Origin of the sequence: Cellulomonas sp. PhB150 (assembly GCF_003755175.1) — a bacterium.
In the GTDB taxonomy this organism is placed as follows: Bacteria; Actinomycetota; Actinomycetes; order Actinomycetales; family Cellulomonadaceae; genus Cellulomonas.
In genome coordinates this window covers 56,801-113,171 of sequence record NZ_RKHX01000003.1, presented here as the reverse complement: position 1 = coordinate 113,171, position 56,371 = coordinate 56,801, and the positions used below count along the sequence as shown (strand labels likewise).

Sequence of the window (56,371 nt, the reverse complement as noted above, 5' to 3'; positions counted from 1 at the left end):
CTGATCCTGGTCTCCTACGCCGTCGCGTGCAGCACCTACGCCGACGACGCCAAGGCGAACCTGGTCAAGGGCCTGCTCGGCTACATCGTCAGCGCCGAGGGCCAGTCTGCCGCGCAGTCGGCCGCCGGCTCTGCTCCGCTGCCGGAGAAGCTCGCCGCTGACGCGAAGACCGCGGTCGACGCCATCGCAGGCGCCTGACCGCTTCATCAGCCGGTGGTCGGCCCGTCCCGGGGGGGACCCGGGCCGACCACCGGCGGCCGTCCCCCCCACCCCCTGATTCACGCAGGAGCATCGTGTCCACCACCAAGAGCCCGCCGGCTCGGAGCTCGACCGCTGACAGCGGTCCGGAGCCCACCAGCGCGCGCCGCCTCAAGAGCCGCCGCCGTGCCACCGACCGCGGTGCGAGCCGCGTGTTCCGCTGGTTCACCACGGGTGCCGGCGCCCTCATCCTCGTCCTGCTCGCGGCCGTCGCGCTCTTCCTCGTCGTCAAGGCGTGGCCCGCGCTGACGACGCCGTACGACGAGCTGGCCGAGCAGGTCGGCCTGCTGCGCAACTCGAGCTCGCTGCTCGACTACGTCGGGCCCCTGATCTTCGGCACGGTCCTCGCTGCGGCACTCGCACTGGCGATCGCCGTGCCGGTCGCCATCGGCATCGCGCTCTTCATCTCGCACTACGCACCCCGCCGGCTCGCGAACGGCCTCGGCTACGTGATCGACCTCCTGGCCGCCGTGCCGTCGGTCGTCTACGGCCTGTGGGGCGCCCTGGTCCTCTCGCCCCTCGTCCAGCCCGTGTGGGCCTGGCTCAACGAGAACCTCGGCTGGTTCCCGCTGTTCTCCGGCACCGTCTCGCCGACGGCGCGCGTGCTGCTCACCGTCGCCATCGTCCTGGCCGTCATGATCCTGCCGATCATCACCGCGGTCAGCCGCGAGGTGTTCCTCCAGACGCCCCGCCTGCACGAGGAGGCCGCCCTGGCCCTCGGCGCGACGCGCTGGGAGATGATCCGCACCGCGGTCCTCCCGTTCGGCCGCTCCGGTGTCATCTCGGCCGCGATGCTCGGCCTGGGCCGCGCGCTCGGCGAGACGATGGCCGTGCTGATGATCCTGTCGCCCGGCTTCCTCTACTCGTTCCGCATCCTCGAGGCCGGCCAGCAGCAGTCGATCGCCGCGAACATCGCCGCGCAGTTCCCCGAGGCCAACCCGATGGGCGTCTCGACGCTCATCGCGACCGGCCTGGCGCTGTTCGTCATCACCCTGCTGGTCAACATGGCCGCCCGCGCGATCGTCGCGCGCCGCAAGGACTTCTCGGGAGCCAACTGATGACCACCGTCGCCCCCGAGGCCCTGGCCGGGAACGCCGAGCTGCGCACCCTGCTCCAGCAGGTCGACAAGCGCCGCCACCGCAAGGACCGCCTCATGCGCGGCCTGATCATCGGCGCGTTCGTCCTCGCTGTCATCCCGCTCGTGTCCGTCGCCTGGACCGTGGTCAAGCACGGCATCGAGCGCTTCAACGTCTACTTCCTCACGCACTCGATGCGCGGCGTGTTCGGCGGGATGGACGCCGGCGGCGTCTACCACGCGATCGTCGGCACGGTGGAGATCACGCTGTTCGCAGCCCTGATCTCGGTGCCGATCGGCCTGCTGACCGCCATCTACCTGGTCGAGTACGGCCGCGGCCACCTGGCCCGTGCGGTCACGTTCTTCGTCGACGTCATGACGGGCATCCCGTCCATCGTCGCCGGCCTGTTCGCCTACGCGCTGTTCGCCGTGTTCTTCGGGCCCGGCGTCCGGATGGGCGTGGTCGGCTCGGTGGCGCTCTCGGTGCTGATGATCCCGGTCGTCGTGCGGTCCTCGGAGGAGATGCTGCGGCTCGTGCCGAACGAGCTGCGCGAGGCAGCGCTCGCCCTGGGCGTCCCGCGCTGGCTCGTGGTCATCAAGGTCGTGCTCCGCACCGCCGTGGCCGGCATCGTGACCGGCGTGATGATCGCCGTCTCCCGCGTGATCGGCGAGACCGCCCCGCTGCTCATCACGGTCGGCGTCATCGACTCGATCAACTTCAACCTCTTCGACGGTCGCATGATGACACTGCCGGTGTACGTCTACCGGCAGTTCCAGCAGGGCCTCGTGCCGTGCACGCCCGACCAGGCGGACTGCATCGCGACCATCGCCTACGACCGGGCCTGGGCCGGAGCCCTGACGCTGATCCTCATCGTCATGCTGCTCAACCTCATCGCCCGCCTCGTCACCCGCTTCTTCGCTCCCAAGAACCTCGGCTAAGGACCCCCCCATGGCTCAGCGCATCGACGTCAAGGACCTGAACATCTTCTACCGCGACTTCAAGGCGGTCGCGGACATCGAGATGGCCGTCGAGCCTCGCTCGGTGACGGCCTTCATCGGCCCCTCCGGCTGCGGCAAGTCGACCTTCCTGCGCACGCTCAACCGCATGCACGAGGTGATCCCGGGCGCGCACGTCCAGGGCAGCGTGACGATGGACGGCGTGGACCTGTACGGCAACGACATCGACCCGGTCGCCGTGCGCCGCCAGGTCGGCATGGTCTTCCAGCGCCCCAACCCGTTCCCGACGATGTCCATCGCCGAGAACGTGCTCGCGGGTGTCCGCCTCAACAACAAGCGGATCTCCAAGGGCGACGCGCAGGACATGGTCGAGCAGTCGCTGCAGGGCGCCAACCTCTGGAACGAGGTCAAGGACCGCCTCGACCGTCCCGGCTCCGGCCTCTCGGGCGGTCAGCAGCAGCGGCTGTGCATCGCCCGCGCCATCGCGGTCAAGCCGCAGGTGCTGCTGATGGACGAGCCCTGCTCCGCGCTCGACCCCATCTCGACGCTCGCGATCGAGGACCTCATCGCCGAGCTCAAGTCGCAGTACACGATCGTCATCGTGACCCACAACATGCAGCAGGCCGCCCGCGTCTCGGACCGCACGGCCTTCTTCAACCTGGCGGGCACCGGCCAGCCGGGCCGCCTCATCGAGATCGACGACACCGCGACGATCTTCTCCTCGCCGCGCGAGCAGGCCACGGAGGACTACATCTCCGGCCGCTTCGGGTGAGCTGAGGGTGCTCTGAGCGCTGAACGACGAGAGGCCCCGGACCAGCACGGTCCGGGGCCTCTCGTGCACCTGCGTCAGGAGGCGGGCGGCGTGGGGACCAGCGTCGCGTAGTCCGGCTGCGAGCCGTCCAGGACGGGGATCGACACGTCCTGGCTGCCCGCGACGTCCGTGGCGACCGTCGTCGGCAGCACGGCGCCCGGGGGGACCGAGACGGACGTGACGCGCACGTCGGCGTGGCCGTCCGCCGTCGTGCCGTCCAGCAGCACGGTGGCCTTGCCGTCGACCTGCACGGTGGCCTGCTGGTCGCCGAACGTCAGGGTCACGGTGCGCGGGTCGACGCCGTCGTTCGTCAGGCCGCCGATGAGCAGGCCCTCTGACCCCTTCGCGCTCGAGAGCACGATGAGGTTCGAGGCGCGCACGTCGCCGACCGTGGCGCGCACGCCGTCGGACGCGCTGTACTCGTGCTCGGTGGTGATGGGGTTGGTCGCGGAGCAACCAGCCAGCACGACGCCGGCGACGCACAGGCCCGCGGCGATCAGGAGCCGGCGGGAGCGGGGGCGGGGCGAGGTCACGATGACTCCTCGGGGGCGACGGGACGGCTGGTGCGTCCGGACGTCGGCCCGGGGCCGGCGCGGTCGCACCGCAAGACTAGCCGGAGCCGCCCCGTGCGCGCGCCGCTGTGCCCGTCCTCGGGACGACCGGACGGGGGCGGTCTGACCAGCGCTGACGGCGCCGGTGCACCGGATTCGGGTGAAATGCGGCGTGATAAGATACGCCTCTGCGAAAGGGGACACCTGCAGATGACTTTCACTGTTGGGGAGACCGTTGTCTACCCGCACCACGGTGCAGCCTTGATCGAAGAGATCAAGACCAGAACCATCCGCGGAGAGGCCAAGCTCTACCTGAAGCTCAAGGTAGCTCAGGGTGATCTGACCATCGAAGTTCCCGCTGAGAACGTCGACCTCGTGGGCGTCCGCGACGTCGTCGGCCAGGAAGGCCTGGACCGCGTGTTCGAGGTCCTGCGGGCGCCGTACACCGAAGAGCCGACCAACTGGTCGCGTCGTTACAAGGCCAACCTCGAGAAGCTCGCCTCCGGCGACGTCATCAAGGTGGCCGAGGTCGTCCGTGACCTCTCGCGTCGTGACGCCGACCGCGGCCTGTCCGCGGGCGAGAAGCGCATGCTCGCCAAGGCCCGCCAGATCCTCGTCTCGGAGCTCGCACTCGCCGAGCACACCGAGGAGGAGAAGGCGGAAGCCATCCTCGACGAGGTCCTCGCGTCCTGACGCGAGCGCACGCCAGCCACACACACGTGCTCGACCGCACCCCGGTACCCACCGCGGTGCGGTCGATCCGTCTGTGGGGTCGGTCATGACGACCGCGGCGATCCTCACGGCCGCGGGCAGCGGCACCCGTCTCGGTCATGCCCTGCCCAAGGCGCTCGTGCCGGTGCTGGGCGAGCCCGTCGTCGTGCACGCCGCGCGCCGGCTGCTGGCGGCGCGGCCCGGCGGTGCGCCGCTGGCGGCCCTGGTCGTCTCCGCGCCGCCCGGCCACCTCGAGCAGTTCCGCACCCTGCTGGGCCCGGACGTCGTCGTGGTCCCCGGCGGGCCCACGCGGCAGGCGTCCGTGGCCGCTGCGCTCGCGGCGCTGCCCGACGAGGGCATCGACGTGGTGCTCGTGCACGACGCCGCCCGCCCCTTCGCCCCCGCCGACCTGGTCGAGCGCGTGGTGGCGGCGGTGACGGCCGGGCACGACGCGGTGGTCCCCGGCCTGGCCGTGACGGACACCATCAAGCGGGTCGGCCCCGGCACCGGCGGGTGGCCCGTCGAGGCCACCGTCGACCGGGCCGAGCTGCGCGCGGTCCAGACCCCGCAGGGCTTCGCGCGGGCGACCCTCGAGCGCGCGCACGCCGCGGCCGCCCAGGACGCCGCCGACGAGTCCGTGGCCGCCTCCGACGACGCCGGGCTGGTCGAGCGGCTCGGGCTGCCGGTCTGGGTGGTCCCGGGCGACGAGCGGGCCGCGAAGATCACCACGGCACGGGACCTCGCGGTCGCCGAGCTGCTCGCGAGCGACACGAAGGGCACCTGACATGGCCATCCCGCGCACCGGCATCGGCGTCGACGTGCACGCCTACGACGAGCACCCCGCCCCGGACGCAGTCCTGCACCTGGCCGGCCTGGCCTGGCCGGGGGAGCGGCCGCTGGCGGGCCACTCCGACGCCGACGTCGCGGCGCACGCGGCGGCCGACGCGCTCCTGTCCGCGGCGGGCCTCGGTGACCTCGGCTCGAACTTCGGGACCTCCGAGCCGCAGTGGGCCGGTGCCGCCGGAGCGACGCTCCTCGCCGAGGCGGCCCGGCGGGTGCGCGACGCGGGCTTCGAGATCGGCAACGTCGCGGTCCAGGTGATCGGGAACCGGCCCAAGGTCGGTCAGCGCCGCGCGGAGGCCGAGGCGGCCCTCTCGTCGGCCGCAGGGGCGCCCGTGTCGGTCTCCGCGACCACGACCGACGGGCTCGGGCTCACCGGGCGCGGCGAGGGCGTCGCGGCGATCGCGTCGGCGATCGTCGTCGCGCGCGGCTGACGCCGCAGGCTCCCCAGCAGCACGCCGGCGACCACCAAGGCCCCCCAGGCCAGCTCGGCGGGCGACGTCCGCTCGCGCAGCAGCAGCCAGGACGACGCGATCCCGACCACCGGCACGAGCATCGAGAACGGCGCGACGACACTCGACGCGTTCCGGCTCATCAGCGCGGTCCACAGCCCGGAGCCCAGCAGCGTGGCGACCACGACGGTGAACGCGAGCCCGGCCAGGGCGAGCAGCCCGGTGCGGCTTCCCAGCCCGGTGAAGGACCGGGCGATCCGGTCCGGTCCCTCGACCGCCAGGGACAGCGCCAGCATGGGCAGCGGCGGCACGACCGACATCCACAGCAGGAGGCGGAACGACTCGCCGGGCGCCTCCCGCACCGCGAGGCGGCTGCCGAGGTTGCCGAACGCCCAACCCAGCCCGCCGCACAGCGTGAGCAGCACGGGCACCAGGGTCGCGCCGCCGTCGACGCCCGCCCGGTGCAGCGCGATGCCCGCGAGCCCGGTGACCGCGACGAGCACGCCCAGCCCCTGGCGGCCCGTGAGCCGCTCACGCAGCAGGACGGCCGCCAGGACCACGGTGAACGGCGCCGAGGACTGCAGGACGAGCGAGGCGAGCCCCGTGGGCATGCCCACGGTCATCGCCCAGTAGAGGAAGACGAACTGCACGACGCCAAACCCGAACCCGTAGGCGAGCAGCCACCGCCAGGGCACCGCAGGGCGGCGGACCAGGACGAGGGTCGGCAGCGCGATCAGGGCGAAACGCAGGGCGACGAGGAAGAACGGCGGGAACTGCTCGAGCGAGAGGTGGATCGCCGGGAAGTTCAGCCCCCAGCACACGGCGACGAGGGCGGCGAGCAGGCGGTCGTGGCGGTTCACGTGACCGAGCATCGCCCGCCGGAAGATCCAGCACCATCGAAATGTCCTGCACGGACGATGTAGCGTCGCTGCATGGATCCCCGCGCGCTCGAGACGTTGCGGGCCGTCCGCACCCAGGGCGGCGTGACGGCCGCGGCCGACGTGCTCCACCTGACGCCGTCGGCGGTCTCCCAGCAGGTGGCCGTCCTGCAGCGGGAGGTCGGCGTCGCACTGACCGAGCGCGTCGGGCGCGGGCTGCGGCTCACGCCCGCCGGGGAGGCGCTCGCGGACGCGGCGCTCGACGTGGCGGTCGCGCTCGAGCGCGCGCAGGCGGCCTGCGACGGGTTCCTCGCCGCGCCGCGGGGGACCGTGCGCGTCAGTGCGTTCGCGAGCGCGGCGCAGGTGCTGCTGCCAGGGCTGCTCGGCCGGGCACCGGACGGGATCGACATCGAGTGCGCCGACGAGGACGTCGCGCAGGCGGACTTCGTCGGGCTGACCGACCGGATCGACATCGTCGTCGCGCACCGCCCGGACGGCGCCGGCTCCTGGGGCGACCGGGTCCGCGTCGTCCCGCTGCTGCGCGAGCCGCTCGACGTGGCCGTGCCGGCGGGGCACCGGCTGGCCGGGCAGACGAGCGTGCACCCGGCGGACCTCGCGGGGGAGGCGTGGATCTCGGTGCGCGAGGGGTTCCCCGTCTCGACGGTGCTGGCGGCGGTCGCGGCCGCGTCGGGGAGCGAGCCGCGGATCGTGCACCGGATCAACGACTTCCACGTCGCCGCCTCGCTCGTCGCGGCCGGGCACGGGGTCTCGCTGCTGCCCCGGCACTCCCACGGGAGCGGCGACGACGTGCGTCTCCTGCCGCTCACCGGCGTGCGTGCGGGGCGGCGCATCGACGCGCTGCTGCGGCCCGACCGGGCCGAGCGGCTCGTGGTGCGCAGCGTGCTGGGGGAGCTGCGCGCGCTGGCGGCCGAGATCGACCGTCAGGGCAGCAGGACGAGCTTCCCGCCCGGGTGACCGCCGCGACCCTCGCGGTGGGCGTCGGCGACCTGGTCGAGCGGGTACGTCCGGGCGACACGCACGTCGAGGACGCCGTCCGCCGCGAGGTCGACGAGCTGCGCACGAGCGGCCTCGCGCACGGCCGTGCCCGGGTCCGCGCCCGGGCCGCCGCCGAGCAGCTGGATGCCGAGCGAGGGGCCGCGCCCGAACCCGGCGATCGAGACGATGCGGGACCGATCGGCGACGAGCTCCACGGACGTGTCGAGCGCCTCGTCGGTGCCGACCGTGTCGATCGCGACGGTCACGGGCGACGGGGCGGCCGCGCGCACGCGCTCGACGAGCCCGGGCCCGTACTCCACGGGGATCGCACCGAGGGCGCGCAGGTCGTCGTGCGCGTGCGGCGAGGCGGTCGCGACCACGGCAGCGCCGCGCAGCTCGGCGAGCTGGACGATCATCCGGCCCACGCCGCCGGACCCGCCGTGCACGAGCACGACGTCGCCGGTGCGCACGTTGGACGCGGTCAGGGTGTGCACCGCCGTCGCGCCGGTCAGCATCAGGCCCGACGCAGCCGCCCACCCGAGCTCCGCGGGGCGACGGACCGTGACCAGCTCCGAGACCTCCAGGCGGTCGGCGTACCCGCCGTGCACGCGCCAGGCGATGACCTCGTCGCCCTCGGCGAGCCAGCGCACGGACGGCCCGACCGCGCTCACCACGCCGGCCACCTCGAACCCGAGGCGCAGCGGGAGGCGCGAGCGGTCGGTGCCCGGCCCCTCGGCGTACGTCTTCCAGTCGATCGGGTTGATGCCTGCGGCTCTGACGTCGACGACGACGTTGCCCGGGCCCGGCTCGACGGCCGGGACGTCGATGAGCTGAAGGACCTCGGGGCCACCGAATGCGGTGGCCACCACGACGCGGTTGCTCGCTGTCACCCGCACAGAGTGCACCGGGCATCTGTGAGAAGCCAGGGCGCGCTCGCCAATCACCCGTGCGAGTGACGGTCCCCGAAGACGTGGTCGGTGTACGGGTTGCCGAACACGCCGTCCGGGTCGGCCTGCGCGCGGACCCGCTGCGCGTCGGCGAACCGCGGGTAGAGCTGGCCGAAGCGCTCGGCGTCGAGCCAGTGCATCTTGCCCCAGTGCGGGCGCCCGTCGACCTGGCCCATGATCTGCTCGACCGCGTCGAAGTAGCGCTTGAACGGCATCTTCACGTACTGGTGCGCGGCGACGTAGGCCGTCTCGCGGCCGTGGGCGGTGGACAGCCACAGGTCGTCGGCCGCGGCGAAGCGCACCTCGAGCGGGAAGGGCACGTGCTCGCCCGACGAACGCAGCCACGACTCGATCTCCGCGAGCACACCCGGCAGCTCCGCGCGGGGGACCGCGTACTCCATCTCGCGGAACACGATCCGGCGCGGGGAGATGAACACCTCGGCGGACGGGGCGATGAACCGGCGGGCGCTCAGCGCGCGGGCCGCGATCGCGTTGATCCGTGGTGTGATCGGCGGCACGAGGGTGGCGATGTTGTTCGTCAGCCCGAACAGCGCGTTGGACAGCAGCTCGTCGTCCACCCACGCACGCACGCGGTTGAGCTCGGCGACCTCGCCGTCGGCCACGCGGTTGTTGCGCTTGGTCAGCGCCCGGCGCGTGTGCGGGAACCAGTAGAACTCGAAGTGGTCGTTGCCGTCGACGAGCCCGTCGAGCCCGTCGAGCACGTCGTCGAGGGCCCACGGCTCCTCGACCGCCTCGAGTCGGAACGCGGGGACGACCTCGATCGTCACGGCGGCGAGCACGCCCACGGAGCCGAGGCCGAGGCGCGCGAGCTCGAACAGCTCGGGACGCTCGTCACGCGACACGTCGACGACCTCACCCGTCGCCGTGACCAGGCGGACGGCGACGACCTGGGTCGCGAGGCCGCCCAGACGGGCACCCGTGCCGTGCGTCCCGGTGGAGATCGCGCCGGCCACCGTCTGCTTGTCGATGTCGCCGAGGTTGCGCATCGCGAGGCCGTGGGCGGCCAGCAGGGAGTTGAGCGCGTACAGGTGCGTCCCGGCGCCGACCGTCACGTGGGCCGTGCCGTCAGCGAAGCGCTCGATGCTCTCGAGGCCGGTCAGGTGGTCCAGGTGCAGGTGGATGCCCTCGGTGACCGCCGCGGGGGTGAACGAGTGGCCACCGCCGACGGCGCGGACCCGGCGGCCGTCGGCCGCGGCGCGCTGGACCGTCGCCGACAATTCCTGCAGGTCACGAGGCGTGTCGCTACGGTAAGGGGAGGCAGCAGCAGTGCGTGCCCAGTTGCGCCAGGTTGCGCGCTGCATGTGTGCCATGAGAACAGACATTGACTTGGGCGGTTGTCCAAGTCAAGTCGAGCACGTGCTTCACTTGGGCGTGATCGCAGGGGCGCGTGCCCGGTCATCGGGGTCGGTGCACGTGAGGGAGGGGACCCGCATGAATCGCATGCCCGTTGCCGAACGTCGCGAACAGCTCGTCGAGGCCGCTCTGGCCGTCGCGAGCCGCGACGGGATCGAGGCCGCCACCGTGCGCGCCGTGGCGGCCGAAGCCGGCGTCTCGCTCGGCGTCGTCCACTACTGCTTCCAGGACAAGGACGAGCTCCTGCGTGCCATGGCGCACGCCATCACGGAGCGCAACGCGGTGCAGGGCCTCGACCAGATCCCCTCCGGTCTCCCGGTGGCGACCGTGCTCGAGGCGGCGATCGGTGCGCTGTGGGCGTCGATCTCCGGGACCCGCGGCTCGCAGCTGCTCAGCTACGAGCTCACCACGTCGTCGCTGCGCCATCCGGAGCTCAACCAGGTCGCGGCCGAGCAGTACCGCGGCCAGTGGTCCACGGCCCAGCAGGTCCTCGAGGTCGTCGGGCGCGCCGGGAACGTGCGGTGGGTCGTGCCGATCGAGGACCTCGCCCGGGTCGTCGTCGCGGTCGTCGACGGCTACTCGCTCGCGTGGCTCGTCGACGGGAACGCCGACGCCGCGCTCACGGGGCTGCAGGGGTTCGGCACCTACCTCGCCACGCTCACCACCCCCAACGACGGCTCGGCGGACGACGCCGTGCTCCCCGCCCCGGTCGGCGCGTGAGCGCCGACGCCCGCGCGCGGGTCGCGACCAGCGGCGCCTTCGCCGCGCAGGGCTTCGCCCTGATGCTGCTGCTGACCAACCTCGGCAGCGTGCAGGACCGGTACGGGGTCGACGACGACACCATCAGCTACGCCATCCTCGGCGTGCTCCTCGCCGCGGCACTCGGCACCTGGATCGCCGACCGCGTCGCGCGCTCGCGCGGCGGCAGCCGGGCCGCGCTCGCCGCCGGGCTCGCACTCATCGCGCTCTTCGTCCCGCTGATCGCGCTCGCGCCGACGTTCGCGCTCGGGGTGGCGTCCTTCGCCCTCTACGGCGTCGCGCTCGGCATGGTCGACGCGGCGTCCAACATGCAGGCCGTCGCGGTGCAGCGCGCCTACGGCCGGCCGTTGCTGTCCAGCTTCTACGCCGCCTGGTCCGCCGGTGGCATCGCGGCGGCGCTGCTGTCGGCCGTCGACGGCAACCGGCTCGCGATCGAGCCGGTCACGCTCATCTTCCTGGCGGCCACGCCGGTGGCGCTCGTCGCCGCAGCGCTCGTCTCGCGCGACGGTCGGCGCTCGCACGACGCCGCGCCCGTCGCGGTCGACGACACCCCCGGGTCGCACGTGCCGTGGCGCTCCGTGGGCGTGCTCGCCATCGCCGTGATCGCCTACTTCGCGATCGACAACGGCACGCAGTCCTGGAGCACCACGTACCTGGAGAAGACCCTCGACTCCGCGTCGTGGATGGCGCCGCTGGGTGCCGCGGCCTACCTCGGTACGACGCTGGCGTCGCGGCTCGTCGGCGACGCGAGCGTGCGCCGCTGGGGCAGGGTCCGCGTGGTCCGCGCGGCCGCGCTGGTGGGCGCCGGCGGCTTCCTGGTCGTCGTCGCGGCTCCCGTCGCGTTCGTCGCGGTCATCGGGTTCGCGATCGCGGGCGCGGGGCTCGGCCTCGTCGCGCCCCTGTGCTTCGCGACCGCCGGCGTGCTCGCACCGGACCACGCCGACGCCGTCGTGGCTCGGCTCAACGTCTTCAACTACGTCGGCACGCTGCTCGGCGCCGTGCTGCTGCCCCTGATCGGCACGGCGACCAGCTATCGCGTTGCCTTCACGCTGCCGCTCGTCCTGGCGCTCGTGATCGCCGCGGTCGCCGGCGGCTTCGCCGGCCGCAGGACCACGTCCACGGACGCGTCCGACCCCGCGTCCGACCCTGCACCCGACCCTGCACCGCGCAAGGAGATCCCGGCATGACCCTCGGAGCCCGTCTCGACGCCGCCACCGGCCACCTCCCGGCCCCGCTCGCGGTCGTCGACCTCGACGCGCTCGAAGCCAACGCGGACGACCTCGTGCGCCGCGCCGGCGGCATGCCCATCCGGGTCGCGAGCAAGTCGGTGCGCGTGCGCGAGGTGCTCACGCGCGTGCTCGCCCGGCCGGGCTTCGCGGGCGTCATGGGCTACTCGCTGCGCGAGGCGCTCTGGCTCGTCTCGCAGGGCGTCGACGACGTCCTGCTCGGCTACCCGACGGTCGACACCGCCGCGCTCGACGACCTCGCGCGCGACCCCCGCGCCGCGGCGGCCGTCACGCTCATGGTCGACGACCTCGCGCAGGTCGACCTCGCCGCGAAGGCTGCCGCCGCGCACGGCGCGACGCTGCGCGTCTGCCTCGACATCGACGCCTCGCTGCAGATCGGGCGCGGCAGGTTCCGCACCCACCTGGGCGTGCGCCGCTCGCCGATCCACACCGCCGAGCAGGCCGGCGAGCTCGCCGCGGCGATCGTCCGACGCGACGGCATCGACGTCCGCGGCGTCATGTTCTACGAGGCGCAGGTCGCCGGGCTGCCCGACTCGTCGCCCGCCGTCCGCCTGGTCAAGCGGCTCTCCATCGCCGACCTGGCCACCCGCCGGACCGCGGTCGTCGACGCGGTGGCCGCAGCCGTGGGCCACCCGCTCGAGCTCGTGAACTCCGGCGGCTCGGGGTCGATCCAGAGCAGCGCGCAGGCGGCCTCCGTCACGGAGGTGACCGCCGGCTCGGGCCTGTTCGTGCCCACGCTGTTCGACTCCTACCGCTCGTTCGAGCCGCGTCCGGCCGCGTTCTTCGGCCTCGACGTGGTGCGGATCCCGGCGCCCGGGTACGCCACGGCGTTCGGCGGCGGCTACATCGCGTCGGGTCCCGCCACCAAGTCCCGCCAGCCGCGACCCGTGTGGCCGGCCGGGCTGACGCTCACGGACCGGGAGGGCGCCGGCGAGGTGCAGACCCCGCTGCTGGTGCCCCGCGGCGGCGACGTGCGTGTCGGGGACAGGGTCTGGTTCCGGCACGCCAAGTCGGGCGAGGTCATGGAGCGCTTCTCGACCGTGCACCTGGTGCGCGGCGAGGCCGTCGAGGCGAGCGTGCCGACGTACCGGGGCGAGGGCGGCACGTTCGGCTGATCCGGCCGCGGGTCGCGTGCGCGAGTGCGCGGGCGCTGACCAGCGCGGCCGGTAACCTTGCCCGGTGACCCTGCGCCTGTTCGACTCCGCCACCCGCCAGGTGACCGACTTCGTCCCGCTCGTCGCGGGCGAGGTCGGCATCTACCTGTGCGGTGCCACGGTCCAGGCGCCCCCGCACATCGGGCACATGCGCTCGAGCGTCGCGTTCGACGTGCTGGTGCGCTGGCTGCGCCGCACGGGCCACCGCGTGACCCTGGTCCGCAACGTCACCGACATCGACGACAAGATCCTGGCCAAGGCCGCCGACGCCGGCGAGCAGTGGTGGGCGTGGGCCGCGATCAACGAGCGCGCGTTCACCGCCGCGTACGACGCGCTCGGCGTCCTGCCGCCGTCGTACGAGCCGCGCGCCACCGGGCACATCCCCGGGATGGTCGAGCTCATGGAGCGCCTCGTCGAGCGCGGGCACGCCTACGCGCTCGACTCGGGGGACGTGTACTTCGACGTCGCCTCGTTCGCCGAGTACGGCGCCCTGACCAACCAGCGGGTCGAGGACATGGTCCCCGCGCCGGACAGCGCTCCGGCCGGCGACGACAAGCGCGACGATCGCGACTTCGCGCTGTGGAAGGCGCCGAAGCCGGGCGAGCCCGAGACCGCGTCCTGGGACACCCCGTTCGGTCGCGGCCGGCCCGGCTGGCACCTCGAGTGCTCCGCGATGGCGCTGCGGTACCTCGGCGAGTCGTTCGACATCCACGGCGGCGGCCTGGACCTGCGCTTCCCGCACCACGAGAACGAGCAGGCGCAGTCCCGGGCGGCCGGCTACGGCTTCGCCGGTCACTGGCTGCACAACGGCTGGGTCACGCAGGGCGGCGCCAAGATGAGCAAGTCGCTCGGCAACGGGCTGCTCGTCTCCACCGTCCTGGCCAACGTCCGCCCCGCCGTGCTCCGCTACGCGATGACCGCCGTGCAGTACCGCTCGATGCTCGAGTGGACCGACGCGACGCTCGCCGAGGCGGAGACGACGTGGGACCGCCTCGCAGGGTTCGTCGAGCGAGCCGTGGAGAAGGTCGGCGCCGCGGACGACGACGAGGTCGCGAAGGTCGAGCTGCCTGCGGAGTTCGTCGCCGCGATGGACGACGACCTCAACGTGCCGGCCGCCCTCGCGGTGGTCTTCGAGCACCTGCGGGCCGGGAACTCCGCGCTCGCGGCGCGTGATCTGGACGGCGCGCGTTCGGCGATGGTCGTCCTGCGTGCCATGCTCGACGTGCTCGGTCTCGACCCGGGCAGCGTCCAGTGGCGTTCCAAGGGCGCCGACGAGCGGTACGCCACGGCCCTCGAGGCCGTCGTGGCCGCCGAGCTCGAGGCACGGGCCGCGGCCCGCGCCGCACGCGACTTCGCCACCTCGGACGCGATCCGGGACCGCCTCGCGGCGGCCGGCATCGTGGTCGAGGACTCGCCGACCGGCGCACGCTGGTCGCTCGCCGCACCCTGATCTCTGGCCCCCACGCGGGGCGTCGCACCACCTCATACGTAGAAACGAAGGAAGTCATCTCATGGCCGGCAACTCCCAGCGCCGAGGCGCCACCCGCAAGGCGGGCACCAAGAAGGGCGCCAAGGTCGGCACGGGCGGTCACGGCCGCAAGTCGCTCGAGGGCAAGGGCCCGACGCCCAAGGCCGAGGAGCGCACGTACCACAAGGCGTACAAGAAGCCGGTCTCGGCCGAGAAGAGCGCCACCTCCGGCCGTCCCTCGTCGGGATCGTCGCGCAGCGCCTCGGGCAGCCGCGGCGGGCGCGGGTCGTCGACCCACGAGATCGTCTCCGGGCGCAACTCCGTGGTCGAGGCGCTGCGCGCGGGCATCCCCGTCTCGACGGTGTACCTGGCCTCCAAGCTCGAGGCCGACGACCGCACGCGCGAGATCATCTCCGCCGCGGGCAACGAGGGCTACCCCCTGCTCGAGGTGAGCCGCGCCGAGCTCGACCGCCTCACCGACGGCTCCGTCCACCAGGGCGTGGCCATCCAGGTGCCGCCGTACGCCTACGCGGACGACGAGGACCTCCTCGACATCGCCGAGAGCCTCGGCCAGGCGCCGCTCATCGTCGCGCTCGACGGCGTGACCGACCCCCGCAACCTCGGCGCCGTGCTGCGCTCCGCGGGCGCGTTCGGTGCCCACGGCGTGCTCGTCCCCGAGCGCCGGGCCGCGGGCGTCACCGCCTCCGCGTGGAAGGTCTCGGCCGGTGCCGCGGCGCGGGTGCCGGTGGCGCGCGTGACCAACCTGACCCGCACGCTGCAGGCCTACAAGCAGGCCGGCGCGTTCGTGGTCGGGCTCGACGGCGGCGGCGACGTCGCGATCGCCGACCTGCCGTACGCGACCGACCCGCTCGTGCTGGTCGTCGGCTCCGAGGGCAAGGGGCTGTCGCGCCTGGTCCGCGAGCAGTGCGACGCGATCGCCTCGATCCCGATCGCCTCGGCGGTCGAGTCGCTCAACGCCGGCGTGGCCGCGGGCATCGCGCTGTACGAGGTCAGCCGGCAGCGCGCCTGACGGTGAGCACGCGGGACTCGCTCACGGCTCGGCAGGCGGCTGCGGCGCTTGCCGTCGGCCTGCTCGTGTGCGCTGGAGCGTGGGCCGTCGGCGGGGCCGATCGACCGTGGTGGTTGTCGGTTCCGCTGTCCGTCATGGGCTGGCTCGGAGCGATGTCGCTGCTGGGCGGGCTCGTGGGACTGATCGCGATCGCCTGGGCGCGGCTTCGTTGGTGGACGCCGCGGCCCGAGGTGTTCTACCGCGTCGAGGCCAGCCGACTCCGGCACGTCCGCGCCCATCGGCGGGAGTACGTGCTGGGCGAGCTCGGCCTCACGGGCGACGCGGCGCGCAGTGCGATCGACGAGCACCTGGACGACTACCGGAGCAAGCCGATCGCCCGGCACGATGCCCAGATCATCGCCTGGATCGTGCGGCGGTGCGGTGGGCAGGCGCGAGCCGTGCCGGACGTCGAGCGCACGGACGAGCTCGCCATCGGCTGACCGGCATCAGCCGATGATCTCGTCCTCGTCGACGGGCGGCTGCTGAGAGCCCTCGCGCAGGTCGCCGGCCTGGACACCCAGGATCGACTGCTCGTCGGGCCGGTTGGGCAGGATGTTCTTCACGTAGCTCTTCGCGGCCTCCTTCATCGGGACGTCGCGGTTCTGCTGCTCCGAGAGGTACCAGCGGTGGTCGAGCAGCTCGTGGAAGATCTGCGCGGGCTCGAGCTTGCCGCGCAGCTCGCGCGGGACGCGGCGGACGGCGGGCTCGAAGACGCCGGTGAGCCAGTCGTGCGCGACGAAGGACTCGTCCTCGGCCTGCCGGTCGGTCGCGGCCCGGTACTCGTCGAGGTCGTTGAGCAGGCGGCGGGCCTGGTTCTCGCCCACGTCGAGGCCGGTCAGACGCATGAGCCGGCGCGAGTGGTGCCCGGCGTCGACGACCTTGGGCTGGATGCGCACCGTGGTGCCGTCGACGTCCGTGGTGATGTCGAGCTCACCCACGTCGAAGCCGAGGTCGTTGAGGCGGTCGATGCGGGCCTGCACCCGCCAGCGGTCGCCGTACCCGAACGACTCGACCTCGGTGAGGGCGCGCCACAGGTCGGTGTACCGCTCGGCGAGCGCGTTGCCGATCGCGACGGCGTCGACGTCGGCCTCGAGGAACTCGCCGGCCTGCAGGTCCATGAGCTCGCCGATGATGTTCACGCGCGCGACCTCGAGGTCGTACGCGCGCTGGCCCTCGGACAGCTCGTCGTGCAGGTCACCCGTCTCGGCGTCCACGAGGTAGGCCTCGAACGTCTCGGCGTCACGGCGGAACAACGTGTTCGACAGCGACACGTCGCCCCAGTAGAAGCCCGCCAGGTGCAGGCGCACGAGAAGCACGGCGAGTGCGTCGATGAGGCGCGTGGCGGTGTCCGGGCGCAGCGACTGGCTGAACAGCGCGCGGTACGGCAGCGAGAACTGCAGGTGCTTGGTGATGAGCACAGCCTCGAGCGGCTCGCCCTCGGGGCTGCGTCGGCCGGTGATGACCCCGACGGGCTCGACGGACGGCACGTCGATGCGTTCGAGCTGGCGCAGCAGCTCGTACTCGCGGTGCGCGACGGTCTCGCCGATCTCCTTGATCGCGACGACCCGTCCCGACAGGCGCGCGAACCGCACGATGTGCCGGCTGATGCCGCGGGGGAGGGCGGCGAGCGTCTCGGCCGGCCAGTCCTCGAGCGGGATGTGCCAGGGCAGGTCCAGCAGTGCAGGATCCGGCCGCGCTGCCGTGATCTGCAATCGCTGGGGTGTGGGGCTCATGGGGTCATCCTCGCAGGCCCGTCTGACGCGGGCACGGCATCGCTGGGGACAGCACGACGGCGGGCCCGGAAACCCGAGCCCGCCGTCGTGTGCGTGGTGCGGTGGATCAGAAGCGCTCGCCCGAGCCGGCGTGGAACAGGTGCTGCTCGCCGTTGCGGATCCGGATGCCGATGGTCTCGCCCTTGGCGGGGACCTGACGGGGGTCGACGCGCACGATGACCTGCGCGTCGCCAGCGCCCGAGTGGACGGACGACGCAGCGCCGAACTCGTTGGTCAGCGAGCCGTAGACGAAGGCGTCGGAGCCGAGCTCCTCGACGAGGTTCACGATCACGGGGATCGCGTGCGGGTCGGTGGCGGGGATGACGTCCACGGCCTCCGGGCGGAAGCCCATCGTCACGTGGTTGCGGTCCTCCTCGGTGAACTGGTCGATGACCGAGCGCTCGACCGGGAGGCGCGTGCGACCGAGGGCCGCGTGACCGTCGAGGACCGGGAAGGTCGCGATGTTCATGGCCGGCGAGCCGATGAAGCCGGCGACGAACACGTTCTGCGGGGTGTCGTACATCTCGCGCGGCGTGCCGACCTGCTGCAGGATGCCGTCCTTGAGGACAGCGATGCGGTCGCCCATCGTCAGGGCCTCGGTCTGGTCGTGCGTGACGTAGACCGTGGTGACGCCGAGCCGGCGCTGCAGCGACGCGATCTGCGTACGCGTCTGGACGCGGAGCTTGGCGTCGAGGTTCGACAGCGGCTCGTCCATGAGGAACACCTGGGGCTCACGCACGATGGCGCGGCCCATCGCGACGCGCTGGCGCTGGCCACCCGAGAGGGCCTTCGGCTTGCGGTCGAGGTACTGGGTGAGGTCGAGGATCTTGGCGGCCTCCTCGACACGCTGGCGGATGTCCGCCTTCGGCGTGCCGGCGATCTTCAGCGCGAAGCCCATGTTGTCGGCGACCGACATGTGCGGGTACAGCGCGTAGTTCTGGAAGACCATCGCGATGTCGCGGTCCTTCGGCTGGACGTCCGTGACGTCGCGGTCGCCGATGAGGATGCGGCCGGCGTTGACGTCCTCGAGGCCCGCGAGCATGCGCAGGGAGGTCGACTTGCCGCAGCCGGAGGGGCCGACGAGGACGAGGAACTCGCCGTCCTCGACGTGCAGGTTGAGCGCGTCCACGGCGGGGCGCTCCGTGCCGGGGTAGACCCGGGTGGCGTTGTCGAACGTGACTGTGGCCATGGTGGAACCAGTCCCTTCACCGGCAGGTACGTGCCGGACGATCCGTTGTGAAAGGTGTCGAGTGTCTTCACTGACACAGATCGAGGCGGGCCACGAAGGCCCCCCTCGGTCTGGTGCCATGATGCCACACCCCGCACGCGGTCGTGGTCACGGTGGGGTATCGATGCTGGTCAGGCCGCTTCGATTCAACCGATGACGGCGGCGCTCCGGTCGTCGTCGGTCCCCGAGTACACCGAGAGCATCCCGAGACCGGTGCTGATCGACGCGTCCTGGGTCAGACCGGTCAGGTCGCGGTCGGGGAGGGTGGTGCCGTCGTCGAGGGCGAAAGCGCGCAGGCTGGTGGTGGCGTCGACGTAGACCGCGCGCCCGTCGGTCATGGGCCAGCCGCCGACGTTCGTCGGCCGGGCCCAGCGGATCTCGCCGGTGCGCGCGTCGAGCGCGACGACCGAGGTGGTGGACGCGGGCGTGACGCCGAAGCCGTCCGAGGCGGTGAGGTACACGACGCCGTCGAGGACCAGGTCGCCACCCAGCGGCGTGCCGGGCTGCGACCACAGGGGCCGGCCCGACGAGGCGTCGCGCGCGACGAGCGAGCCGGGGCGCTCCATCGTGAGGACGACGTCGTCCGCCGAGCCGTCGTCGACCATCGCGTAGACCGGCCCACCCTCGACGGCGCGGGTCGTCCCGTCGGCGAAGAACAGCGTCGTGTCGGCGGTGTCGGGGCCCAGGTTCCAGGGGGTGCTGCGGATCAGGCCGCGCGGCCCGAGCTCGATCGACGTCTCGGACGGGATCTCGAGCTCGTCGATGACGGCGCCGTCGCGCAGGCGCCAGACCGCACCCTGGTCGGTGAACGCGGTGTAGCCGTCGACCGCCTGGACGCCGATGTCGTAGCCCGGGGCGTCGTCGGTTCCGGGTGGCGCCGCGACGCTGCCCAGCTCCTGCCGGGCCCTGCGCTGACCCGCGGTGTCGAACGTCGTCAGCGTCCAGGTGACGACGTCGCCCGCGGTGCGCGACGACGCGGTCTGGACCTCCCCGTCGCCGGCCGTCCACGTGCGCAGCGGCGTCACCCAGGTCGCGACCAGCTCGCCCGTGCCGGCGTCGACCACGACGAGCTGGGTGCTCATGTTCTCGGCCGGGATCCAGTTCGGTCCGATGGGGCCGACGGCGCACACCGCCAGGTCGTCCGCTCCCGCGGGGACGCAGAAGGACTGCGTGCCCCCGTCGGTGCGCGCGTCGTCGTCCACCGGAACGGCCGTCGTCCACACGGCCGCCCCCGACGCCCGGTCGATCTCCCGGACCGTGAAGACCTCGTCGGACGTCGTCACGGCCACCAGGTGCCGGCCGACCTGCGTCGCACCGTCCAGCTCGGTCCCGTCGGCCTTCGTGGTCCACAGCGCCGAGGGGCGCTGAGGCAGGGGGAGCAGCACGCCCGGGACGTCGTCGAACCGGGTCTCGTGCCGGACGTGCCGGGCGTCGAGCGCGACCTGGCCCCCGACCAGAAGACCGACGACGGCCACGAGACCGCCCGTCGCCCATGCCCAGCGCCGGCGCGAGGGGCGTGGCCCGGCGGGCGCGACGTCGAGCGGCCCGTCCTCGACCAGCTCGACCTGCTGCAGCCCCGCCATGGCGCCCGACCCTAGCCTCAGCCCAGGATCGGAGCGGGGTCGCCGACGTACACGCTGAGCACGCCGTAGGACGCGCTGGGCGAGTCGCCGCCGTACTCGTCGGGCAGGACCCGGTCCGGGAGGCGGTGCCCGTCGGACACCGCGTACGCGCGCAGCCGCCCGGGCACCGGGACGTAGACGTTGGCCCCGTCGGTGCTGAGCGCGACGGCCGGGTCCATGACCGAGCGGGTGCGCCACACGACGTGGCCGTCGCCCGCGTCGACGGCGACGAGGTCGTCGCCGCTGCGCACGACGACCCGCCCGGCCAGCACGAGCGCCTGTGCGCCGGCCTGCGGCACCTCCCACCGGACCACGCCGGTGCGCGGGTCCCGGGCCTGGAGCGTCGGGCCCTTCCAGGCGCGGACGAGCACGAGGTTCGAGGCGGTGCCGTCGTCGACGGGGAGGTCGACCTGCTGGGCGGCCACGTCGACGATGCTGCCGTCGGTGAGGACGAGCTGCGAGGCGGTCGCCGACGTCGCCTCGCCGAGCGCGAGCTGCGCCACGCCGGACCGGTCGAGCGTCGCGGTCCAGCTGGCCTTCACGCGGACGGTCGTCGTCAGCGCCCCCTCGTCGACCACCCAGACGTGACCCTGGTCCATCAGGACGACCCGGCCGAGCGTCCCTTCGAGCGACGAGAAGAAGAACCCGCCGGTGAGGAACCCGTTCGCGTCGGTGTCCGGGGGCTCGACCGGCACCGTGGGCAGCACGAGCGACCACGTCGGTGCGCCGCTCGTGGCGTCGATCGTCCGCAGCGACCACGTGACGTCGTCGCCGTCCCGCTCGGAGGTGGCCGTGACGATCTTGTCGCCCGCGACGGCCCACGCGGCCAGGGTGGTGTCGGTGGTCGAGACGACCTCACCCGTCGCCGCGACGAGCACGACGATCCGCACGTCCGTGGACTCGGTCGGGAGCAGGCCGGTGGCTTGTTCCGCGCCGATCGCGCACGCAGCGAACGTCGGAGGGCCACCGGTGACGGAGACGCCGCGGCACTCGACGCCGGTGGTGGAGCCCGCGGGCCTCGTCCCGGTCACGCTCCACCCGGGTTCGCCCGTGTGCCGGTCGACCTCGTGGATCTCGTAGGTCGAGCCGTCGTCGGCCGTGCTGCCCGCGAGCAGGTGCGGGCCGACGGCGGAGCCGCCGACGTAGGCGTTCGCCCGGGTCGGCGCCGTCCAGAGGACGTGGAGCTGCTCGGGCACGGGCAGGAGCACGTCGGACGCCTGCGCCACGCGGTCCTGCGCGGACTGCTCGCGATGGTTCACCACGAGCTGCCACGTCACGAGCACGGCGGCGACGGCGACCACGGCGCCGGCGACCCACGGCCACCGCCGCCGGTGGCGCCGGGGCGGGTCGGCCCCCGGCGTGCCGTCGTCCAGCTCGACCGTCCGCATGTCCCCCATGCGCGGGATCGTAGACCTGCCGCTCAGCCGACGACCTGGACCGTGCGGTCGTCGGAGGCAGCGAGCATGCCGAGGCGTGCGTCCAGCGGCGAGTAGCCGCCGTCCTCGTGCGGGACCAGGTCGGTGACGTCGCGTGCCGGCAGGGCGCTGCCGTCGTCGAGCGCGAAGCCCTGCAACGACGTCTCGCCGCTCGCCCAGACCCCACGGCCATCGGTCACGAGCGACGGAGCAGAGGAGGACGGCTCGCGCCAGAGGACGTCGCCCGTGCGGAGGTCGAACGCACCGAGCATCGTGTCCATCCCCAGGTAGGCCCGGCCTCCCAGGACCACCGCCGACGACCCGTTCGTCAGCGTCGACCACAGCACCGCGCCCGTCGTGGCGTCGCGCGCCGAGACCCGTCCGAGCTCCTGGACGAGCAGGACGTCCGAGTCGCTCCCGTCGTCGACCGGCAGGTAGAGGGTCGTACCGGGGATGGAGACCGCACGGCCCGTGCCGGTCACGAGGGTGGAGGTGGAGAGGTCCTCGTAGTCGTGGAGCACCACCGCGCCACGCTCCAGTCGTGGCCAGAGCCCCCGACCGACGTCGAGGGAGGCCGTCACGACTGCGTCGTCGAGCACGAACAGGTGGCCCTGGTCCGCGAGCACCGTCCGCGAGCCCGCGGCCTCCATGTCGGTCGAGAAGTACTGCGACTGCGCGATGACGCCGTCGTCGTCGGCCTCGGGCTCGGGCTGGACGTCCACCGGGGGGAGCGTGCGCGCCCAGGTCTCGTGCCCACGCGGGTCGGTCGCTCGGAGCGTCCACGTCACCGTGGTGCCCGTGGTCACCGGCCGGGCGGTGACGAGGCGGCCGCCGGCGGCGTCCCACTGGGCCCACCGGCCGACGACGGACCCGCGGTTCGACCCGTCCGCGGCGTCCAGCGTGACGATCTGCCCCTGCTCCGCGTCGATGCCCTCCACGCCGCCGCTGTCCTGGCCCAGCGCGCAGGCGACGAGCGACGAGTGGCCCTCGTCGAGCGGTCGGCACACGGCGTAGGCCTCGGTGCCCAGGTCGACCGATGGGTCGACCGTGCCTCGTGCGCTCCAGACCGTCGCCCCGGTCGCCCGGTCGATCTGCCGGATCCGGTACTCCCTGGTCGCCGCGGAGACCGTGCCCGCGACGAGGCGGGAACCGACCTCGGTCGCACCGTCCATCTCCGAGCCGTAGGGCTGGTAGGTCCAGAGCTTGGCCGGGTGCTCGGGGATGGGCGGCACCACGCCGGCGACGTCGTCGAACCGCGCGAGGTGCGCGGCGTGCCGCGCATCGGCCCACGCCTGCCCGCCGACGAGCAGCCCCGCCACGGCGACCGCCGCAGCGACCAGCCACCACCAGCGCCGTCGCCGCACCGGCGGCGTCCCCTCGCCGGCGACGTCCTCCTCGACCAGCTCCACGTCCCGCAGTGCCCCCATGCCGCCGAAGCGTAGGGGACTCAGCCCACCGCGGTGACGGAACCGTCCAGCCCCCACGCGACGACGTGCCGCGTGCCGGGCGCGAAGCCGACCGACGCGAGCCCGCTGAGCTCGTCGGCCAGGTCCGAGCTCCACGCCGGGTGGCCGTCGTGCCGGGAGTAGGCGACGACGGTCGTCGGGGGCGCGACGACCACGAGGTCGTCGCCGTCGGTGCTCATCTGGTCCACGGCGTGGCCGACGTCTCGCCGCCAGCGCACGTCACCGCTCGCGGGGTCGAGCGCGATGATGCTGTCGGACGTGCCGATGTAGAGCGTGCCCTCGACGAGCAGCGACGTGAGCGCGTTCTCGCGGAGCGTCCACCGCTGCGTGCCGGTAGCCGCCGAGCGGCCGACGAGCCACGTGCCGTCGGCGCGGGTGTCGAGCGTGAACAGGGCGTCGGGTGCGGTGCCGTCGTCGGGGAAGACGTAGACCGGCTGCTCGCTGATCGGGACGGTCGCGTGGTCGGGCAGGAGGGCGACCCCGTCGGCCCCACCGCTGGAGAACGAGCGGCCCAGCGACGTCCCGGCCCGGAGCGTGACCCACCAGGTGCCGTCCGTCGTCGTGCGGTCGACCAGCGCCCTGCCCGTGCTGTCGAGCAGCCAGAGGTGGCCGCCGAGCGAGACGAGCACGTTGCCCGTGCCCTCGTCGAGCAGCTGCGGCTGGGAGAAGTCGGCGTGGGTGCGGGGGATGGGCGGCGTGAAGGTCCAGCGCGGCTCGCCCGACGACGGGTCGAGCGACTGGACCCGCCACACGCCCGTGTCCGGGCTCTCGGCGACGACGAGCTGGTCGGCGGTGACCAGCACCGTCGAGTCGCCGCGCACGCGGCGGCTCGTGAGGATCTCGCCCGTGCGCGGCTCGACGGTCCAGACCGTCCGCGACGACAGCGCGATCGAGGCCGCCGGCGCGTCCGGCCCTGCTGTGCACACGGCCAGGTCGCGGCCGCCGTCGTCCCGCACCGGGTTGCACCAGGACCACAGGGTCTCGTCGACAGGCACGTCCACCGGCGTGCGCCACAGCACCTCGCCGCTCACCGCGTCGACGCCGTGCAGGTCGAAGCCGTCGCCCGACGACGTCCCGCCGAGCAGGACGCCGTCCGCGGCACCGCCGTAGGTCACGGCGGCCTCGGTCTGCTCGAGCCGCCACAGCGCGCGCAGGGAGCCGTCGGCGGGGGCGAGGACGCCGGGCACCAGCTCGAGCTTCGCGGCGCGCTCGTCGGCTGCGGCGTCGCTGCGGTGCTGGACGGCCACGGCTCCGCCCACGACGAGCGCCGCGGCGACCCCCACCGCCCACCACGTCCGTGCGCGGCGCGGTCGCGACGGGCCGGCGTCCTCGTCGGGTGGCACGTCTCCCTCGAGCAGCTCCACGTCGTGCATCGCGGACCGGCTCATCGCAGGGCCACCACCGCTCCGTCGGGCAGGGAGGCCAGCAGGAACCGCGTCGCGCCGAAGAAGCCCACGGATCCGAGCGTCTCGGTGTGCAGCACGTCGCGCAGGTCCACGGACCAGGCGCGCGTGCCGTCGTGCATCGCGTACGCGTCCACCTCGGAGGACCCGTCGGTCGCGGCGAGGTAGCGCCCGTCGGTCGAGAGCTGGGCGACGGGGTGGTCGACGGAGCGGCGCCACCGCTGGTCGCCGCTGCCCGCGTCGAGGGCGACGAGCGCGTCGGCCGTCCCGGCGTACAGGGTGCCGGCGACCAGCACGGCGGAGGTCGGCGCGACTCGCGAGCGCCACACGACCGAGCCGTCGACCGCGGATCTGGCGACCAGGCTCCCGCCGTCCGCGCGGTCGGTCGTGAAGAACAGGTCCGGGTCCGAGCCGTCGTCGGGGAACACGGCGAGCTCGCCCTCGGTGCTCGCGAACCGGGTGCCGTCGGCGAGCACCACGGTGCTGCGGTAGCCCTCGTCGCCCTGCTCGGTGAACCCCATCGCGGCGCCCGCACGCAGGCCCGTCCACCACGCCTCGTCCCCGTCCGCGACCGAGGCGACCAGCTGTCCGTCCCCGTCGATCGACCACATGTGGCCCGGCACGACGAGCAGGACGCCGTCCTGCACGGGGGTCAGCTGGGGCGAGTCCAGGACGTGCGCGCCGCCCGGGACCCGCTCCGACGTGTACGTCCAGGCCGGTTCGCCCGACACGGGGTCGACGGCCTGGACCTGCCAGTGGTCGTCGTCGGCCGGCTCGGCGACGAGCAGGTGGCCGTCGAGCGCAGCGATCTGGGCGGTCATCGGCAGCGTTCGCTGGGTCAGCACGCCACCGGTGCGCGGCTGGACGACCCACAGCACGCGGTCCGGCGCGGTGACCTCCCAGAGGCCCGAGTTGTTGCCGGCCGTGCACACCGCGACGGCGCTCGCTCCCGTGCCGACGGGCAGGCACCACGCCCACGCGTTCGGGCCGGGGTCGGGGGTGACCGGGGTGGTCCAGACCTGGCCGCCGGTCGTCACGTCGGTGCCGCGCAGGACGAACCCGCCCTGCTGGGACGCCCCCGAGACGAGCACGCCGTCGGCCGGGCCGCTCCAGATCGCGCTCGAGTGCGCGAAGTCGAGCTGCCAGGCGACCTCGAGGGTCCCGTCGAGCGGAGCCAGGACGCCCGGGACGGTCGCGAGGGCTGCCACCCGGGCCCGGTCGTGCGCGGCCGACGACGTCTGGACGGTGACGACGACGGCGACGACGACGGCCGCGGCCGCCGCCCCCCAGCCGGCGTGCCGGCGGAGCCAGGACGGGCGGGGCGCAGGCTCGTCGACGAGCGGCGCGTCCGCCTCGACGAGCTCCACCGACCGCATCGTCGACATGCTCCGACGGTAGTCCCGGGAACGCGCGAGCGCCGGGTGCCCAGGGGGCTACCCGGCGCTCGCAGGGGGTGATTCTGGGGCGGTCAGGCCCGACGGCGGCGAGCCACGACGAGCAGCCCAGCGCCGACCAGCAGCAGGAGCGCACCGAGACCGAGCATCGGCGCCACGTTCGAGCCGGTCACCGCGAGCGCGTCGCCCGGGTCCGCCGCGACGACGACCGTCAGGGCGACCTTCTGCACGTGGACGTCGCCGAGCGCGTCCGTCGCCGTGACGACGAGCATGTGCGAGCCGGCGGTGGCGTCCTTCGGGATCGTCACCGCGGCGACCGCGATGCCGTCCTCGTCGGCCGTGGCCGAGCCGAGGTCGGTGGGCGTCGAGTGCAGCTCGAAGCCCACCTTCGTCCCCGGGAGCAGGCCCGCTGCGGCGGCGTGGAGCGTGTCGCCCGGGTGGATCGTGGTGACGGGATTGCCCGCGTCGTCGAGCAGCGCGGCGTCGAAGGTGCTCGGCGCGACGGTGAAGTGGCGGACCTTCGAGGCGCTGTAGAACGTCGGCTCGGTCGCCTCGATGATCGCCTGGACCGTGTGGTCGCCGGGCGTCGTCGGTGCGGCGAACGTCAGCACGGCCGTCTCGTCGTCGGCCGCGTCGGCGTCGATGTCCCGCGGGTCGACGACGTCGCCGTCGACGCGCAGCGTGAGCTGGCCCTGGTCGAGCATGTCGACGATGTCGTCCACGCTCGCGGCCACGAGGTCCTCGTCGAACCAGGTGATCGTGACCTTGACCGCGTTGTCGACGCCGTCGCCCGCGCGGTAGGGGCCGGGGTCGACCTGCAGGTCGATGGGCATCTTGACGCCCGGGACGGTCACGGTCTTCGACGTGCTGGCCAGGTCGCCGGACGAGCCGAACGGGGACTCGGCGACGAGCCGGACCTCGACGGCGTGGTCGGCCGCGATGTCCTCGTCGACGAGCGCGAAGAGCAGGGGCGTGACGAGGGCGATCTCGACGGTGCCGTCGGCTCCGACCTCACCCTCCTCGTCGAACCCGACGACCCACTCGCCGTCGACCTTGACCTCGGCGTGCACCGTCGCGCCCGGCAGCTGGCCGGTCGCGCGGGCGAACACCTCGGGCGAGGCGAGCGGCGAGGTGGCCGGACGGCCCTTCGCGTCGACGATCGTCCACGGCAGGGTCGCGGGCAGCACGGTGAAGGCGGCCGTGCCCGCGGTCGAGGCGAGGTCCGCGTCGTCCGCGCCGAAGGACGCGGAGACCTGGTGCACGCCGACGCTCGTGGCCGGGACCGTGAGGGTCGCCGTGGCCGTGGTGCCGTCGACCGTGGCCGGGACGGGAGCGCCCGACTTCTTGCCGTCGACGAGGAGCTGGACCGTGCCGCCGGCGAGGTCGGTCTCACCGTGGGCCGTGATCGTGACCTTCGCCGTCGTCGCCTTGCCTGCGACGGCGTGGTCGGAGCCGAGCGCGATGGTCGCCGTCGTGGTCGCCGAGGGCTCGTCCCACGTGATCGTGATCGAGCCGTCGCCGGAGTGGAGCGCCGTGGTCGCCTCGGGCGTGATCCCGGCCGCTGCGTACCCCGAGCCGCCGCCTGCTCCGCCGGTGACCGTCGCGACGAGGCCGCCTCCGCCGCCGCCGAGGTACCCGCCGCCGCCGTTGCCGGCGCCGGTCGCACCGATGCCTCCGACGCCGAAGGCGGTCGTGGTCGCCGGGCCGGTCGCGGCCGTCGCGCCGTCGCCGGCCGTCCCCACCGCCGTCGTCGTCGCGCCGCCGCCCGCGGCCGGTCCGGTGCCGGGAGCGCCCGCGAGCGACTGCCCGCCGCCACCGTTGCCGCCCTGGCCGCCGTCACCCGCACCGCCGCCTCCGCCGGCCACGAGGAGCAGGCCGTCGGCGTCGGCGAGGAACGTGCCGCCCCCGCCACCGCTGGTCGTGCCGTCGCTGCCCCCGCCGTAGCCGCCGCCGTCGCCCTTGGCGCCGACGCGGAGGGTGAGGGTCTCGCCCGGGGTCACGGCCAGGTCGGCCGCGACGACGCCGCCGCGGCCGCCGGACCCGTCGGTGCCCGCGCCCGAGCCGCCGGCCAGGACCGCGTGCACGGACGTGACGTCCGCGGGGACCGTCCACGTGCCCGGCCCGTTGCGGTAGCCGTCGGTGTACGTGCAGGTGCCGTCGGCGCAGGGCGCGACGGCTCCCGCCGCCGGGGCCACCGCCGCGCCCGCGGCGAGCGTGGCGAGGGTCGCGGTGATCGCGAGAAGACGCCGCATCGGGCGAGGGGTGGTGACAGGCACAGGTGCTCCAGGGTCGAGATCGTGTGCGCACTCTTCCACACGCACGAGGCCCCGCAGGCCGGAATCACGCGCCAGCCGGGCTCGCCCCGGGCGATGCGTCCGAAAGGTCCGAAGTGCCGCTCAGGCGAGAGCGGAGAGGGCCTCGACGAGCTCGTCGGGCGAGTCCACGCGGTGGCGCGCGATCGTCTCGCCCGGGCCCACCTTGATCGCCACGTCGCCCCCGCGCAGCACCTCGAACGCGCGCTCGTCGGTGGTGTCGTCACCCGCGAACACGACGGCGTGCGCGCCGAGCTCGTCGCGCAGCGCGGCCAGGGCCTCGCCCTTGCTCGCGTGCAGCACGGAGATCTCGACCACGTCCTTGCCGTGCAGCACGCCGGAGCCGAGCTCGGCGCCCAGCGCGAGCGCCGCGGCCTCCGCCTCGTGCCGGTCCTCGTCCTGCGCGAGCCGCGTGTGCACCACGACGGCGGTCGGCTTGGTCTCCACCCACACGCCGTCCTTGCCGCGCACGATGCCGGCGGCGCGGGCACCGAGAGCGGCGAGCCGGTCGGCCTCGTCGTCGGTCAGCTGCACCACGTCGCGGTCGAGCCCGAACCGGGTGACCCGCGCACGCTCGGCGCCGTGGCTGCCGATCAGGTACGTCCCGGCGGGGACCTCGGCGAGAGCGTGCAGGTCGTGCAGCGCGCGGCCCGAGACGAGCGCGAGCGACACCTCCGGCTGCGCGGCGACCCGGGCCAGGACGTCCACGCCCGCGGGGATGATCCGCGAGGCGCTCGGGTCGTCCTGGAGCGGGGCGAGCGTGCCGTCGAAGTCGAGCGCGACGAGCAGCGGCCGGTCGGTGGCCGCGATGGCGGTGGTGAGGTCAGACATGTCCACCTCGTCCTTCCCGGTTCGGGACCGCCGTCAGCACCGCGAGGAACTCCTGCGACCAGGCGTTCACGTCGTGGCCGAGCACGCGGCGGCGCAGACGGCGCATGCGCTTGCGGGACTCACGGGGGTCGATGTGCACGGCGTAGGTGATCGCGTCCTTCATGCCGTCGATGTCGTGCGGGTTGACGAGGATCGCGCCGGTCAGCTCGTCGGCCGCACCTGTGAACTCGGACAGCACCAGCGCGCCTCGGTCGTCGGACCGGGCGGCGACGTACTCCTTGGCCACGAGGTTCATGCCGTCACGCAGGGCGGTGACGAGCATGACGTCGGCCGCCAGGTACAGGGCCGCCATCTCCTCCATGGGGAACGACTGGTGCAGGTACTGCACGGGCGCGTGGCCCACCTGGCCGTAGTCGCCGTTGATCCGGCCGACCAGCTGCTCGACCTCGTCGCGCAGCTGGGCGTAGGCGTCCACGTTCTCGCGGCTCGGGCTGGCCACCTGGACCAGGGTCGTCGACGTCGCCGAGAGCCGGCCGTCGTGCAGGAGCTCGCCGTACGCCTTGATCCGGTGGCGGATCCCCTTGGTGTAGTCGAGCCGGTCGACGCCGAGCAGGAGCACCTCGGGGTCGCCGAGCTCGGTGCGGATCTGCTTGGCGCGGGCCTGCACCTCGGGGGTGCGCGCCAGCTCGTCGAACGCGCCCGAGTCGATCGAGATCGGGAAGGCGGCCGCACGCACGTGCCGCTCGACCTTGCCGTGCTTGGACAGCGTGATGACCTGCCCGCGCGTGGTCAGGCCGGTGAGGCGGCGGACGACGCGGACGAAGTTGGCGGCGTCGCCACCGCGCTGGAAGCCGATGAGGTCCGCGCCGAGCAGGCCCTCGACGACCTGCTTGCGCCACGGGAGCTGGATGAACAGCTCGAGCGGCGGCCACGGGATGTGGTGGAAGTACCCGATCCTCAGGTCCGGCCGCAGGTCGCGCAGCATCTTGGGGACCAGCTGCAGCTGGTAGTCGTGCACCCAGACCGTCGCGCCGTGCGCGGCCTGGCCGGCGGCGGCCTCCGCGAACCGGCGGTTGACCCGCTGGTAGGCCTCCCACCAGGTGCGGTGGAACGTGGGCGGGGAGATGACGTCGTGGTAGAGCGGCCACAGGGTGTCGTTGGAGAAGCCCTCGTAGAACTTCTCGATGTCCTCCGCGGACAGGGTCACGGGGATCAGCTCGGTCCCGTCGACCTCGAACGGCTCGACGTCGTGGTCCGGCGCGCCGGACCAGCCCACCCACGCGCCCTCGGCCTTCGCCATGACGGGGTTGAGGGCGGTCACCAGGCCACCGGGAGAGCGGGTCCAGGTCGGCTCACCGTCCTCGCCGATGGTCACGTCCACGGGCAGACGGTTGGCGACGACGACCAGGTCGTAGCCGCGATCGGGCACAGCGCTCGGCACAGCATCAACTCCTCGGGATCTGGCTCGACCCTAGTCGCGGTTGCCGCGGCACGCCCGGGGGTGAGCGCTCGGATCGCAGGTCGGACGGCTAGCGTGGCTGCGCATGGAGCGGATCGGGCTGGCACCGGGGTCGGAGATCGGCGGGTACACCGTCGTGGCGCCGCTGGGCTCGGGCGGCATGGGGACCGTGTACCGCGCGGTCGACGGGGGCGGCAGCACCGTCGCGCTCAAGCTGCTGCACCCGCACATCGGTGCCGACGCCGCCGGTCGCGAGCGCCTGCGTCGTGAGGTCGCCGCGCTGCAGCGCCTGCGCCACCCTGCAGTCGCCGCCGTGCTCGACGCGGAGGCGGACTCGACCGAGGCGTTCATCGTCACCGAGCTGGTCGACGGCGAGAACCTCGCCGACCACGTGCGCGAGCGGGGGCCGCTGGACGCCGACGACCTGCTCGCGCTCGCCGCGGGGCTGCTCGACGCGCTGCACGCCGTGCACGGCGCCGGCGTGGTGCACCGCGACCTCAAGCCGTCGAACGTCCTCGTCACCGACGACGGCCCGGTGCTCATCGACTTCGGCATCGCGCAGGCGGCCGACGACGGCGTGCCGCTGACCTCGACGGGCCTCGTCGTGGGCACCCCCGGCTACCTCGCGCCCGAGCTGCTCGACGGCGACGAGCCGTCGCCCGCGAGCGACCTGTGGGGCTGGGCCGCCGTGCTGGTGTTCGCCGCGACCGGGCGGGCGCCGTTCGGGACCCGACCCGTCGAGGCGGTCCTCGCCCGCGCACGGTCCGGCGAGGTGGACGTCGACGGCCTCGGCGCGCTGACCGCCGCGGCCCTCGTCGGCGCGCTGGACCCGGACGTCGACGCGCGCACCTCGCCCGACGACGTCGTGCTCGCGCTGACCACCGTCGCTGCGGAGGGGGACCTGCCGCCCGACGAGGACGGGACCGTGGTGCTCGACGCCGGGATGGCCTCGGCCGTGCCGATGGCCGGGGCGACGACCGTGATCGCGCCCGCCGAGCCGGCGTCCACGCGTGCGCTCGCGCCCGCCGCCCAGGACGGGAACACCGTCGCGATGCCGGCGAGCCTCGTGAAGGTCGCGCCGGACGAGGACGAGGACGACCTGGACGACGACCCCGACGGGGTGGACTGGATCGAGGACGACCTCGACGCGTCCGAGGGTGACGCGGGTGAGGGGTCCGGCTACGAGCGCCCACCGGCGCGGCGGCGCTGGGGCTCGCTGCTCGCGCTCGCGCTCGTCGTCGGCACCGCCGCGGCGCTGTTCCCGCTGGTCACGCTCATCGTCGTCGGGGTGCTCCTGCTCGTGGAGCGGGCGATCGGCTCGACCGTGGAGTCCATGCACACGCGGCGTGAGCGGTCGGGCGTGCGGCGCGGGGACACGGCCCGGGCCGTGGCCACCGGGCCGTGGCACCTCCTGCGCGCAGCGGCGGGGCTGATCCCGGCGCTCATGGTGAGCGCGAGCGTCGTCGTCATCGTCGTCGGCGTGATCTGGTGGCTGTTCTCCGAGGGCACCTGGGTGCTCGGCGACCTGACCACGGGCGACGAGCTGCAGGGCACGGCCGCCTCGATCCTGGTCGGCTCGGTCGCGCTGCTCGGGGTGCTCATCGTGTGGTTCGGGCCGTTGTCGGGGATGACCCGGACCGGTGCCCGGCGGGTGCTCGCCGTCGTCGCGCCCGGACGGCTGGGCGCGGCGATCCTCGTCGTGCTGTGCCTCGTCGTGTCGGTCGTGCTCGTCGCGCTGGTGATGAACGACGTGGAGATCGTGTGGTGGCCGCTCACGCCGCCCACGTACCCGTGACCCGCCGCACACCTTCGACCTCTACCCTGTGCCCATGACCGCGCGACGCCGCCCCGTGGCCGCTGCCGCGCGCCCGGCGTTCGCCGTGGCGCTCGGCGCGCTCGCGCTGCTCGTCGGCACGCTCGCGACGGTGTCCTCGCGGCTGCTGCTGCAGGGGTGCGTGGACGCCCACGGCGCCGCGGGCGTCATGGGCATGCGGCTCGCCGTCCTGCGCCGCGCGGCCGACTGCCCCGACGGCACGCTCGGGGCCGGTCCGACGTCGACGAGCGCGGTCCTGCTGCTCAGCATCGCCCTGCCGATGCTCCTCGCCTACGCGGCGCTCGGGATCGGCGGCTTCGGCGCGCTGACGGTCGTCGCCCGCGTGGGAGCCGTCCTGCGGCAGCTGGTCCGCCGTGCCGTCGCCCGCACCTCGCGCGTGCACGTGGTCGTCGCGCGGCCGCTGAACTTCCCCGGTCATCTCGTGGCCCGTCCCGTGGGACGGGTGCTCGTCGCGGGCATCGCCCGGCGCGGGCCTCCCGTGGCGGCCTGACCCCCCGCCACCCTTCGCCCCACCCGACCCAGGAGCACCCATGCCCACGAACGACCCCAAGCCGAGCAAGAACCAGCGCCGTGACGAGGCGCGCGAGAAGGCCCGCCTCCTCCGCATCGAGCAGGAGCGCAAGGCCAAGCGCACCCGCATCGCCGTGATCGCCTTCGGTGCGGTCATCGTCGTCGCCCTCGCGGGCGTCGTCGGCTTCATCGTCAAGACGAACAACGACAAGGCCGAGCAGTACGGGAACGTCGCCTACGGCGGCGGTGGCAGCGACGTCGTGCCGCCCGCGCTCGCGGACGTGACGGCACCCTCGACCGCGACGGGCGCCTTCATCCCCGTGAGCAAGGCGGGCGTCGGCGAGGCCGGCGACGGCGACACCACGGTGAGCGTCTACTTCGACACCCAGTGCCCGATCTGCCAGCAGTTCGACGCGATCAACGGCGCCGACCTCGACGCGCTCGCGAAGGAGGACGGCATCACGGTCAAGTACTTCCCGGTGTCCTTCCTCGACAGCGTCTCGAGCGGCACCTACTACTCCTCGCGCGCCGCCAACGCGGTGTCGATCGTCGCGGACAAGGACCCGGAGCACTTCACGCCGTTCCTCACCGCGCTGTACGCCGACCAGCCCGCCGAGAACAGCGACGGCCTGCCCGACGAGAAGATCGCCGAGATCGCCACGAGCGCGGGCGTGCCGACGTCCGTGTCCGACACGTTCACCGACACGGTCACCGGGACCTACAAGGTCAACGGCTCGGACGCGGAGAAGTCCGGCACGTGGCGGACCTTCTCCCCCTGGATCGCCGCGAACACCGAGGAGATGAAGACGGTCATCGGCAAGGTCTCCACGCCGACGATCCTCATCGACGACAAGGAGTTCGCGGGCTCCTGGCAGAACCCGGGCGAGCTCAAGGCCGCCGTCGAGGCCGCTGCCGCCAAGTGACCGCCGGCCCGGCCCCCGCTGCGTCCGCGGGGGCCGGGCCTCGGTACGCTGTTCCCGCCCGCCTCCTTAGCTCAGTCGGCCAGAGCACCTGTCTTGTAAACAGGGGGTCATCGGTTCGAATCCGATAGGGGGCTCCACGTCTCACCCGGACAGAAGCTCGAGGAGCGTCAGTGCGCCGGGCCGGACTCCTCGAGGAGGCGCAGCGCGGCGCTGACGCGGGGGTTGCGCTGCGGGTCGGCGTCGATGCCGAGCGTCGCGTAGGTCGCGTTGACGTGGTTCTGGACCGACTTCTCGGTGATGCCGAGCTTCTCGCCGATTCCCGCGTTGGACAGCCCGGCGGCCAGCAGGCGCAGGACCTCGTACTGCCGGTCCGTGAGGCGGGCGACGTCCGACCCGGCGCGCGGCTTGACCTTCGCGAGCAGGGCCGGGTCGAGGACGGTCTCGCCGACGGCGGCGGCCTGGACGGCGCCGATCAGCACCTCCTCGCTCGTCGTGGACGTCTTCGACAGGTAGCCCCAGCCCGAGGCGACGTCCTGGGGGAGGTCCAGCAGCAGGTCCATCGCGTCGTGCGCCGAGAGCAGCAGGATGCCGAGGTTCGGCTGGCGGCGGCGCAGCGTGACGCCGAGCGCGATGCCGTTGCCGTCGGGCAGGTCGATGTCGAGGACGACCACGTCGGCGAACCCGGGGCGCAGCAGGCGCATCGCCTCGGTCGTCGTCCCGACCGCCGCCACGACGTGCAGACCCGTGGCGCCCGCCAGGGTCCGTTCGAGCATGGTGCGGAACAGCGGCTGGTCCTCGACCAGGGCGACGCGGACGGGGCCGGTGGCTGGCTTGATCATCGGGTCCAGTATGGTCTGCCCCGTCTTTCCGTCGCGTGACACGCTCACGAGCGTGCCGACCCGGCCGATGGGGACCACGACGGCCAGAGGGAGGCAGCCCGTGCCGGAGACCGCTCTCGCCGTCGCGCAGCGCGCGAAGGACATCGCCGGCGACCGCCGGGCGATCGTGCGGGCGACCGCGATCGTGGCCCTCGGGTACGCGATCGGCGCGTCGCTGCAGAGCACCTACATCTACAGCACCTTCGTGCCGGGATGGCAGGGGATCTCGCTGTGGCGGCGGGTCCTGGCCAACATCATCGGCGTCACGGCGCTGCTCGTCGGGCTCGTCGTCATGCGCGTGCACCGGGCCCAGCACCTCGGGACCTTCGCGGTCGGCGTCATCGCGTCCGCGGCCGTGTGCTCGGTCGTGCGCGTCGTCGCGCAGGCCGCGCTCGACGTCTACGCCGACCCGCAGCAGAGCACCTTCGAGGCGGAGCTGCTGGGCGGCTTCATCATCGGGGTGGTGTCCGCCGCCATCGGGTGCTGGGCGATCGTCGTCCGACGGGGCAACCGCCGCTCGACGCGGGCCGCCGAGCGCCACGCCGTCGAGGTGGAGATGGCCGTCCACGCGCTCGAGCAGGAGGAGATCCGCGTGCGCCGCGAGGTGGCCGAGGGCCTGCACGGCACCCTCCAGGGCAAGCTCGTGGTGATCGACGCGCGCATCGACGAGGTCCTGGCCGCCGGCCGGCTCGACCCCGACGACGCGAAGACCCTCGCGTGGGTGCGCGACGAGCTGGCGGAGGCGAGCGAGGTCGACGTCCGGCAGATGAGCCGGCTGCTGTACCCCGAGCGCATCGAGCTGGGCCTCGTGCCCGCCGTCCGCGCGCTGTTCGGCCGTATCCCCGCGAGCATCGCCACCCGGCTGACCGCGTCCGACGCGGTGCGGTCGCTCGACGACCCCGCGTCGAGCTGCATCGGCGTCGCCGACCGCCTCCTCGCTGTCCGGGTGGTCGAGGAGGGCGTGACCAACGCGCTCAAGTACGGTCCCGCCGGGTCGATCCAGGTCGAGCTCGACCTCGTCGACGGCTGGCTGATCGTCGCCGTCCAGAACGACGGACCCCTGTTCGACCCCGAGCTCGCGGGCATCGCGTCCGGGACGGCCCGCCTGCGTCGCCGGCTCGAGATGCAGGGCGGGACGGTGTCGCTGACGCCCGGTGAGGTCCGCGGCGCGCGCCTCGAGGCCCGCATGAAGCTGGGCGCGCCGCCCGAGTAGCACGCGCCTCTCACCTGGACGGGTGACGGAGACCGCGTCCATCCGTGGCGCCCGGATCGGCCGAGTTGGGCGCCTGATGAGGATTTGCTCCGGGTGAAAGAAAACGGCATCCCGGACGCCCTGGGTGCAGCCACCCACCGCGCGAAGGGGTGCCTTGCCGATACCACATACGTTCGCGATCGGCCTCACGGCCACACCAACGTGAACGGGTCTTCGGCGGGGAGTCGAGGGCTCAGTCCCCTCGCTACGCACCCCCAGGAGAACATCATGGCTTCCACGAAGTCGAAGAAGACCCGCAAGGCGCTCGCAGTCGGCCTGGCCGTCGTCGGCGTGGCAGGCATGTCGCTCGCCGCCGCGTCGCAGCTGAGCCTGACGAACAACACCAAGTTCCAGGCCGGTTCGACGACCATCACCGCCGACTGCCAGGGCACGACGGCCATCCCCGTCACGTTCGGCACGCCGACGCTCAACTCGACGACCGGTGTCTACTCGGCGCAGAGCGTGATCTTCAGCGGCGTGAAGTCGCTGGCTGCCGAGTGCGGCGGCCTCACCTACAAGGTCGCGGTCAAGACGCCGAGCGGCTGGTCCGAGGTCACCACCGGCACGCCCACGGTCCCGACGACCACCGCGGCCGGCTCGACGTCCGTCCTCACCGTCGCGATCCCCGCCGGCGTCGTCGCGAACGACATCTCGGGTGTCAGCCTGACGATCTACAGCTGACCCACCCTCGCCTGTGACGACCGAGACGCCACCCGCAGCACCCGCCGGCACCCGCCGGCGGGTGCTGCGTGCTGGCGTCTCGGTCCTGTTCTACGGCGCGATCGCCCTGGCCGCGTGGTTCCTGTGGCCGACGAGCCTCGGCGGCTGCACGACGATGACCGTCGTGTCCGGGCACTCGATGGAGCCCACGTTCTACACCGGTGACATCGTGCTCGCGCGGTGCGGCCAGCCGGCCGTCGGCGACATCGTCGTCTACTCGCCCCCGGGCATCGGCGGCGACGCCCGCATCATCCACCGCATCGTCGACGGGACGCCGGACGGCTGGACGCTGCAGGGCGACAACAACGACTTCATCGACGCGTTCACGCCCACGGACGCCGACGTCGTGGGCATCGCGAAGATCCGCATCCCCAAGCTCGCGCTCCTCGGGTCTGCGCTCACGAGCCCGTACGTCTGGTGCGGGATGATCGCGCTGTCGCTCGCCCTCCTGATGTGGCCGCGCAACGACGACGAGGACGCCGCGCCTGTTTCGGGCGGTTCGGCTGAGGCGCCCGAGGACGAGGCGCCCGCCGACCCCGTCGAGCAGCCGGACTCCCTCGCGCTGCCGTCCCAGAAGCAGGACGAGCCCGAGCTCGGTGCGACCGACCCGGACGCGCTCCAGGAAGCGGCGCGGTCGTGACGGGGCGCGTCCTGCGACCGCGCGTCGTCGTCGCCGTGGCCATCGCGCTGGTCGCGATGCTCACGGCCTCGGTCGCGAGCGCGTCCGCGATGTCGCTGACCACCTCGAAGCGGCAGTACCTGACGTCCGTGGCCCGGTGCTCGGGCCAGACGGTCACCGCGTCCACCCCCAGCACGTCGGGCACGTCCACCAGCGTCGTCGTGAGCAACCTGGACGCGTCGGCGTGCGCCGGCAAGGCGCTCGTCGTGACGGTCTACGAGCCCACCGCCTCGACCTGGACCGCCGCCAAGCGGTTCGAGGCGACGACCACGGTGTCGGCCGCGACGGCCACCCTGACGTCGTCGGCCTTCACGGCCACCACCACCGAGAAGGTCTACGTGACCATCGGCGGCTGGCCCGTCCCGGCGACCTGGAGCTACACCCCGCTCGCGGCGACGCCCGACGGCCCCGTGACCCCGGGGACCAACGTGGTCCTGCCGCCGAACACGCCCGTCTGGGCCCCGACCGGCAACGGCAAGCAGGTCTGCGTGACGATCTCGGTCACCGGCACCTCGACGACCCCGACCTCGTGGACCGCGGACCTGCACGTCAACCAGCGTCCGTTCAACGGCGAGGGAAGCGCGAGCGCCTACCAGCTGGACACGTGGAACGGCTACCAGTGGACCACCGCGAACGCCGTCGGCGGTCTGCTCAAGATCACGGGCACCGGCAGCAAGGCGACGATCACGTCCGGGCAGACGTACACGATCTCGGTCTGCAACTACGCGGCGCCCGCCCCGGCCTACGACCCGACCCTGACCTACTCGCAGAGCTCCACCGTCAGCTCCGACGCCAACAACGCGTGCATCACGACGACGGTGGCCGTCACCGGCGCCTATCCCTTCTACGCAGGCTGGCGGGCCGACGTCGACATGTCGGCGGCGATCGCCCTGCGGACGAGCGCGGGCCTGAGCGCGGCCACGGTCGAGGTGCGCACGGGCGGCATCCTGCTCGCGCCGCTGTCCGGGAGCACGTACCGGTTCACGCCGAACGACTGGGGCACGTACGGCGTGCGCGACGCGGGCGGCGGTGACGCCGCGCGGACCGTGACGTTCGTCGCGTGCGTCAAGTAGCGGTCACTCGACTGGGCTGATCTCCGGGCGCTTCGGCACCCGCAGGTCCCCCGAGGACTTCCCGCGCAGGCGGCGCGTCGCCCAGGGGTAGAGGTGCTCGCGCACCCACGCCGCGTCCTCGCGCGCCTGCTGCATCCGCGGGGTCGGGGGCAGGGGCGTGAGCGGGTCGTCCCACGCGGCGTCGTCGGGCGTCAGCCCCAGCCCGACGAGCGCGCCCTGCGCGACCCGGGCGTGGCCGTCGGTGGTGAGGTGGATGCGGTCCTCGGCCCACATGCGCCAGTCCTGCAGCGCACGCATGCCCCACAGGTCCACGACGTAGGCGCCGTGGCGGCGGGCCATCGACCAGATGAGCGCGTTGTAGATTGCGACGCGGTTGCGCGTGGCCTTGACCAGGGGGCTGCCCGCCGCGTCGACACCCGTGCCGAGCAGCACGTCCACGCCCGCCTCGCGCAGCCGGACCACGCCGGCCTCGAGGTTGCGGGCCATCCGGTCGACGTCGGCGGTCGGGCGCAGGATGTCGTTGCCGCCGCCGACGAGGCTCACGAGGTCGGGCTTCATCGCGAGCGCGGCCGGGACCTGCTCGACGAGGATCGGGCGCAGCAGCCGGCCGCGGATCGCGAGGTTCGCGTACTCGAGCGGTGCCTCGCCCGCGGCCGTGCGGCGTGCGGAGAGGTGGGAGGCGAGCAGGTCCGCCCAGCCGCGCTGCGGTGCGTCGGGCCCGTCCGGGCCGTCCCAGAGCCCTTCGGTGAAGGAGTCGCCGATGGCGACGTAGCGGGACCAGCGGGGGGCGTCGGACGTCGTGCTCACCGCAGCATTCTGCACTCCTTCCCACCCGAGGGCTCGACGGTCGTGTCAGTGGTCGGTCGTACAGTTGTTCGAAGAGCCGCACGACGACGAGAGGGGGCAGCCGTGGCCAAGGAACGAGCCGGTGGCTTCGTGACGTCCAGCCGTGCGGTCTCGGCGGACGTCGACGGGGACCCCTTCGCCCCCGGGGACCCCGAGATGACGCAGCCGATCTTCCCCGTACGGGCCTCGGTGGCGGAGATCGCCCGTCACGTCGAGCGGCTCGCCATCGACGAGCTCTCCCCGCGGGACTCGCTCGAGGTCGTCGCGGCCTGGCAGCAGGTCATCAGCATGGCGATCGCGGGGCAGTCGGCGGCGATCGCCCACATGATCGACCGCCCCGGTCCGATGCGTGGCTACGTCGAGGACGAGATAGCGGCGGCGCTCACCCTCACCTCGTACTCGGCCGGTGTCCTCGCCGACCGTGCCGTGGGCGTCGCCGCGCACCCCGTGCTGCGAGACGCGCTGCGCGCGGGAAGGATCGACGCCCGCAAGGTCGACCTGATTCTTAAGGAGACCCTCCCGCTCGCCGAGGGCGAGGTGCGGGACGACGTCATCGCTCGGGCGGTCGAGGAGTCCGAGGGGCTGACCGCGCCGCAGCTGACGCGGGTCGTCCGCCGGGAGTGCCTCGCGGCGGACCCGAGCACCGCGAAGGTGCGCCACGAGCGGGCCAAGGAGGACCGTGGGATCGACCTCACCTGGCGTCCTGACTCCATGGCCTCGTTCGGTGCCTTCCTCCCGGCCGCCGACGCGGTCGCCGCGTACACCGCGCTCGACGCGCTCGCCGAGGCGGCGAAGTCCCCGGGCGACACCCGCACCGTCGACCAGCGCCGAGCGGATGCGTTCGCGGACATCTTCCGCCACGTCCTCGACACCGGCCGGACCGCCGCAGGCGCGCACCTGGCGACCCGGCACGGGCGCAAGGTCGCGCTCCACGTGACCGTCGCCGCCACGACTCTGCTGGGCCTCGACGAGCTGCCCGGCGAGCTCGAGAGCTACGGGCCGATCCCGGCGTACGTCGCGCGTGAGCTCGCGCAGGACGGCACCTGGCGTCGGATCCTCACGGACCCGCGCAACGGGACGTTCGTGGAGCGCGGTCGGGTCACCTACCGCCCCGGAGCCGACCTCACGGGCACGGTCCTGGCCCGCGACGTCACCTGCACCGCACCGGGTTGCCGCCAGCCGGCGGCTCGGTGCGAGATCGACCACCTCGTGCCGTACGACCACGCCCGTCCCGCGGACGGCCAGACCACCGACGACAACCTCGGGGCGGGCTGCAAGCACCACCACCAGTCGAAGACCGACAAGGTGTGGAACGCGACCAGAGACCCGGTCACCGGGACGTGCACCTGGACGAGCCCGCTCGGCATCACGTACTCACGCGCACCGATCAGGTTGCTGGTCGGATCGAGCCTGCTCGAGCACCGCCCGCCCGTGCCGCGTCCGCCGGGCGAGGACGTCCCGCCACCGTTCTGACCCCCGCACGCTTCTGACCCCCGCACGCTTCTGACCCCGCACGCTTCTGACCTGCATGCTTCTGACCTGCATACTCGGCGGTCGTCGGTCGGGGCGTCGATCAGCGGTCGATGAGCCGTCGATGAGCCGTCGATCAGGGGAGGGACCAGTCGATCGGTGCTGCCCCTTGCGCGACGAGGAGCTCGTTGACGCGGCTGAACGGGCGCGACCCGAAGAAGCCGCGGCTCGCCGAGAGCGGGCTCGGGTGCACGCTCTCGACGTACGGAATGTCGCCGAGCGACGGCTTGAGCGACTGCGCGTCACGACCCCACAGCAGCGCGACGAGGGGCCCGCCCCGGTCCACGAGGGCGGCGATCGCGCGCTCGGTCACGGCCTCCCAGCCCTGCCTTCGGTGCGATGCGGGCTCGCCGGGCCGGACGGTCAGGACCCGGTTGAGCAGCATGACGCCGCGGTCGGCCCACGGGGACAGGTCGCCGGTCGTCGGCATCGCGACGCCGGTGTCCTCGACGAGCTCGCGGAAGATGTTCGCGAGGGAGCGGGGGATCGGGCGCACGTCGGGCTGGACGGAGAACGACAGCCCCATCGGGTGCCCGGGAGTCGGGTAGGGGTCCTGCCCGACGACGAGGACGCGGACGTCGGACATCGGGCGGGAGAAGGCCCGCAGGATCGACTCGCTCGCGGGCAGGTACGTCCTGCCTGCGGCGACCTCGTCCCGCAGGAACTCGCCGGCCGCCCGGATCTGCGGCTCGACGGGGGCGAGGGCCGCGGCCCAGTCGGGTGCGACGAGCTCGTCCAGCGCAGAGGCGTTCACGGCGACGAACGCTACCGGGGGCCGAGGGGCCCAGATCCACCCGGACGGCGAATGACACGAGTGTCATTACGGTCGTACGATGTCGCTCGGCGCCCTCGCGGTGCCGGGCTCGGACAGCACGACCACCGCACGACCACCGCACGACCACTGCAGGACAGCAGCAGGACACCAGGAGGACGCATGGACGCCGCGACGATGACGCTCGAGTCGCTGCCCACCACCGGCGCACCCTCCGGCCTCGCCGAGCGCGACGAGCAGGTTCTCGCGTTCGAGCGCCAGTGGTGGAAGTACGCGGGCGCCAAGGAGCAGGCGATCCGCGAGCTGTTCGACATGTCGGCCACGCGGTACTACCAGGTGCTCAACGCCCTGATCGACGACCCGGCCGCCCTCGCCCACGACCCCATGCTCGTCAAGCGGCTCCGCCGGATGCGCTCGTCGCGCCAGCGTGCCCGCACGGCTCGTCGCCTCAGCACCCAGGGCTGACCGGGTCCACGCCGCCGCGTGACGGATCTCTCCCGCTCGCGGTGATCGACGCACCTCCTGGGCGAAAAGCGTGCGTATCGACCCCTCTCGCCGCGCGCCGCGCGTCCCGATCCGTGCGGCCTGACGCGGGTAGAGCAGCGCAGACGTTAGCCTTGCGGCCGTGAGCAAGGCCGACTACCCCTACGCCGATGACGAGTTCGACGCGCCGACGGGCCCCGACGTCCCCCGAGGTGTGCACCGCGCGCCGCGGTCGGCGTGGAGCCGGTGGTGGCCCTTCCTCGTCGTCATCCTCGTCGTGCCGGCGATCGCCTACGGGCTCGTGACCTTCGCGTCGCGCGACAACTCGCCGAGCACGCCGACCTCGAGCACGACGAGCAAGGCCCCGAGCGCGTCGGCGTCGAAGCCGTCGACGTCGCCCTCGGCCGAGTCGTCGAGCGAGCCGTCGGAGCCGGCTGAGTCCGCCTCCGAGGAGCCCACCGCCGAGGTCGCCCTGGCGACGCCGGTGACCGTGTTCAACGCGGCCGGCATCAGCGGCCTGGCGGCCAGCACCGTCACCGATCTCAAGGGCGCCGGGTTCACGAACGTGACGGCAGCCAACTACGTGGGCACCAAGCCGGGCGAGTCGACGGTCTACTACGCGAGCGACGACCTCAAGGCCACGGCCGACCTCGTCGCCCGGACGATCGGCATCGACACCGTCACTCTCTCGGAGAGCGACGCGGAGGACGGCGTCAGCGCGGTCCTCATCACGCAGCCGTAGCCCGCAGCAGCCCCGCCCGCAGCAGTTCGCCCCCAGCAGCCCGCCTGCGGTCTCAGCCCAGGGCGTCGACCGCGAGCACCACGCACGCCGCGCTCCACGACAGGGGCGCGACGGACGCGGGCGACCCGTCGGCGAGGATCTTCTCGGGGATCGCACCCGACGGTGTCCGGTGGCTGTCGACGACGTCGAGCCAGCGGGCCGCGAGCGCCGCGTCGCCCTGCTCGGCGGCGACCCACGCGTACAGCGTGGTCTGCGGCGTCCAGCTGATGCCGTCGTCGCGCCACGCGGCGCCGGGCGCGAGGCCGCCGGCGGGGCGGCGCATGGCCCCGGCGGACGAACGCCAGGTCAGCTGCGCGCTCGCGGCCGGCTCGCGCCAGAACGGGGCGAGCGTGAAGGCGACCGCGGCGTCGACGTGGCCGCCCCGGGCGTAGCGCGCCCAGCCCGTCGGCTCGAAGCCCGAGACGACCGCCGCGCGCAGGCGGTCGCCGGCCCGCGACGCGGTGCGGGCGAGGTCGTCGTCGTGCGCCAGGCCGGCGAGGCCGGTGGCCGACTGCAGGCCCGCCACCAGCGGAGCGGCGGTCCCGAGCGTGAGCTCGGACTCGGCGACCTCCCAGTAGTCGGGCGACACCGGCGGCAGGCCGTCGGCCCCGATCAGGCCGTCGAGGTACTGGGTCGAGCGCTCGACGAGAGGATGCAGGTCCCGGACGGCGCGCGCCCGGGCGTCGCCGTCGGAGATCTGGTCGACGACGAGCCCCGCGGCCCACAGCGCCCAGCCGGCGCCGTCCACCTGGACGCCCCGGTCGTCGGGCGGGCCGGAGCCGTCGGGCAGGTACCGCGCCTGGAACGAGCCGTCGGGCGACTGCACCCGCGCGAGGAAGGTGAGCACGTCGAGCGCGTCGTCGACGTGCCCCGTGCGGGCGAGGGCGACCGCCACGAACGAGGCGTCGCGCGGCCAGACATAGCGCCAGTACGGCGACCAGCCGGCGACGGTCGCGCCGTCGTCGAGCAGGAGCGTGCGGAGGTCGAGGAGCGCGTCCCGTGCGAGGTCCTCGTACGGCCCACCGGCCCCGGGCACGGTGCCGGAGTCCAGCCAAGCGCGCTGCTCGGCGGCCGCGGACCGCGCCCCCGCGGTGTCGGTGACCGCGGCGGCGGGTGCGCCGAGCGCCTGCGCGGCCCGCTGGACCGCCGGGTCGAGCACGCGGCTGCCGGGGAGGAACGCGGGGATCAGGTCGTCGGCGATCCCCGCGCGGGTGCCGTCGGCGAGCAGCGCGACACCGTCCTGGTGCAGGGGGAGCGGCGCGTCGAGCGCCGGGGCCGGGGCGCTCGCCCGGGCGGGGACAGCGTGCGGCAGCAGGGCCACGGCGACGACGGTCGCGGCGCCGACGAGCGCCCCGAGGCGAGCTCGTGCCCGCCGACGCGGTCCGGACTGCGGGCGCGTCGAAGGCCCTGCGGGCGGGACGACGACCTCGTCGACCGCGGCGTCATCACCGGGCACGCGCGAAACCCTAGCGGCGCACCGGGCCACACCGGGCCGCGCCGCGGCGACTCCGGCGGCGCCGACGCCCGGGAGGGTCTCGGGCGGCCTCGTCGGGCACCGCTCTGAGCGAACCCTGCTTGCACTCTCGGGTGCCGAGTGCTAACCATTGACTTAGCACTCTCGGGTTGAGAGTGACAGAACCACCTCGGCCGTCCGATGAGGTTCGGTGCTTCGCGGGACATGACCGCGGGCGCCGGGCCGTCCGTCGCGGGCATCGTCGGCCCACCCACGAACACAGTGAAGGATCACAGCCCCATGGCCAAGATCATTGCCTTCAACGAGGAGGCCCGCCGCGGCATCGAGCGGGGACTCAACATCCTCGCCGACACCGTCAAGGTCACCCTCGGCCCGAAGGGCCGCAACGTCGTCCTGGACAAGAAGTGGGGCGCCCCCACGATCACCAACGACGGCGTCTCCATCGCCAAGGAGATCGACCTCGAGGACCCCTTCGAGAAGATCGGTGCCGAGCTCGTCAAGGAGGTCGCCAAGAAGACGGACGACGTCGCTGGCGACGGCACCACCACCGCCACCGTCCTGGCCCAGGCGCTCGTGCGCGAGGGTCTGCGCAACGTGGCCGCCGGCGCCAACCCGATCGCCCTGAAGAAGGGCATCGAGGCCGCCGTGGCCGCCGTCACGACCGCGCTGCTCTCGCAGGCGCGCGACGTCGAGACCAAGGAGCAGATCGCTGCCACGGCCGCGATCTCCGCCGGTGACACCGCGATCGGCGAGCTCATCGCCGAGGCCCTCGACAAGGTGGGCAAGGAAGGCGTCATCACCGTCGAGGAGTCCAGCGCGCTGGGCCTCGAGCTCGAGCTCACCGAGGGCATGCGCTTCGACAAGGGCTTCCTGTCGGCGTACTTCGTGACCGACCCCGAGCGTCAGGAGGCCGTCCTCGAGGACGCGTACGTCCTGCTCGTCGAGGGCAAGATCTCGAACGTCAAGGACCTGCTGCCGCTGCTGGAGAAGGTCATCCAGGCCGGCAAGCCGCTGTTCATCGTCGCCGAGGACGTCGAGGGCGAGGCCCTGGCCACGCTCGTCGTCAACAAGATCCGTGGCCTGTTCAAGTCGGCCGCCGTCAAGGCGCCCGGCTTCGGCGACCGCCGCAAGGCGATGCTGCAGGACATCGCCGTCCTCACGGGCGGTCAGGTCGTCTCCGAGACCGTCGGTCTCAAGCTCGACACCGTGGGCCTCGAGGTCCTGGGCACGGCCCGCAAGGTCGTCGTGACCAAGGACGAGACCACCATCGTGGAGGGCTCTGGCGATGCGAAGCTCATCGCCGGCCGCGTCTCGCAGATCCGTGCCGAGATCGAGAACTCCGACTCGGACTACGACCGCGAGAAGCTCCAGGAGCGCCTCGCCAAGCTCGCCGGCGGCGTCGCCGTCATCAAGGCGGGCGCGGCGACCGAGGTCGAGCTCAAGGAGCGCAAGCACCGCATCGAGGACGCCGTTCGCAACGCGAAGGCGGCCGTCGAGGAGGGCATCGTCGCCGGTGGTGGCGTCGCGCTCATCCAGGCCGGCAAGACGGCGTTCGAGGGCCTCAAGCTCGAGGGCGACGAGGCGACCGGTGCCGCGATCGTGAAGCTCGCGATCGAGGCCCCGCTCAAGCAGATCGCGATCAACGCCGGCCTCGAGGGTGGCGTCGTCGCGGAGAAGGTGCGCAACCTCCCCGTGGGTCACGGCCTCAACGCCGCGACCAACACGTACGAGGACCTGCTCGCCGCGGGCGTCAACGACCCGGTGAAGGTCACGCGCTCCGCCCTGCAGAACGCGGCGTCCATCGCCGCGCTGTTCCTCACCACGGAGGCCGTCGTGGCCGACAAGCCGGAGCGCAACCCCGCGCCGGCCGGTGGCGGCGGCGAGGACTTCGGCGGCGGCTTCTGATCCGCAGCTGAACCCCCGGCGGCCCTGAGCCGCTGAGCCAGCCAGGACGGGCCGGTCACCTTCGGGTGACCGGCCCGTTCGCGTCCCCGCGCGCCCCGCACCCGCGAGTGCTGTCCTTACCGCCCGAGTGCGGCGCTCAAAGACGGGCGCACTCGCCGGGTGTCGGGGGTGGGGTGGGGTCGGGGTCAGGCGAGGTGGCGGAGCATGAAGTCGCGGTCCGTGTCGCGGCCCATCTCCGGGTCGCGGGCCTCGACGGTCTCCACCAGGGGGATCGTGTCCTCGAGCCGGACGGGCTCGGGGAGCGTGCGGTACTGCGCCGTCGGGTCCTGCCGCGGCGTCCCGGCGTCCGCCGGCGTCTGCGTGGCCATGGTCGGAGCCTGGCACGCGCCGGGGGGACGGGTCCAGGGCGCGCCGTGGCGGTAGCGTGCCGTCCGTGGACCAGACCGTGATCACCGTGGAGGGCCGCTTCGACCACCACCACCGCGCCGAGCGCGGCACCGTCTCGCTCACGGCGGGTTTCGAGGGTGGCGACCGGGCGGCAGTCGTGCGGCGCACGACGGAGCTGCACGCGGCGCTCAGCGGCGAGGTGCAGGCGATGCACGTGCCGAGCGCGGGGCCGGTCACCTGGTGGTCGTCGGACCGCATGCGCGTGTGGAGCTCGCGGCCCTGGAACAAGGACGGCAAGCAGCTCCCGCTCGTGCACCACTGCTCGGTCACCCTCGACGTGAAGTTCAGCGACCTCGACCGGCTCGCGTCCTGGCTCGAGGGCGTCTCGGTGCGCGACGGCGTCAGGGTCGGCGGGATCGAATGGGCGCTGACCGTCGCGACGCGCACCCGGCTCGTCGCCGACTCCCGGCACCGCGCGGTGCAGGACGCGGTCGCCAAGGCCGGCGCGTACGCGACGAGCCTGGGCCTCACCCAGGTCCGGCCGCTCGCGGTCGCCGACCCCGGCATGCTGGGCGACGAGAGCCGCCCGACGAGCGACGCCGGCGGCGGCGCGATGCTCCGCTCGGCGGCGGCCGGTGGTCCCGAGCTCCAGCTCAAGCCCGCCGACATCACCATCGAGGCCCGCGTCCACGCCCGCTTCGCCGCCTCGTAGGTGCCGTAGCGCCGGTGGCGGGCCGGGTGGCGTGCCGGGTGGTGCGGCGGTGCCCGACGACCGAGGGGTGGGCTGCGGTTGCCCGGGGCGGTCGCGGGACGTTGAGTGGGCGGGTGCCCCTCCACGAGCCAGCCCGGTGAGCGTCCCCGTCGAGCGGTCGGTCGTCGGCTTCCGGTCCGAGCGGGGACCGGTGCTCGTCGCGCTCATGGTCACGACCGGCCTCGTCGCGATCGACTCGACGATCCTCGCGACGGCGGTCCCGACGATCGTGCGCGAGCTCGGCGGCTTCTCGTCGTTCCCGTGGCTCTTCTCGCTGTACCTGCTCACGCAGGCCGTGACCGTGCCCATCTACTCCAAGCTGGCCGACACGTGGGGCCGCAAGCCCGTGGTCCTGATCGGCATCGGGCTGTTCGGCGTGGGCTCGGTGCTGTGCGGGTTCGCTTGGTCGATGCCGGCCCTCATCGCGTTCCGTGCGGTGCAGGGCCTCGGCGCGGGGGCGGTGCAGCCGATGGCCGTGACGATCGCGGGCGACATCTACACGGTGGCCGAGCGCGCGAAGGTGCAGGGGTACATCGCGAGCGTCTGGGCGATCTCGTCGGTGGTCGGTCCCACGCTCGGGGGCGTGTTCAGCCAGTTCCTGTCCTGGCGGTGGATCTTCTTCGTCAACGTGCCGCTCTGCGTCGTCGCCGCGTGGCTGCTGTGGCGTCGGCTGCACGAGCAGGTCGAGCGACGGCCGCACCGCGTCGACTGGCTCGGGGGCGCGCTGCTCACGGCCTCGCTCAGCCTGCTCATCCTGGGCATCCTCGAGGGCGGCAACGCGTGGGCCTGGCTGTCCGGTGAGAGCCTCGCCGTGCTCGGCGGCGGGCTCGTGCTCCTGGTCGCCTTCCTGCGGGTCGAGATGCGCGCCGAGGAGCCGGTCCTGCCGCTCGCGCTCCTCTCCCGCCGCCTGCTCGCGACCGCGGCGCTCGTCTCGGTGGGGGTCGGCGTCATCCTCATCGGGCTGACCTCCTACGTGCCCTCGTTCCTCGAGGCGCTGCTCGGGGTCTCGCCGCTCCAGTCGGGCCTCACCCTCGCGCTGCTGACCATCGGCTGGCCGATCTCGGCCTCGCAGTCCGGCCGGCTCTACCTGCGGGTCGGCTTCCGGATCACCGCGCTGATCGGCACGACGATCGTCGTGCTCGGCTGCCTGGGGCTGCTGCTCGCCTCCTCGCACCCGTCGCTCGTGTCGGTCGGGGCGGCGTGCCTCGTCGTCGGGCTGGGGCTCGGGCTGACCGCCTCACCGACGCTCATCGCCGCGCAGTCGAGCGTGGACTGGGGGGAGCGCGGCGTGGTGACGGGCGCGAACCTGTTCGCGCGGTCGATGGGCTCCGCGGTGGGCGTCGCCGTGCTGGGCGCGATCGTCAACGCGTCGCTGCGCGGGCTCGACGGTGACACCCACCCGGCGCTGCTGAAGGTGGCGGTGCACGACGTCGTGATAGCGCTCGTGGTGGTCGCGGTGCTGACCGTGGTCGCCGCGGCGGCCATGCCCCGTGACCGGGGCCAGACCTCCTGACCGGCCCTACTGCCGGTACGACGACAGGAAATTGCCCAACCGCTCGATCGCCTCGGACAGCACCCGCGCCTCGGGCAGGGTGACGATCCGCAGGTGGTCCGGCGACGGCCAGTTGAAGCCCGTGCCCTGCACCAGCAGGATGTGCTCGCTCACCAGCAGGTCGTAGACCAGGCGGGCGTCGTCGCGGATCTCGTGCACCTCGGGATCCAGGCGTGGGAACAGGTACAGCGCGCCGTCGGGGCGGACGCACGTGACCCCGGGGATGGACGTCAGCCCGCGGTGGGCGACGTCGCGCTGCTCGTGCAGCCTGCCGCCGGGGGCGACGAGGCCCTCGATCGACTGCACCCCGCCGAGCGCCGCCTGCACGGCGTGCTGCGCGGGGACGTTCGGGCACAGCCGGGTCGACGCGAGCAGCGTGATGCCCTCGAGGAAGCCGGTGGCGTGGTCGCGGGGACCGGTCACGACCATCCACCCGGACCGGTAGCCCGCCACGCGGTACGTCTTGGACAGCCCGTTGAACGTCAGGCACAGCAGGTCGGGGGCGACCGTGGCCATCGGGGTGTGGGTCGCGCCGTCGAACAGGATCCGGTCGTAGATCTCGTCGGACAGCAGGAGCAGGGAGTGCTCGCGCGCGATCGCGGCGATGCCCTCGAGGACCTCGCGTGAGTAGACCGCGCCGGTCGGGTTGTTCGGGTTGATGACGACGATCGCCTTGGTGCGCGGCGTGACGAGCGAGCGGATGTGCTCGAGGTCGGGCTCCCAGCCGGCGGACTCGTCGCACCGGTAGTGCACCGGCTTGCCGTCGGACAGCGACGTCATCGCGGTCCACAACGGGTAGTCCGGTGAGGGGATGAGCACCTCGTCGCCCTCGTCGAGCAGCGCCTGCATGACCATCGTGATGAGCTCGGACACGCCGTTGCCCAGGTAGACGTCGTCGACGTCGATCTGCGGGAAGCCGGGCTCGGTCTCGTAGCGCGTGACGACGGCCCGACGAGCGGACAGGATGCCGCGGCTGTCGGTGTACCCGTGCGCGGTGGGGATCGCGGCCACCACGTCGCGCACGATCTGGTGCGGGGCGTCGAACCCGAACGCGGCCGGGTTGCCGGTGTTGAGCTTGAGCACGCTGTAGCCGTCGGCCTCGAGCCGGGCGACCTCGTCGAGGGCCTTGCCGCGGATCTCGTAGAGGACGTTCTTCAGCTTGGACGACTGGTCCAGCGCGCGCAGGGGCATGTCCGCAGGGTATCCGGGCGGGCCCGAGCGACGCCGAATCGGGACCAGGGCGAAACGAGGCGTTTACCGGAGGTCGTGCCTGTCCGAAACACCCGGTCCCTAGCGTCATCGGGCATGGGCACAGGGATGTATACAGCACGGGACACAGCGCGGTGCGCGTGCTGCCTGAGCCTGCCCGTCCGGATCTGCTCCGCTCGTCCCCAGCGAAAGGCACTTCGTTGACCAGACCTCTCACGCGCGCACTCGCACTCGTTGCCGCGCTCACCGTGTCCGTCGGCCTGACCGGCTGCGGCTCCAAGACCGACGACACCCCGGGCGCCGCCGCCGGCGGCGGGACGGGCGGCGCGTCCTGCGTCGACACGTCGGGAGACTCGATCAAGATCGGGTTCCTCAACTCCCTGTCCGGCACGATGGCCATCTCCGAGCAGACGGTCCGCGACTCGCTCGACATGGCGGCCGACGAGATCAACGCGGCCGGCGGCGTGCTCGGCAAGAAGCTCACCATCGTGGCGGAGGACGGCGCGTCCGAGCCGACGGTGTTCGCCGAGAAGGCGGAGAAGCTCATCACGTCCGACTGCGTCGCGGCCGTCTTCGGCGGCTGGACCTCGTCGTCCCGCAAGGCGATGCTGCCCGTCTTCGAGGGCCACGACTCGCTGCTGTTCTACCCCGTGCAGTACGAGGGCCTCGAGGCGTCGAAGAACATCTTCTACACCGGCGCGACGACCAACCAGCAGATCATCCCCGCGATGGACTACCTCAAGGAGCAGGGCAAGAAGAAGGTCTTCCTGGTCGGCTCGGACTACGTGTTCCCGCGCACGGCCAACAAGGAGATCATCGCCTACGCCAAGGCGAACGGGATCGAGATCGTCGGCGAGGAGTACGCCCCGCTCGGCCACACCGACTTCGCGACGATCGTCAACAAGCTCAAGGGCTCGGGCGCCGACGCGGTGTTCAACACCCTCAACGGCGACTCCAACGTCGCGTTCTTCAAGGAGTACAAGAACGCCGGCATGTCGGCCGACGCGATGCCGGTCGTCTCGGTGTCGATCGCCGAGGAGGAGGTCGGCGGCATCGGTGTCGACAACGTCGAGGGCCAGCTCACGGCGTGGAACTACTACCAGACGGTCGACAGCCCGGCGAACAAGAAGTTCGTCGCGGACTTCAAGGCCAAGTACGGCGACGACCGCGTCACCTCCGACCCGATGGAGGCCGCGTACACGTCGCTCTACCTGTGGAAGGGCATGGTCGAGAAGGCCAAGTCGTTCGCGGTCCCCGACATCCAGGCGGCAGCCGGCGGCGTGAGCTTCGACGCCCCCGAGGGCACGGTCACGGTGAACGGCGACAACCACCACATCGCCAAGACCGCCCTCATCGGCAAGATCGCCGCCGACGGCCTCATCTACACCGAGTGGTCGTCCGACGGTCCCATCGAGCCGGACCCGTTCCTCAAGGGCTACGACTGGGCCGCGGGCCTGTCCTGATCCGCTGCGGTGGCCCGGCGGCGTCGTCCGCCGGGCCACCGCCCCACGCAGGAAGGGGACGGCCGTGGATGCCGTGATCTCCCAGCTGTTCGCCGGGCTCAGCCTCGGCTCGGTGCTGCTGCTCGCGGCGCTCGGACTCGCCCTGACGTTCGGTCAGATGGGCGTCATCAACATGGCGCACGGCGAGTTCATGATGGCCGGCGCCTACACGGCCTACGCCGTGCAGAAGGTCGTCTCCGACGCGGGCGTCTCGCTCCTCGTCTCCCTGGTCATCGGCTTCGTCGTCGGCGGCCTGCTCGGCCTGGTCCTCGAGATCACCCTCATCTCTCGGATGTACACCAGACCGCTGGACACCCTGCTCGTGACGTTCGGCGTGGCCCTCGTGCTGCAGCAGCTCGCGCGCGACGTGTTCGGCGCCCCGAACGTCGACGTGCGCGCGCCGGAGTGGTTGTCGGGCGCGGTGCAGATCCTCGGCGTCGGGGTTCCCAAGACGCGCGTCTTCATCCTGGCGCTCTCGATCCTCTGCGTCGTCGCGCTGTCGCTCGTCGTCAAGCTCACCCCGCTCGGCCGGCGGATCCGCGCGACCGTGCAGAACCGCGACCTGGCCGAGACGTCCGGGGTCTCGACGCGGGCCACCGACCGGCTCACGTTCTTCATCGGCTCGGGCGTCGCGGGCGTCGCCGGGGTCGCGCTGACCCTGCTCGGGTCGATCGGTCCGACCCTCGGCACCAACTACATCGTCGACGCCTTCCTCGTGGTGGTCGTCGGCGGCATCGGGCAGCTCAAGGGAGCGGTGATCGCGGCGTTCGCGCTCGGCCTGCTCCAGGCGACCATCGAGTACAGCTCGACCGCGAGCCTGGCCAAGGTGCTCGTCTTCGTCATCATCGTCGCGTTCCTGCAGGTCAGGCCGCAGGGCATCGTCTCGGTCCGGACCAGGAGCCTCGCATGAGCGCGGTATGGCGCAGCCCTCGGGCGCGCGTGATCGTCGGGACGGGCATCGCCGCCGTCGTGCTGTTCGTCGTCGCGCCGGGCATGCTCTCGAGCTTCCGGCTCAACCTCCTGGCCAAGTTCCTGTGCCTGGCCATGGTGGCCGTCGGCATCGGGCTGGCCTGGGGCCGCGGCGGGATGCTCACGCTCGGCCAGGGGGTCTTCTTCGGCCTCGGCGGCTACATGATGGCCATGCACCTCAAGCTCGAGGACGCCGGGCCCGGTGGCGTGCCGGACTTCATGACCCTCTACGGCGACGGCGTGGTCCCGGGGTGGTGGGAGCCGTTCCGCGATCCCGTGTTCACCCTCGTGGCCATCGTCGTCCTGCCGACCGTCCTGGCCGCCCTGCTCGGCCTGGCCGTGTTCACGCGGCGGGTCCGGGGCGCGTACTTCGCGATCCTGTCCCAGGCGCTCGCGGCCGCGTTCGCGATCCTGCTCATCGGGCAGCAGAAGGTCACCGGCGGCACCAACGGGCTCAACGGCTTCCGCTCGTTCTTCGGCTTCGACCTGGCCGACCCGGTGAACAAGAAGATGCTCTACTTCATCGCCGCCGGCACCCTGCTCGTCATGGTGCTGCTGGTGCGGCTGCTCATGCGGTCGCGGTGGGGCGAGCTCCTCGTGGCGGTGCGGGACCAGGAGAACCGCGTGCGGTTCCTGGGCTACAACCCGGCCGTGGTCAAGGCCGGTGCGTTCGCGGTGGCCGCGTGCTTCGCGTCGATCGGCGGCGCCCTGTTCACGCCGATCGTCGGGATCATCTCGCCCGCCGACGTGGGCGTCGTGCCGTCGATCGTCTTCCTGGTCGGCGTCGCCATCGGCGGCCGCGCGACGCTGCTGGGTCCCGTGCTCGGGGCCGTCGCGGTCTCGTGGGCGGAGTCGAGCCTGTCGGAGTCGTTCCCGTCGTTCTGGACCTACTTCCAGGGCGCGCTGTTCATCGTCGTCGTCGCGTTCCTGCCCAACGGGATCGCGACGCTGGGCCAGGTCCGGCTGCGCCGCCGCGCCCGGGCGGAAGCGCCGCCCGACGAGCCGACGGCCGAGCCGCCGCACGACGAGGTAGCCGTCGAGCCGAGCACCTCCGGGAGGACCGCATGAGCGAGCAGACCCCGCCGACCCCCGCCGCCCTGCTCGGCGAGGGGCAGCTCGACCCGGATGCCCTCGAGGCCGTCCTGGCCGCGCCCGTCGAGCGGTTCCGGCACGACTACCTGGAGATCCGCGGCCTGCGGGTGTCGTTCGACGGCTTCGTCGCCGTCGACGGCGTGGACCTCACGGTCACCCAGGGTGACCTGCGGTTCCTCATCGGGCCCAACGGCGCCGGCAAGACGACGATCGTCGACGCGATCACCGGCCTGGCCGCGGCCACCGGCTCGGTGCGGTTCGGCGGGGTAGACCTGCTCGGCAAGCCGTCGCACCGGATCGCCCGCGCGGGCGTCGGGCGGACGTTCCAGACGGCGAGCGTGTTCGACGAGCTGTCGGTGCTGCAGAACCTCGACATCGCGGCAGGCGCCTCCCGCCGCGCGCACACGCTGCTGCGTCGGCGCTCCGGCATCCCCGACGACGTCGAGGCCGCGATGGAGACAGTCGGGCTCGCCCACCTGCGCGACGTCACCGCCGGCGTGCTCGCGCACGGGCAGAAGCAGTGGCTCGAGATCGGGATGCTGCTGGTCCAGGACGCCCACCTGCTCCTCCTCGACGAGCCCGTCGCGGGCATGAGCCAGGCCGAGCGCGAGGAGACCGGGCTGCTGCTGCAGCGCATCGGCGCGCAGCGGACCGTCGTGGTGGTCGAGCACGACATGGAGTTCCTGCGCTCGTTCGCCTCGTCGGTCACCGTGCTCCACCAGGGCCGCGTGCTGTCCGAGGGGACGGTCGCCGAGGTGCAGGCGGACCCGCGCGTGGTCGAGGTGTACCTGGGGACGGCGTCGACGTCCACCACGACGAAGGAGGCGTGATGCTCGAGCTCACCGGGATCCACGTGGGCTACGGCCGCACGTCGGTCGTGCACGGGGTCGACGTGTCCGTCGGCCGGGGGACCGTCACCGCGGTGATGGGCCACAACGGCGCCGGCAAGACGACGCTCCTGCGGGCCGCCGTCGGCCTGCTGCCCGTGCGCAGCGGGCGCATCACGCTCGACGGCGCCGACGTCACCAAGATGCGTCCCCACCAGCGGGTCCGCCGCGGCCTGGCGTACGTGCCGCAGGGGCAGCAGTCGTTCGGGCAGCTCACCGCACGCGAGAACCTGCAGCTCGTCGCGGACGGCGTCGGCTCGGCCGGTGCCGGCCGGGTCGACGAGGCCCTCGACCTGTTCCCCGCGCTGCGCGGGCTACTCGGCCGCCGCGCCGGCCTGCTCTCGGGCGGGCAGCGCCAGCAGCTGGCGATCGCGCGGGCCCTGATCACCGGCCCGCGCGTCATGGTGCTCGACGAGCCGACCGAGGGGATCCAGCCGTCGGTGGTCGCCGAGATCCAGGCTGCGATCGTCGCGCTGTCCGCGGCGAACGGACTCTCGGTGCTGCTCGTCGAGCAGCACGTCGGCTTCGCGCTCGGTGCGGCCGAGCGGTACTACGTGCTCGAGTCGGGCCGGGTCACGGCGCAGGGCGCGGGCGGCGCCGAGCAGGAGTCGTCGGTGCGGGCCGCGATGGCGCTGTGAGCCCGTGCTGAGCCTGGCCGAGCCGCACGACCGAGAGGACTACGCTTCGTGACCATGAGCACGGGCCTGACCACGGGGCCGATCCCCGGGCCGACGGAGGGGCCGACGACCTCGTCGGACGCCCTCTCGCTGCGCGAGATGGTCTACCACCGGCTGCGCGACGAGATCCTCAACGGCCGCATCTCGCCGCGGGAGCGGCTCACCGAGCCCAAGCTGGGCAAGACGTACGACGTGTCCCGGACCCCGGTGCGCGAGGCGCTCTCGCGCCTGCTGTCCGACGGGCTCGTCGAGCGGACGGACTTCGGCTACGCCGTCGTCGTGCCGAGCCTGGAGGACCTGCGCAACCTGTACGAGCTGCGCATCACGCTCGAGCTGCGCGGCATCGCGCGCGCGATCGAGAACCCCGAGGTCCGGCACGACGTGGCCCTCCTCGGCACCGAGCTCGAGCGCTGGCAGGAGATGCGCGACACGCCTCCCGAGCCGGACCCGAGCTTCGTGGTCAAGGACGAGGGCTTCCACCAGGTGCTCTCCCGCTCGTCGGGCAACACCCAGCTCACCGACGCGCTGGTGACGGTCAACCAGAAGATCCGGGCCGTGCGCATGCACGACTTCGTCGAGACGGGGCGCATCACCGCGACGATCGACGAGCACATCGAGATCCTCGAGCTCGTGATCGCCCGCCGGCTGCCCGAGTCGCTCACCGCGCTGCACAAGCACGTGGGGGAGTCGCTCGAGGTCGTCATGGAGCGCGCGACGCACGCCATGACGCGCATGGCGCTCGCGGGCTGAGCCTCCCGTAACGCACCGTTTACCCCCCGACGCAGGGCGGGAAACACGGCCTGCATAGCGTGCTGGATACCGGGGTGTATACGCCCTGTGACCAGCGACTGCTCGGGGGAACGCCGTGTTCGACACGCTGCTCGTGGCCAACCGTGGCGAGATCGCGGTGCGCATCCTGCGCACCGCTCGCGCGATGGGGCTCAAGACGGTCGCCGTCTACTCGGACGCCGACGCCGCGGCGCCGCACGTGCGGCTCGCGGACCTCGCCGTCCGGCTCGGCCCGGCGCCCGCCGCGGAGAGCTACCTGCGCCCGGAGCTGGTGCTCGCCGCCGCCGCAGCCAGCGGTGCGGGCGCGATCCACCCCGGGTACGGGTTCCTGTCCGAGAACGCGACGTTCGCCGCGGAGGTCGAGGCGGCCGGGATGGCGTTCGTCGGCCCGGCGCCGGCCCACCTGTCGGTGTTCGGCGACAAGCACCAGGCCCGCGAGGCCGCACG

General features: G+C 73.0%; 53 protein-coding genes, 1 tRNA gene and 1 pseudogene (2 of these 55 cut by a window edge). 35 read left to right on the top strand and 20 right to left on the bottom strand.

All coding sequences use genetic code 11. The features are described 5' to 3' along the window. From pstS to pstB, 4 genes are all read left to right on the top strand, one after another. Window positions 1-198 carry the final stretch of a phosphate ABC transporter substrate-binding protein PstS gene (pstS, locus tag EDF34_RS10895; RefSeq protein ID WP_123371530.1) on the top strand. The gene continues 918 nt to the left of window position 1, outside the view, so the window shows 198 of its 1,116 coding nt (coding positions 919-1,116); its start codon lies off the left edge, out of view; it ends in the stop codon at window positions 196-198. Between the two features lie 95 nt (window positions 199-293). Continuing rightward, entirely contained in the window at window positions 294-1,316 is a 1,023-nt protein-coding gene (gene pstC / locus EDF34_RS10890) for a phosphate ABC transporter permease subunit PstC (protein WP_123371529.1), read from the top strand. Beyond that, window positions 1,316-2,272 carry a phosphate ABC transporter permease PstA gene (pstA, locus tag EDF34_RS10885; protein ID WP_123371528.1) on the top strand — a complete coding sequence of 319 codons (957 nt, stop codon included), beginning with the start codon at window positions 1,316-1,318 and terminating at the stop codon, window positions 2,270-2,272. The genes pstC and pstA overlap by 1 nt, the downstream gene beginning before the upstream one ends. Window positions 2,273-2,282: 10 nt before the next feature. After that, window positions 2,283-3,062, top strand: coding sequence for a phosphate ABC transporter ATP-binding protein PstB (gene pstB, locus EDF34_RS10880; RefSeq protein ID WP_123371527.1), 780 nt, complete (start codon window positions 2,283-2,285; stop codon window positions 3,060-3,062). Between the two features lie 74 nt (window positions 3,063-3,136). Here pstB and EDF34_RS10875 read toward each other — a convergent pair whose 3' ends face one another. After that, entirely contained in the window at window positions 3,137-3,634 is a 498-nt protein-coding gene (locus tag EDF34_RS10875; RefSeq protein ID WP_123371526.1) for a hypothetical protein, read from the bottom strand. Between the two features lie 228 nt (window positions 3,635-3,862). On the opposite strand from EDF34_RS10875, the gene EDF34_RS10870 reads away from it, so the two are divergent. The 3 genes from EDF34_RS10870 to ispF all read left to right on the top strand — a co-directional run bounded on the left by EDF34_RS10870 (window position 3,863) and on the right by ispF (window position 5,637). Then, the gene (locus EDF34_RS10870) at window positions 3,863-4,345 is read left to right on the top strand and encodes a CarD family transcriptional regulator (protein WP_118767174.1); all 483 of its coding nucleotides are present in this window, start codon (window positions 3,863-3,865) and stop codon (window positions 4,343-4,345) included. An 85-nt stretch (window positions 4,346-4,430) separates the two neighbouring features. Next, window positions 4,431-5,147, top strand: coding sequence for a 2-C-methyl-D-erythritol 4-phosphate cytidylyltransferase (gene ispD, locus EDF34_RS10865; RefSeq protein WP_123371898.1), 717 nt, complete (start codon window positions 4,431-4,433; stop codon window positions 5,145-5,147). Between the two features lies 1 nt (window position 5,148). Further along, complete coding sequence (gene ispF, locus EDF34_RS10860; RefSeq protein ID WP_123371525.1) at window positions 5,149-5,637, top strand: 2-C-methyl-D-erythritol 2,4-cyclodiphosphate synthase; 489 nt, start codon at window positions 5,149-5,151, stop codon at window positions 5,635-5,637. A 26-nt stretch (window positions 5,638-5,663) separates the two neighbouring features. Here the strand turns inward: ispF and EDF34_RS10855 are convergent. Continuing rightward, window positions 5,664-6,527 (bottom strand): annotated as a pseudogene (locus tag EDF34_RS10855) (EamA family transporter); the annotation flags it as partial. A 60-nt stretch (window positions 6,528-6,587) separates the two neighbouring features. Between EDF34_RS10855 and EDF34_RS10850 the strand changes: the two are divergent. Further along, window positions 6,588-7,508, top strand: coding sequence for a LysR family transcriptional regulator (locus EDF34_RS10850; protein ID WP_123371524.1), 921 nt, complete (start codon window positions 6,588-6,590; stop codon window positions 7,506-7,508). On the opposite strand, the gene EDF34_RS10845 is transcribed toward EDF34_RS10850, so the two are convergent. Together EDF34_RS10845 and EDF34_RS10840 are read right to left on the bottom strand one after the other, a co-directional pair. Beyond that, a complete protein-coding gene (locus EDF34_RS10845) occupies window positions 7,475-8,419 on the bottom strand; it encodes an NADP-dependent oxidoreductase (protein ID WP_233575330.1) in 945 nt (314 codons plus the stop codon). The genes EDF34_RS10850 and EDF34_RS10845 overlap by 34 nt on opposite strands. Before the next feature lie 50 nt (window positions 8,420-8,469). Then, window positions 8,470-9,807, bottom strand: coding sequence for a D-arabinono-1,4-lactone oxidase (locus tag EDF34_RS10840; protein ID WP_199737830.1), 1,338 nt, complete (start codon window positions 9,805-9,807; stop codon window positions 8,470-8,472). Window positions 9,808-9,928: 121 nt separating this feature from the next. On the opposite strand from EDF34_RS10840, the gene EDF34_RS10835 reads away from it, so the two are divergent. The 6 genes from EDF34_RS10835 to EDF34_RS10810 all read left to right on the top strand — a co-directional run bounded on the left by EDF34_RS10835 (window position 9,929) and on the right by EDF34_RS10810 (window position 15,987). Then, entirely contained in the window at window positions 9,929-10,570 is a 642-nt protein-coding gene (locus EDF34_RS10835; protein WP_123371521.1) for a TetR/AcrR family transcriptional regulator, read from the top strand. Beyond that, a complete protein-coding gene (locus EDF34_RS10830; RefSeq protein ID WP_123371519.1) occupies window positions 10,567-11,796 on the top strand; it encodes an MFS transporter in 1,230 nt (409 codons plus the stop codon). Before EDF34_RS10835 ends, EDF34_RS10830 begins: the two co-directional genes overlap by 4 nt. Beyond that, complete coding sequence (locus EDF34_RS10825) at window positions 11,793-12,971, top strand: alanine racemase (RefSeq protein WP_123371517.1); 1,179 nt, start codon at window positions 11,793-11,795, stop codon at window positions 12,969-12,971. The genes EDF34_RS10830 and EDF34_RS10825 overlap by 4 nt, the downstream gene beginning before the upstream one ends. 64 nt (window positions 12,972-13,035) lie before the next feature. Then, window positions 13,036-14,460 (top strand): cysteine--tRNA ligase, encoded by a 1,425-nt coding sequence (gene cysS, locus EDF34_RS10820; protein ID WP_123371516.1) that lies wholly within the window; start codon window positions 13,036-13,038, stop codon window positions 14,458-14,460. A 61-nt stretch (window positions 14,461-14,521) separates the two neighbouring features. Then, the gene (rlmB, locus tag EDF34_RS10815; protein ID WP_123371514.1) at window positions 14,522-15,508 is read left to right on the top strand and encodes a 23S rRNA (guanosine(2251)-2'-O)-methyltransferase RlmB; all 987 of its coding nucleotides are present in this window, start codon (window positions 14,522-14,524) and stop codon (window positions 15,506-15,508) included. A 134-nt stretch (window positions 15,509-15,642) separates the two neighbouring features. Then, window positions 15,643-15,987 (top strand): hypothetical protein, encoded by a 345-nt coding sequence (locus EDF34_RS10810; RefSeq protein WP_148076617.1) that lies wholly within the window; start codon window positions 15,643-15,645, stop codon window positions 15,985-15,987. Between the two features lie 6 nt (window positions 15,988-15,993). Here EDF34_RS10810 and EDF34_RS10805 read toward each other — a convergent pair whose 3' ends face one another. The 10 genes from EDF34_RS10805 to EDF34_RS10760 form a co-directional block, all read right to left on the bottom strand. Further along, window positions 15,994-17,280 (bottom strand): DUF4032 domain-containing protein, encoded by a 1,287-nt coding sequence (locus EDF34_RS10805; RefSeq protein WP_123371510.1) that lies wholly within the window; start codon window positions 17,278-17,280, stop codon window positions 15,994-15,996. A gap of 106 nt (window positions 17,281-17,386) precedes the next feature. Further along, the gene (locus EDF34_RS10800; protein ID WP_123371508.1) at window positions 17,387-18,508 is read right to left on the bottom strand and encodes an ABC transporter ATP-binding protein; all 1,122 of its coding nucleotides are present in this window, start codon (window positions 18,506-18,508) and stop codon (window positions 17,387-17,389) included. Window positions 18,509-18,693: 185 nt separating this feature from the next. Then, window positions 18,694-20,130, bottom strand: a complete 1,437-nt coding sequence (locus EDF34_RS10795) for a PQQ-binding-like beta-propeller repeat protein (protein ID WP_123371507.1) — start codon at window positions 20,128-20,130, stop codon at window positions 18,694-18,696. Between the two features lie 17 nt (window positions 20,131-20,147). Continuing rightward, on the bottom strand, window positions 20,148-21,566 hold the full coding sequence (locus EDF34_RS10790) for a PQQ-binding-like beta-propeller repeat protein (protein ID WP_123371505.1): 1,419 nt from the start codon (window positions 21,564-21,566) through the stop codon (window positions 20,148-20,150). A 23-nt stretch (window positions 21,567-21,589) separates the two neighbouring features. Further along, window positions 21,590-23,011 (bottom strand): PQQ-binding-like beta-propeller repeat protein, encoded by a 1,422-nt coding sequence (locus EDF34_RS10785; RefSeq protein ID WP_123371503.1) that lies wholly within the window; start codon window positions 23,009-23,011, stop codon window positions 21,590-21,592. A gap of 20 nt (window positions 23,012-23,031) precedes the next feature. Then, the gene (locus tag EDF34_RS10780; RefSeq protein WP_123371501.1) at window positions 23,032-24,438 is read right to left on the bottom strand and encodes a PQQ-binding-like beta-propeller repeat protein; all 1,407 of its coding nucleotides are present in this window, start codon (window positions 24,436-24,438) and stop codon (window positions 23,032-23,034) included. Continuing rightward, window positions 24,435-25,838, bottom strand: a complete 1,404-nt coding sequence (locus tag EDF34_RS17690) for a PQQ-binding-like beta-propeller repeat protein (protein WP_123371499.1) — start codon at window positions 25,836-25,838, stop codon at window positions 24,435-24,437. The genes EDF34_RS10780 and EDF34_RS17690 overlap by 4 nt, the downstream gene beginning before the upstream one ends. Window positions 25,839-25,921: 83 nt before the next feature. Then, window positions 25,922-28,099: an Ig-like domain-containing protein gene (locus EDF34_RS10770; protein WP_123371498.1), complete on the bottom strand. Its 2,178-nt coding sequence runs from the start codon at window positions 28,097-28,099 to the stop codon at window positions 25,922-25,924. Between the two features lie 144 nt (window positions 28,100-28,243). Further along, on the bottom strand, window positions 28,244-28,990 hold the full coding sequence (gene otsB, locus EDF34_RS10765; protein ID WP_123371496.1) for a trehalose-phosphatase: 747 nt from the start codon (window positions 28,988-28,990) through the stop codon (window positions 28,244-28,246). After that, the gene (locus EDF34_RS10760; RefSeq protein WP_123371495.1) at window positions 28,983-30,431 is read right to left on the bottom strand and encodes a trehalose-6-phosphate synthase; all 1,449 of its coding nucleotides are present in this window, start codon (window positions 30,429-30,431) and stop codon (window positions 28,983-28,985) included. The genes otsB and EDF34_RS10760 overlap by 8 nt, the downstream gene beginning before the upstream one ends. 103 nt (window positions 30,432-30,534) lie before the next feature. Here EDF34_RS10760 and EDF34_RS10755 point away from each other — a divergent pair, with 103 nt between their 5' ends. The 4 genes from EDF34_RS10755 to EDF34_RS10740 all read left to right on the top strand — a co-directional run bounded on the left by EDF34_RS10755 (window position 30,535) and on the right by EDF34_RS10740 (window position 33,853). Then, window positions 30,535-32,244 (top strand): serine/threonine-protein kinase, encoded by a 1,710-nt coding sequence (locus EDF34_RS10755; RefSeq protein ID WP_123371493.1) that lies wholly within the window; start codon window positions 30,535-30,537, stop codon window positions 32,242-32,244. Between the two features lie 34 nt (window positions 32,245-32,278). Then, window positions 32,279-32,773 carry a hypothetical protein gene (locus tag EDF34_RS10750; RefSeq protein ID WP_148076616.1) on the top strand — a complete coding sequence of 165 codons (495 nt, stop codon included), beginning with the start codon at window positions 32,279-32,281 and terminating at the stop codon, window positions 32,771-32,773. Window positions 32,774-32,813: 40 nt separating this feature from the next. Continuing rightward, window positions 32,814-33,716 carry a thioredoxin domain-containing protein gene (locus EDF34_RS10745; protein ID WP_123371489.1) on the top strand — a complete coding sequence of 301 codons (903 nt, stop codon included), beginning with the start codon at window positions 32,814-32,816 and terminating at the stop codon, window positions 33,714-33,716. Window positions 33,717-33,776: 60 nt separating this feature from the next. Then, a tRNA-Thr gene (locus EDF34_RS10740) sits at window positions 33,777-33,853 on the top strand. 30 nt (window positions 33,854-33,883) lie between these two features. Here the strand turns inward: EDF34_RS10740 and EDF34_RS10735 are convergent. Further along, window positions 33,884-34,555, bottom strand: coding sequence for a response regulator transcription factor (locus EDF34_RS10735; RefSeq protein WP_123371896.1), 672 nt, complete (start codon window positions 34,553-34,555; stop codon window positions 33,884-33,886). A gap of 100 nt (window positions 34,556-34,655) precedes the next feature. Here EDF34_RS10735 and EDF34_RS10730 point away from each other — a divergent pair, with 100 nt between their 5' ends. From EDF34_RS10730 to EDF34_RS10715, 4 genes are all read left to right on the top strand, one after another. Further along, window positions 34,656-35,807 carry a sensor histidine kinase gene (locus EDF34_RS10730; protein WP_233575329.1) on the top strand — a complete coding sequence of 384 codons (1,152 nt, stop codon included), beginning with the start codon at window positions 34,656-34,658 and terminating at the stop codon, window positions 35,805-35,807. Window positions 35,808-36,074: 267 nt separating this feature from the next. Then, a complete protein-coding gene (locus EDF34_RS10725; protein WP_123371486.1) occupies window positions 36,075-36,527 on the top strand; it encodes a hypothetical protein in 453 nt (150 codons plus the stop codon). A gap of 13 nt (window positions 36,528-36,540) precedes the next feature. After that, on the top strand, window positions 36,541-37,206 hold the full coding sequence (locus EDF34_RS10720) for a S24/S26 family peptidase (protein ID WP_123371484.1): 666 nt from the start codon (window positions 36,541-36,543) through the stop codon (window positions 37,204-37,206). Continuing rightward, complete coding sequence (locus tag EDF34_RS10715) at window positions 37,203-38,318, top strand: hypothetical protein (RefSeq protein WP_123371482.1); 1,116 nt, start codon at window positions 37,203-37,205, stop codon at window positions 38,316-38,318. The genes EDF34_RS10720 and EDF34_RS10715 overlap by 4 nt, the downstream gene beginning before the upstream one ends. Before the next feature lie 3 nt (window positions 38,319-38,321). Here EDF34_RS10715 and EDF34_RS10710 read toward each other — a convergent pair whose 3' ends face one another. Then, a complete protein-coding gene (locus tag EDF34_RS10710; RefSeq protein WP_123371480.1) occupies window positions 38,322-39,125 on the bottom strand; it encodes an SGNH/GDSL hydrolase family protein in 804 nt (267 codons plus the stop codon). Window positions 39,126-39,227: 102 nt separating this feature from the next. On the opposite strand from EDF34_RS10710, the gene EDF34_RS10705 reads away from it, so the two are divergent. Then, complete coding sequence (locus EDF34_RS10705; protein WP_123371478.1) at window positions 39,228-40,637, top strand: HNH endonuclease signature motif containing protein; 1,410 nt, start codon at window positions 39,228-39,230, stop codon at window positions 40,635-40,637. A gap of 133 nt (window positions 40,638-40,770) precedes the next feature. Here the strand turns inward: EDF34_RS10705 and EDF34_RS10700 are convergent, their stop codons facing one another. Then, on the bottom strand, window positions 40,771-41,448 hold the full coding sequence (locus EDF34_RS10700) for a uracil-DNA glycosylase (RefSeq protein ID WP_123371476.1): 678 nt from the start codon (window positions 41,446-41,448) through the stop codon (window positions 40,771-40,773). Between the two features lie 180 nt (window positions 41,449-41,628). Between EDF34_RS10700 and EDF34_RS10695 the strand changes: the two genes are divergently transcribed. Both EDF34_RS10695 and EDF34_RS10690 read left to right on the top strand, forming a co-directional pair. Next, the gene (locus EDF34_RS10695; protein ID WP_123371474.1) at window positions 41,629-41,931 is read left to right on the top strand and encodes a DUF3263 domain-containing protein; all 303 of its coding nucleotides are present in this window, start codon (window positions 41,629-41,631) and stop codon (window positions 41,929-41,931) included. A 160-nt stretch (window positions 41,932-42,091) separates the two neighbouring features. Continuing rightward, window positions 42,092-42,691 carry a LytR C-terminal domain-containing protein gene (locus EDF34_RS10690; protein ID WP_123371473.1) on the top strand — a complete coding sequence of 200 codons (600 nt, stop codon included), beginning with the start codon at window positions 42,092-42,094 and terminating at the stop codon, window positions 42,689-42,691. 52 nt (window positions 42,692-42,743) lie between these two features. On the opposite strand, the gene EDF34_RS10685 is transcribed toward EDF34_RS10690, so the two are convergent. After that, window positions 42,744-44,186 (bottom strand): glycoside hydrolase family 15, encoded by a 1,443-nt coding sequence (locus EDF34_RS10685; RefSeq protein WP_199737827.1) that lies wholly within the window; start codon window positions 44,184-44,186, stop codon window positions 42,744-42,746. Window positions 44,187-44,483: 297 nt separating this feature from the next. On the opposite strand from EDF34_RS10685, the gene groL reads away from it, so the two are divergent. Further along, the gene (groL, locus tag EDF34_RS10680; protein WP_123371471.1) at window positions 44,484-46,109 is read left to right on the top strand and encodes a chaperonin GroEL; all 1,626 of its coding nucleotides are present in this window, start codon (window positions 44,484-44,486) and stop codon (window positions 46,107-46,109) included. Between the two features lie 185 nt (window positions 46,110-46,294). Here groL and EDF34_RS10675 read toward each other — a convergent pair whose 3' ends face one another. Next, window positions 46,295-46,477: a heme biosynthesis protein HemY gene (locus tag EDF34_RS10675; RefSeq protein WP_123371469.1), complete on the bottom strand. Its 183-nt coding sequence runs from the start codon at window positions 46,475-46,477 to the stop codon at window positions 46,295-46,297. 65 nt (window positions 46,478-46,542) lie between these two features. Here EDF34_RS10675 and EDF34_RS10670 point away from each other — a divergent pair, with 65 nt between their 5' ends. Both EDF34_RS10670 and EDF34_RS10665 read left to right on the top strand, forming a co-directional pair. Then, window positions 46,543-47,208, top strand: coding sequence for an SIMPL domain-containing protein (locus EDF34_RS10670; RefSeq protein WP_123371468.1), 666 nt, complete (start codon window positions 46,543-46,545; stop codon window positions 47,206-47,208). A gap of 205 nt (window positions 47,209-47,413) precedes the next feature. Then, on the top strand, window positions 47,414-48,760 hold the full coding sequence (locus tag EDF34_RS10665; protein WP_199737882.1) for an MDR family MFS transporter: 1,347 nt from the start codon (window positions 47,414-47,416) through the stop codon (window positions 48,758-48,760). Window positions 48,761-48,766: 6 nt separating this feature from the next. On the opposite strand, the gene EDF34_RS10660 is transcribed toward EDF34_RS10665, so the two are convergent. Next, window positions 48,767-49,990, bottom strand: a complete 1,224-nt coding sequence (locus tag EDF34_RS10660; protein WP_123371464.1) for a pyridoxal phosphate-dependent aminotransferase — start codon at window positions 49,988-49,990, stop codon at window positions 48,767-48,769. Window positions 49,991-50,208: 218 nt separating this feature from the next. On the opposite strand from EDF34_RS10660, the gene urtA reads away from it, so the two are divergent. From urtA to uca, 7 genes are all read left to right on the top strand, one after another. Continuing rightward, the gene (urtA, locus tag EDF34_RS10655; protein WP_123371462.1) at window positions 50,209-51,471 is read left to right on the top strand and encodes an urea ABC transporter substrate-binding protein; all 1,263 of its coding nucleotides are present in this window, start codon (window positions 50,209-50,211) and stop codon (window positions 51,469-51,471) included. Window positions 51,472-51,535: 64 nt separating this feature from the next. After that, complete coding sequence (urtB, locus tag EDF34_RS10650; protein ID WP_123371460.1) at window positions 51,536-52,420, top strand: urea ABC transporter permease subunit UrtB; 885 nt, start codon at window positions 51,536-51,538, stop codon at window positions 52,418-52,420. After that, entirely contained in the window at window positions 52,417-53,547 is a 1,131-nt protein-coding gene (urtC, locus tag EDF34_RS10645; RefSeq protein ID WP_123371458.1) for an urea ABC transporter permease subunit UrtC, read from the top strand. The genes urtB and urtC overlap by 4 nt, the downstream gene beginning before the upstream one ends. After that, on the top strand, window positions 53,544-54,401 hold the full coding sequence (gene urtD, locus EDF34_RS10640) for an urea ABC transporter ATP-binding protein UrtD (RefSeq protein WP_123371456.1): 858 nt from the start codon (window positions 53,544-53,546) through the stop codon (window positions 54,399-54,401). The genes urtC and urtD overlap by 4 nt, the downstream gene beginning before the upstream one ends. Beyond that, the gene (urtE, locus tag EDF34_RS10635; protein WP_123371454.1) at window positions 54,401-55,096 is read left to right on the top strand and encodes an urea ABC transporter ATP-binding subunit UrtE; all 696 of its coding nucleotides are present in this window, start codon (window positions 54,401-54,403) and stop codon (window positions 55,094-55,096) included. The genes urtD and urtE overlap by 1 nt, the downstream gene beginning before the upstream one ends. Window positions 55,097-55,150: 54 nt before the next feature. Continuing rightward, window positions 55,151-55,885: a GntR family transcriptional regulator gene (locus EDF34_RS10630; RefSeq protein WP_123371452.1), complete on the top strand. Its 735-nt coding sequence runs from the start codon at window positions 55,151-55,153 to the stop codon at window positions 55,883-55,885. A gap of 115 nt (window positions 55,886-56,000) precedes the next feature. Continuing rightward, window positions 56,001-56,371: the start of an urea carboxylase gene (uca, locus tag EDF34_RS10625; protein ID WP_123371450.1), read on the top strand. The gene runs 3,256 nt beyond the window's last position; only the first 371 of its 3,627 coding nucleotides appear in the window; its start codon is at window positions 56,001-56,003; its stop codon lies off the right edge, out of view.

Coding starts and splice junctions, on each gene's coding strand:
- EDF34_RS10660 (WP_123371464.1), bottom strand. CDS start 49,990: ATGCCCCTGCGCGCGCTGGACCAGTCGTCCAAGCTGAAGAACGTCCTC.
- urtC (WP_123371458.1), top strand. CDS start 52,417: ATGAGCGCGGTATGGCGCAGCCCTCGGGCGCGCGTGATCGTCGGGACG.
- rlmB (WP_123371514.1), top strand. CDS start 14,522: ATGGCCGGCAACTCCCAGCGCCGAGGCGCCACCCGCAAGGCGGGCACC.
- EDF34_RS10785 (WP_123371503.1), bottom strand. CDS start 23,011: ATGGGGGCACTGCGGGACGTGGAGCTGGTCGAGGAGGACGTCGCCGGC.
- EDF34_RS10735 (WP_123371896.1), bottom strand. CDS start 34,555: ATGATCAAGCCAGCCACCGGCCCCGTCCGCGTCGCCCTGGTCGAGGAC.
- otsB (WP_123371496.1), bottom strand. CDS start 28,990: ATGTCTGACCTCACCACCGCCATCGCGGCCACCGACCGGCCGCTGCTC.
- EDF34_RS10800 (WP_123371508.1), bottom strand. CDS start 18,508: ATGGCCACAGTCACGTTCGACAACGCCACCCGGGTCTACCCCGGCACG.
- EDF34_RS10725 (WP_123371486.1), top strand. CDS start 36,075: ATGGCTTCCACGAAGTCGAAGAAGACCCGCAAGGCGCTCGCAGTCGGC.
- EDF34_RS10825 (WP_123371517.1), top strand. CDS start 11,793: ATGACCCTCGGAGCCCGTCTCGACGCCGCCACCGGCCACCTCCCGGCC.
- EDF34_RS10850 (WP_123371524.1), top strand. CDS start 6,588: ATGGATCCCCGCGCGCTCGAGACGTTGCGGGCCGTCCGCACCCAGGGC.
- EDF34_RS10665 (WP_199737882.1), top strand. CDS start 47,414: ATGGTCACGACCGGCCTCGTCGCGATCGACTCGACGATCCTCGCGACG.
- EDF34_RS10695 (WP_123371474.1), top strand. CDS start 41,629: ATGGACGCCGCGACGATGACGCTCGAGTCGCTGCCCACCACCGGCGCA.
- pstB (WP_123371527.1), top strand. CDS start 2,283: ATGGCTCAGCGCATCGACGTCAAGGACCTGAACATCTTCTACCGCGAC.
- EDF34_RS17690 (WP_123371499.1), bottom strand. CDS start 25,838: ATGTCGACGATGCGGTCGGTGGAGCTCGTCGAGGCGGACGCGCCGCTC.
- EDF34_RS10835 (WP_123371521.1), top strand. CDS start 9,929: ATGAATCGCATGCCCGTTGCCGAACGTCGCGAACAGCTCGTCGAGGCC.
- ispD (WP_123371898.1), top strand. CDS start 4,431: ATGACGACCGCGGCGATCCTCACGGCCGCGGGCAGCGGCACCCGTCTC.
- pstA (WP_123371528.1), top strand. CDS start 1,316: ATGACCACCGTCGCCCCCGAGGCCCTGGCCGGGAACGCCGAGCTGCGC.
- EDF34_RS10780 (WP_123371501.1), bottom strand. CDS start 24,438: ATGAGCCGGTCCGCGATGCACGACGTGGAGCTGCTCGAGGGAGACGTG.
- EDF34_RS10805 (WP_123371510.1), bottom strand. CDS start 17,280: ATGAGCCCCACACCCCAGCGATTGCAGATCACGGCAGCGCGGCCGGAT.
- EDF34_RS10755 (WP_123371493.1), top strand. CDS start 30,535: ATGGAGCGGATCGGGCTGGCACCGGGGTCGGAGATCGGCGGGTACACC.
- EDF34_RS10810 (WP_148076617.1), top strand. CDS start 15,643: ATGGGCTGGCTCGGAGCGATGTCGCTGCTGGGCGGGCTCGTGGGACTG.
- EDF34_RS10840 (WP_199737830.1), bottom strand. CDS start 9,807: ATGGCACACATGCAGCGCGCAACCTGGCGCAACTGGGCACGCACTGCT.
- ispF (WP_123371525.1), top strand. CDS start 5,149: ATGGCCATCCCGCGCACCGGCATCGGCGTCGACGTGCACGCCTACGAC.
- EDF34_RS10770 (WP_123371498.1), bottom strand. CDS start 28,099: ATGCGGCGTCTTCTCGCGATCACCGCGACCCTCGCCACGCTCGCCGCG.
- EDF34_RS10795 (WP_123371507.1), bottom strand. CDS start 20,130: ATGGCGGGGCTGCAGCAGGTCGAGCTGGTCGAGGACGGGCCGCTCGAC.
- EDF34_RS10745 (WP_123371489.1), top strand. CDS start 32,814: ATGCCCACGAACGACCCCAAGCCGAGCAAGAACCAGCGCCGTGACGAG.
- EDF34_RS10630 (WP_123371452.1), top strand. CDS start 55,151: ATGAGCACGGGCCTGACCACGGGGCCGATCCCCGGGCCGACGGAGGGG.
- urtD (WP_123371456.1), top strand. CDS start 53,544: ATGAGCGAGCAGACCCCGCCGACCCCCGCCGCCCTGCTCGGCGAGGGG.
- EDF34_RS10750 (WP_148076616.1), top strand. CDS start 32,279: ATGACCGCGCGACGCCGCCCCGTGGCCGCTGCCGCGCGCCCGGCGTTC.
- urtE (WP_123371454.1), top strand. CDS start 54,401: ATGCTCGAGCTCACCGGGATCCACGTGGGCTACGGCCGCACGTCGGTC.
- EDF34_RS10790 (WP_123371505.1), bottom strand. CDS start 21,566: ATGGGGGACATGCGGACGGTCGAGCTGGACGACGGCACGCCGGGGGCC.
- EDF34_RS10870 (WP_118767174.1), top strand. CDS start 3,863: ATGACTTTCACTGTTGGGGAGACCGTTGTCTACCCGCACCACGGTGCA.
- EDF34_RS10675 (WP_123371469.1), bottom strand. CDS start 46,477: ATGGCCACGCAGACGCCGGCGGACGCCGGGACGCCGCGGCAGGACCCG.
- groL (WP_123371471.1), top strand. CDS start 44,484: ATGGCCAAGATCATTGCCTTCAACGAGGAGGCCCGCCGCGGCATCGAG.